Annotated in this window: 47 protein-coding genes (1 of these 47 running past the window's edge); 24 read left to right on the top strand and 23 right to left on the bottom strand. The window is 76.6% G+C overall.

Translation table 11 applies throughout. The features are described from left to right. Nucleotides 1-130: 130 nt before the first annotated feature. The gene (locus ACRYMY_RS07505; protein WP_432546706.1) at nucleotides 131-1885 is read right to left on the bottom strand and encodes a glycoside hydrolase family 13 protein; all 1755 of its coding nucleotides are present in this window, start codon (nucleotides 1883-1885) and stop codon (nucleotides 131-133) included. Between the two features lie 91 nt (nucleotides 1886-1976). Between ACRYMY_RS07505 and ACRYMY_RS07510 the strand changes: the two genes are divergently transcribed. Beyond that, nucleotides 1977-3197: an ROK family protein gene (locus ACRYMY_RS07510; RefSeq protein ID WP_432546645.1), complete on the top strand. Its 1221-nt coding sequence runs from the start codon at nucleotides 1977-1979 to the stop codon at nucleotides 3195-3197. Between the two features lie 37 nt (nucleotides 3198-3234). Here the strand turns inward: ACRYMY_RS07510 and ACRYMY_RS07515 are convergent, their stop codons facing one another. The 5 genes from ACRYMY_RS07515 to ACRYMY_RS07535 form a co-directional block, all read right to left on the bottom strand. After that, complete coding sequence (locus ACRYMY_RS07515; RefSeq protein ID WP_432546646.1) at nucleotides 3235-5649, bottom strand: SpoIIE family protein phosphatase; 2415 nt, start codon at nucleotides 5647-5649, stop codon at nucleotides 3235-3237. A 179-nt stretch (nucleotides 5650-5828) separates the two neighbouring features. Beyond that, the gene (locus ACRYMY_RS07520) at nucleotides 5829-6434 is read right to left on the bottom strand and encodes a heme oxygenase-like domain-containing protein (protein ID WP_432546647.1); all 606 of its coding nucleotides are present in this window, start codon (nucleotides 6432-6434) and stop codon (nucleotides 5829-5831) included. Further along, nucleotides 6431-7186, bottom strand: coding sequence for a tRNA (guanosine(46)-N7)-methyltransferase TrmB (trmB, locus tag ACRYMY_RS07525; RefSeq protein ID WP_432546648.1), 756 nt, complete (start codon nucleotides 7184-7186; stop codon nucleotides 6431-6433). Before trmB ends, ACRYMY_RS07520 begins: the two co-directional genes overlap by 4 nt. A gap of 64 nt (nucleotides 7187-7250) precedes the next feature. After that, on the bottom strand, nucleotides 7251-8078 hold the full coding sequence (panB, locus tag ACRYMY_RS07530) for a 3-methyl-2-oxobutanoate hydroxymethyltransferase (protein ID WP_432546649.1): 828 nt from the start codon (nucleotides 8076-8078) through the stop codon (nucleotides 7251-7253). Then, entirely contained in the window at nucleotides 8075-9874 is a 1800-nt protein-coding gene (locus ACRYMY_RS07535; protein ID WP_432546650.1) for an NAD+ synthase, read from the bottom strand. The genes panB and ACRYMY_RS07535 overlap by 4 nt, the downstream gene beginning before the upstream one ends. 198 nt (nucleotides 9875-10072) lie before the next feature. On the opposite strand from ACRYMY_RS07535, the gene ACRYMY_RS07540 reads away from it, so the two are divergent. From ACRYMY_RS07540 to ACRYMY_RS07550, 3 genes are all read left to right on the top strand, one after another. Then, nucleotides 10073-11416 (top strand): glutamine synthetase family protein, encoded by a 1344-nt coding sequence (locus tag ACRYMY_RS07540; protein WP_432546651.1) that lies wholly within the window; start codon nucleotides 10073-10075, stop codon nucleotides 11414-11416. 94 nt (nucleotides 11417-11510) lie between these two features. After that, nucleotides 11511-14681 carry a bifunctional [glutamine synthetase] adenylyltransferase/[glutamine synthetase]-adenylyl-L-tyrosine phosphorylase gene (locus tag ACRYMY_RS07545; protein WP_432546652.1) on the top strand — a complete coding sequence of 1057 codons (3171 nt, stop codon included), beginning with the start codon at nucleotides 11511-11513 and terminating at the stop codon, nucleotides 14679-14681. Between the two features lie 215 nt (nucleotides 14682-14896). After that, nucleotides 14897-15679 carry an LGFP repeat-containing protein gene (locus ACRYMY_RS07550; protein WP_432546653.1) on the top strand — a complete coding sequence of 261 codons (783 nt, stop codon included), beginning with the start codon at nucleotides 14897-14899 and terminating at the stop codon, nucleotides 15677-15679. A gap of 27 nt (nucleotides 15680-15706) precedes the next feature. On the opposite strand, the gene ACRYMY_RS07555 is transcribed toward ACRYMY_RS07550, so the two are convergent. Further along, a complete protein-coding gene (locus ACRYMY_RS07555; RefSeq protein WP_432546654.1) occupies nucleotides 15707-16522 on the bottom strand; it encodes a discoidin domain-containing protein in 816 nt (271 codons plus the stop codon). A gap of 271 nt (nucleotides 16523-16793) precedes the next feature. Here ACRYMY_RS07555 and ACRYMY_RS07560 point away from each other — a divergent pair, with 271 nt between their 5' ends. Then, nucleotides 16794-17792, top strand: a complete 999-nt coding sequence (locus ACRYMY_RS07560) for an acetamidase/formamidase family protein (RefSeq protein WP_432546655.1) — start codon at nucleotides 16794-16796, stop codon at nucleotides 17790-17792. 100 nt (nucleotides 17793-17892) lie between these two features. After that, nucleotides 17893-19551: an SLC13 family permease gene (locus tag ACRYMY_RS07565; protein ID WP_432546656.1), complete on the top strand. Its 1659-nt coding sequence runs from the start codon at nucleotides 17893-17895 to the stop codon at nucleotides 19549-19551. Nucleotides 19552-19646: 95 nt separating this feature from the next. Here ACRYMY_RS07565 and glnA read toward each other — a convergent pair whose 3' ends face one another. Continuing rightward, nucleotides 19647-21071, bottom strand: a complete 1425-nt coding sequence (gene glnA / locus ACRYMY_RS07570) for a type I glutamate--ammonia ligase (RefSeq protein WP_432546657.1) — start codon at nucleotides 21069-21071, stop codon at nucleotides 19647-19649. A 207-nt stretch (nucleotides 21072-21278) separates the two neighbouring features. On the opposite strand from glnA, the gene ACRYMY_RS07575 reads away from it, so the two are divergent. After that, nucleotides 21279-21710, top strand: coding sequence for an RDD family protein (locus ACRYMY_RS07575; protein ID WP_432546658.1), 432 nt, complete (start codon nucleotides 21279-21281; stop codon nucleotides 21708-21710). Nucleotides 21711-21776: 66 nt separating this feature from the next. Here the strand turns inward: ACRYMY_RS07575 and ACRYMY_RS07580 are convergent, their stop codons facing one another. From ACRYMY_RS07580 to ACRYMY_RS07590, 3 genes are read right to left on the bottom strand one after another with little or no spacing between them, the layout of a single operon-like run. Then, entirely contained in the window at nucleotides 21777-22514 is a 738-nt protein-coding gene (locus ACRYMY_RS07580; protein ID WP_369054759.1) for a DUF4191 domain-containing protein, read from the bottom strand. A gap of 35 nt (nucleotides 22515-22549) precedes the next feature. Beyond that, a complete protein-coding gene (lipA, locus tag ACRYMY_RS07585) occupies nucleotides 22550-23551 on the bottom strand; it encodes a lipoyl synthase (protein ID WP_432546659.1) in 1002 nt (333 codons plus the stop codon). A 10-nt stretch (nucleotides 23552-23561) separates the two neighbouring features. Continuing rightward, nucleotides 23562-24998: a serine hydrolase domain-containing protein gene (locus ACRYMY_RS07590; protein ID WP_432546660.1), complete on the bottom strand. Its 1437-nt coding sequence runs from the start codon at nucleotides 24996-24998 to the stop codon at nucleotides 23562-23564. 72 nt (nucleotides 24999-25070) lie between these two features. Here ACRYMY_RS07590 and ACRYMY_RS07595 point away from each other — a divergent pair, with 72 nt between their 5' ends. Then, the gene (locus tag ACRYMY_RS07595) at nucleotides 25071-25994 is read left to right on the top strand and encodes an LLM class F420-dependent oxidoreductase (protein ID WP_432546661.1); all 924 of its coding nucleotides are present in this window, start codon (nucleotides 25071-25073) and stop codon (nucleotides 25992-25994) included. A 63-nt stretch (nucleotides 25995-26057) separates the two neighbouring features. Here ACRYMY_RS07595 and lipB read toward each other — a convergent pair whose 3' ends face one another. The 3 genes from lipB to ACRYMY_RS07610 form a co-directional block, all read right to left on the bottom strand. Continuing rightward, nucleotides 26058-26714 carry a lipoyl(octanoyl) transferase LipB gene (gene lipB, locus ACRYMY_RS07600; RefSeq protein WP_432546707.1) on the bottom strand — a complete coding sequence of 219 codons (657 nt, stop codon included), beginning with the start codon at nucleotides 26712-26714 and terminating at the stop codon, nucleotides 26058-26060. Nucleotides 26715-26805: 91 nt separating this feature from the next. Next, nucleotides 26806-27561 (bottom strand): Type 1 glutamine amidotransferase-like domain-containing protein, encoded by a 756-nt coding sequence (locus tag ACRYMY_RS07605; protein WP_432546662.1) that lies wholly within the window; start codon nucleotides 27559-27561, stop codon nucleotides 26806-26808. Beyond that, complete coding sequence (locus tag ACRYMY_RS07610; protein WP_432546663.1) at nucleotides 27551-28855, bottom strand: FAD-dependent oxidoreductase; 1305 nt, start codon at nucleotides 28853-28855, stop codon at nucleotides 27551-27553. Before ACRYMY_RS07610 ends, ACRYMY_RS07605 begins: the two co-directional genes overlap by 11 nt. Nucleotides 28856-29059: 204 nt before the next feature. Between ACRYMY_RS07610 and ACRYMY_RS07615 the strand changes: the two genes are divergently transcribed. Continuing rightward, a complete protein-coding gene (locus tag ACRYMY_RS07615; protein WP_432546664.1) occupies nucleotides 29060-31015 on the top strand; it encodes a serine/threonine-protein kinase in 1956 nt (651 codons plus the stop codon). A gap of 36 nt (nucleotides 31016-31051) precedes the next feature. Here the strand turns inward: ACRYMY_RS07615 and ACRYMY_RS07620 are convergent, their stop codons facing one another. From ACRYMY_RS07620 to ACRYMY_RS07645, 6 genes are all read right to left on the bottom strand, one after another. After that, nucleotides 31052-31942, bottom strand: a complete 891-nt coding sequence (locus tag ACRYMY_RS07620; RefSeq protein ID WP_432546665.1) for a TIGR01777 family oxidoreductase — start codon at nucleotides 31940-31942, stop codon at nucleotides 31052-31054. A 36-nt stretch (nucleotides 31943-31978) separates the two neighbouring features. Next, nucleotides 31979-33871, bottom strand: a complete 1893-nt coding sequence (gene sucB, locus ACRYMY_RS07625) for a 2-oxoglutarate dehydrogenase, E2 component, dihydrolipoamide succinyltransferase (RefSeq protein ID WP_432546666.1) — start codon at nucleotides 33869-33871, stop codon at nucleotides 31979-31981. Nucleotides 33872-33936: 65 nt separating this feature from the next. Then, nucleotides 33937-35316 (bottom strand): dihydrolipoyl dehydrogenase, encoded by a 1380-nt coding sequence (gene lpdA, locus ACRYMY_RS07630; protein WP_432546667.1) that lies wholly within the window; start codon nucleotides 35314-35316, stop codon nucleotides 33937-33939. A gap of 219 nt (nucleotides 35317-35535) precedes the next feature. Next, nucleotides 35536-36006: a hypothetical protein gene (locus tag ACRYMY_RS07635; RefSeq protein WP_432546668.1), complete on the bottom strand. Its 471-nt coding sequence runs from the start codon at nucleotides 36004-36006 to the stop codon at nucleotides 35536-35538. Nucleotides 36007-36214: 208 nt separating this feature from the next. Continuing rightward, a complete protein-coding gene (locus ACRYMY_RS07640; RefSeq protein WP_432546669.1) occupies nucleotides 36215-37759 on the bottom strand; it encodes a leucyl aminopeptidase in 1545 nt (514 codons plus the stop codon). Nucleotides 37760-37812: 53 nt separating this feature from the next. Then, the gene (locus ACRYMY_RS07645; protein WP_432546670.1) at nucleotides 37813-39051 is read right to left on the bottom strand and encodes a nicotinate-nucleotide--dimethylbenzimidazole phosphoribosyltransferase; all 1239 of its coding nucleotides are present in this window, start codon (nucleotides 39049-39051) and stop codon (nucleotides 37813-37815) included. Between the two features lie 207 nt (nucleotides 39052-39258). Here ACRYMY_RS07645 and ACRYMY_RS07650 point away from each other — a divergent pair, with 207 nt between their 5' ends. From ACRYMY_RS07650 to ACRYMY_RS07690, 9 genes are all read left to right on the top strand, one after another. Continuing rightward, entirely contained in the window at nucleotides 39259-40554 is a 1296-nt protein-coding gene (locus ACRYMY_RS07650; RefSeq protein ID WP_432546671.1) for a GAF domain-containing protein, read from the top strand. 118 nt (nucleotides 40555-40672) lie between these two features. Continuing rightward, nucleotides 40673-42196: an acetaldehyde dehydrogenase ExaC gene (exaC, locus tag ACRYMY_RS07655; protein WP_432546672.1), complete on the top strand. Its 1524-nt coding sequence runs from the start codon at nucleotides 40673-40675 to the stop codon at nucleotides 42194-42196. Between the two features lie 185 nt (nucleotides 42197-42381). Further along, nucleotides 42382-43410, top strand: a complete 1029-nt coding sequence (gene adhP, locus ACRYMY_RS07660) for an alcohol dehydrogenase AdhP (RefSeq protein ID WP_432546673.1) — start codon at nucleotides 42382-42384, stop codon at nucleotides 43408-43410. Between the two features lies 1 nt (nucleotide 43411). Next, nucleotides 43412-43906 carry a DUF779 domain-containing protein gene (locus ACRYMY_RS07665; protein WP_432546674.1) on the top strand — a complete coding sequence of 165 codons (495 nt, stop codon included), beginning with the start codon at nucleotides 43412-43414 and terminating at the stop codon, nucleotides 43904-43906. A gap of 10 nt (nucleotides 43907-43916) precedes the next feature. After that, entirely contained in the window at nucleotides 43917-44990 is a 1074-nt protein-coding gene (locus ACRYMY_RS07670) for a Gfo/Idh/MocA family protein (protein WP_432546675.1), read from the top strand. A gap of 201 nt (nucleotides 44991-45191) precedes the next feature. Continuing rightward, complete coding sequence (locus ACRYMY_RS07675; protein ID WP_432546676.1) at nucleotides 45192-46514, top strand: MFS transporter; 1323 nt, start codon at nucleotides 45192-45194, stop codon at nucleotides 46512-46514. 167 nt (nucleotides 46515-46681) lie between these two features. Continuing rightward, nucleotides 46682-47764 carry a quinone-dependent dihydroorotate dehydrogenase gene (locus ACRYMY_RS07680; RefSeq protein ID WP_432546677.1) on the top strand — a complete coding sequence of 361 codons (1083 nt, stop codon included), beginning with the start codon at nucleotides 46682-46684 and terminating at the stop codon, nucleotides 47762-47764. A 78-nt stretch (nucleotides 47765-47842) separates the two neighbouring features. Further along, complete coding sequence (locus ACRYMY_RS07685) at nucleotides 47843-49462, top strand: MFS transporter (RefSeq protein WP_432546678.1); 1620 nt, start codon at nucleotides 47843-47845, stop codon at nucleotides 49460-49462. After that, nucleotides 49459-49677, top strand: a complete 219-nt coding sequence (locus ACRYMY_RS07690) for a hypothetical protein (protein ID WP_432546679.1) — start codon at nucleotides 49459-49461, stop codon at nucleotides 49675-49677. Before ACRYMY_RS07685 ends, ACRYMY_RS07690 begins: the two co-directional genes overlap by 4 nt. Nucleotides 49678-49803: 126 nt before the next feature. Here ACRYMY_RS07690 and ACRYMY_RS07695 read toward each other — a convergent pair whose 3' ends face one another. Together ACRYMY_RS07695 and ACRYMY_RS07700 are read right to left on the bottom strand one after the other, a co-directional pair. After that, a complete protein-coding gene (locus ACRYMY_RS07695; RefSeq protein WP_432546680.1) occupies nucleotides 49804-50814 on the bottom strand; it encodes an aldo/keto reductase family protein in 1011 nt (336 codons plus the stop codon). An 86-nt stretch (nucleotides 50815-50900) separates the two neighbouring features. Continuing rightward, nucleotides 50901-51491: a DUF3043 domain-containing protein gene (locus ACRYMY_RS07700; protein ID WP_432546681.1), complete on the bottom strand. Its 591-nt coding sequence runs from the start codon at nucleotides 51489-51491 to the stop codon at nucleotides 50901-50903. A 93-nt stretch (nucleotides 51492-51584) separates the two neighbouring features. Between ACRYMY_RS07700 and ACRYMY_RS07705 the strand changes: the two genes are divergently transcribed. The 6 genes from ACRYMY_RS07705 to ACRYMY_RS07730 all read left to right on the top strand — a co-directional run bounded on the left by ACRYMY_RS07705 (nucleotide 51585) and on the right by ACRYMY_RS07730 (nucleotide 57533). Beyond that, complete coding sequence (locus ACRYMY_RS07705; protein ID WP_432546682.1) at nucleotides 51585-53030, top strand: dipeptidase; 1446 nt, start codon at nucleotides 51585-51587, stop codon at nucleotides 53028-53030. Between the two features lie 127 nt (nucleotides 53031-53157). After that, nucleotides 53158-53523, top strand: a complete 366-nt coding sequence (locus ACRYMY_RS07710) for a HesB/IscA family protein (RefSeq protein ID WP_432546683.1) — start codon at nucleotides 53158-53160, stop codon at nucleotides 53521-53523. 98 nt (nucleotides 53524-53621) lie between these two features. Continuing rightward, nucleotides 53622-54320: a leucyl/phenylalanyl-tRNA--protein transferase gene (gene aat, locus ACRYMY_RS07715; RefSeq protein ID WP_432546708.1), complete on the top strand. Its 699-nt coding sequence runs from the start codon at nucleotides 53622-53624 to the stop codon at nucleotides 54318-54320. A gap of 73 nt (nucleotides 54321-54393) precedes the next feature. Continuing rightward, entirely contained in the window at nucleotides 54394-55350 is a 957-nt protein-coding gene (gene ctaC, locus ACRYMY_RS07720) for an aa3-type cytochrome oxidase subunit II (protein WP_432546684.1), read from the top strand. Then, nucleotides 55350-57128, top strand: coding sequence for an aa3-type cytochrome oxidase subunit I (gene ctaD, locus ACRYMY_RS07725; protein WP_432546685.1), 1779 nt, complete (start codon nucleotides 55350-55352; stop codon nucleotides 57126-57128). Before ctaC ends, ctaD begins: the two co-directional genes overlap by 1 nt. A gap of 3 nt (nucleotides 57129-57131) precedes the next feature. Continuing rightward, a complete protein-coding gene (locus ACRYMY_RS07730; protein ID WP_432546686.1) occupies nucleotides 57132-57533 on the top strand; it encodes a cytochrome c oxidase subunit 4 in 402 nt (133 codons plus the stop codon). A gap of 112 nt (nucleotides 57534-57645) precedes the next feature. On the opposite strand, the gene ACRYMY_RS07735 is transcribed toward ACRYMY_RS07730, so the two are convergent. After that, nucleotides 57646-57671, bottom strand: partial view of an SRPBCC family protein gene (locus tag ACRYMY_RS07735; protein ID WP_432546687.1) — the 3' portion only. 796 nt of this gene lie beyond the right edge of the window; only the last 26 of its 822 coding nucleotides appear in the window; the start codon falls outside the window, past its right edge; it ends in the stop codon at nucleotides 57646-57648.

The raw sequence follows: 57671 nt of genomic DNA on the forward strand, positions 1-57671 counted from the left end.
GGGGGGGGGGGGGGGGGCGGGCCGGGGCGGGGGGGGGCGGGGGGGGGGGGGGGGGGGGGGGGGGGGGGGGGGGGGGGGGGGGGGGGGGGGGGGGGGGGGGCGGCGCCCCCCCCCCCCCCCCCCGCGCCGCTCAGCGGCCGGTGGGCCCCTGCGCGTCCTGCCGCTCGTCCTGCTGCGCGTCCTCGTCCGTGAGCCACGCGGTCGTGCCGGGGGGCAGCGCGCGCCCGTCGAGCGGGCCGCTGGCCAGGACGACCCGGCCGGCGGGCAGCTCGACCGCGCCGTCGCCCAGGTTCGTCACGCACGTCCACCCGCCGGGCCGGGTGAACGCGACGACGCCGTCGCCGGTGCCGTCGACCCAGGTGAGCTCCTCCTCCGTGCGCAGCCGCCGCCGGACCGCGAGGGCCTCGCGGTAGAAGCTCAGCGTGGAGGAGGGGTCGGCCTCCTGCACGTCGGCCGCGAGGCCGGCGAACCACGCCGGCTGCGGCAGGTGGGGGGTGCCGGTGGAGAAGCCGAGGGCCGGCGCCGAGGCCGACCACGGCAGCGGCACGCGGCAGCCGTCGCGGCCCTTCTCGGCGCCGGCCGAGCGCACCCACGTGGGGTCCTGCAGCACGTCGGCGGGCAGGTCGGCGACCTCCGGCAGACCCAGCTCCTCGCCCTGGTACAGGTACGCGCTGCCCGGCAGGGCCAGGACGAAGGCGGTCGCGGCGCGCGCCAGCCGCAGCCCGCGCTCGCGGTCGGGGGCGGGGTCGGTACCGCCGCCCAGCAGCCAGGCCTGCAGGTCGGTGCCCGCCGGCAGCGCGTAGCGGGTGGCGTGGCGCACGACGTCGTGGTTGGACAGCACCCACGTGGAGCTGGCGCCGGACTCGCGCGCCAGGCGCAGGTTGTCCTCGACGACGCGGCGGAACGTCGCCGCGTCCGGGTCGGCCTGCAGCAGGTCGAAGTTGAAGGCCTGCCCCAGGCCCTCGGGGGAGGCGTAGCGGGCGCGGCGGTGGGCGGGCACCCACGCCTCGGCCACGGCGGTGCGCGGCGGGTCGTAGGAGTCGAACAGCTCGCGCCACTCGCGGTAGATCTCGTGGACCTCGTCGCGGTCGGTGAGGCGGTGCGCCCCGTCGGGCAGGTCGTCGGCGGCCAGCTCGGCGGCCGTGGGCAGCGGCAGGGACATGTCCTTGGCCAGCGCGTGGGCGACGTCGACGCGGAAGCCGTCGACCCCGCGGTCGGCCCAGAAGCGCAGGGTCCGCAGGAAGTCCTCGCGCACCTCGCGGTTGGCCCAGTTCCAGTCCGGCTGCTCGGGGGCGAACATGTGCAGGTACCACTCGCCGTCGCCGACGTGCTCCCACGCCGGGCCGCCGAAGACGGCGGTCCAGTCGCTGGGCGGCAGCTCGCCGTGCTCGCCGCGGCCGCGGGCGAAGACGTAGCGGTCGCGCTCGGGGGAGCCGGGCGCGGCGGCCAGCGCCTCGCGGAACCAGCGGTGCTGGTCGGAGGAGTGGTTGGGCACGATGTCGACGACGACCTTGATGCCCGCGCCGTGCAGGGCGGCGACCATCTCGTCGAACTGCTCCAGGGTGCCCAGGCGGGGGTCGACCGCGCGGTGGTCGTCGACGTCGTAGCCGCCGTCGGCCAGCTGCGAGGGGTAGAAGGGGCTGAGCCAGACGGCGTCCACGCCCAGCCGCGCCAGGTGCGGGACGCGCGCGGTGACCCCGGCCAGGTCGCCCAGGCCGTCGCCGTCGGCGTCCGCGAAGCTGCGCGGGTACACCTGGTACACGACGGCCTGGCGCCACCAGGTGGCCGCCGCGTCCCGCCGCCGCTCCTGCGGCCGGTCCTGCGTCGAGCCCTGCGTCGAGCCCTGCGCTGCGGGTGCGGTCCCCGCCTCCAGCACGTCCGTCACTGCCACGTCCCCTCGGTGCGTCGTCATTGATGCGGCGTCTAAATCAAGGCCGTGACTAAAGTAGACGCACAGTCGGGCGAGGAGGTCAAGGGTGACGGTGCGGGCGGACGGGACTAGGGGCGCCGCGGCGGGTGCCGCAGGGGGCGCCGCGAGCACCAGCTCGGTGCGCCGGCTGCGCGAGGAGAACCTGCGCAGCGTGCTGCTGCACGTGTGGGACGCCGGGGGCGGTGCGGGCTCCGGCGCCGTCACCGGCTCGGACCTCATGGCCGCCACCGGCCTGTCGCGCGCCACCGCGCACGCCGTGTGCGAGGAGCTCATCGAGCGCGGCTGGCTGCGCGAGCTGGAGAACGCCCGCGCCTCCGCCGGCTACGTCAAGGGCCGGCCCGCGCGCCGCTACGCCCTGGCCGCGCGCGCCGGGCTCGTCGTCGGCGTCGACGCCGGCGCCCACCGCGTCTGCGCGCGCGTCACCGACCTGCGCGGCACCCCGCTGGGCACCGTCGCCCGGCGCGCCGACCCGGACCACCTGAGCGCCGACCCGGCGGCCCGGCTCGCCGTCCTGCGGACCGCCGCCCTGGACGCGCTGGCGGCGGCCGGTGCCGGCCCGTCCGCCGTCCTGACCGCCGTCGTCGGCGTCCCCGCGCCCGTGGACGCCGACGGCCGCACCACCTTCTCCGGCAACCCCTACTGGGAGTACATGAACCCCGGCATCGCCGTCCACCTCGAGCGCGAGCTGGGCTGGGACGTGGTGGTCGACAACGACGCCAACCTCGCCGCCGTCGCCGAGCACCACCGCGGCGGCGGGCGCGGTGCGCGCAGCCACGTGACCCTGCTGGCCGGGGAGCGCTTCGGCGCCGGCGTCGTGGAGGACGGCCGGCTGCTGCGCGGCGCCCACGGCGGGGTCGGGGAGATGCGCTACCTCGACGTCGTCGAGGGCGTCGGGTCCACCGACGGGATCGCCCGGCTCGTGCGCGAGCGCACCGGCCGCGAGGCCGAGGAGGTCCTCGCGGCGGCCGCCGCGGGCGACGCGGCCGCCGTGGCCGTCACCGAGGAGGTCGGGCAGGTCCTCACCCGCGTCGTCGCGACGCTGGCCAGCCTGCTGGACACCTCCCGCGTCGTCGTCGCCGGCGCCGTGGCCGCCTCCGCCGGGCCCGTCCTCGAGGTCGTGCACCGCGCCCTGCCGCGCTTCGTCGACCCGCCCCGGCCCGAGGTCGTCGCCTCGCGGCTGGGCGCCGACGTCGTCGTGCTCGGCGCCGTCGAGCGCGCCCTGGAGGTGGTGCGCCAGCGCGCCCCCGACCTGCCCCTGCCCCGGTGAGGGGCGGGGTGCCGTCCCCGGGACGGGCCCCGCGCCCTCAGCGGCGGCCGGCCCCCGGCCGGTGAGCGGGGGAACCGCCCCCGCCGTCCCCGCCGTCCTCGAGCGGCCCCGCCCACCGTCCCGGGTGCGGCCGGACGAGCACCAGCGTGGTGTCGTCTCCCGCGTCGCCGTGGACGGCGGTCAGCAGCCGGTCGGCCACGCCGGACATGGGACCGCCGGAGGGCGTGCCCGGCGTGCCCGGCGCCAGACCCGAGACGGCGTCGGCCGCCGCGGCGGCGAGCACGGCGGTGGTCTGGTCCAGCGACGCGTCGCGGCGCTCGACGAGGCCGTCGCTGTACATCAGCAGCACCGCCCCGGCCGGCACCGCGGTGCGGACGCTCTCCCCGGGCACGCCCGTCGCGGGTCCGAACCCCAGCCCGAGCATCGGCCGCGGGGCAGCGGGCAGCGGGCTCGCCCCCGCGGCGCTCACCAGCAGCGGCGTCGGGTGCCCCGCGCTGGCCACCTCCACGACGACCTGGTCCGCGTCGCCCCAGCCGCCGTCCTCCGCGCGCTCCACGACGACGACCACGGCGGTGGCCGTCTGGCTCCCCAGCAGGGTGGCCACGAGCGTGTCCAGGCGGTTCAGCGCGGAGGCGGGGGAGTGGCCCTCCAGCAGGTAGGCGCGCAGCGCGGTGCGCAGCTGGGCCATCGTGGCGGCGGCGTGGACCCCGTGCCCGGCCACGTCCCCCACGACGACGGCCACCCGCCCCGGCGCCAGGGGAAGGACGTCCCACCAGTCCCCGCCCAGCTGACCGCCCTCCGCGGGGTGGTAGCGGGCCAGCAGGTCCACCCCGGGCACCCGCGGCGCCTCGTCGAGCACCACCGCGCGCTGCAGGGACTCGGCGATGGCGATCTGCCCGCGCGAGCGGCCGAGCATGATGCCGGCCACCTGGGCCCGCAGCCGGTCGGCGGTCGTGGCGTGCCAGGGGCGCCACGGGGTGCTGCGCCCGCGCACGACCTCGCGCCACTTCTCGAAGCTCTTGCGCGGGCTGATGCGCACCCGCGGCCCCTCGGCCTCGGCGATCTCCGCGTTGCGGGGGTCACCGCCCCAGTCGACGACGCGCGGCTGCTCCGGGCGCAGCCACAGGAGCCAGCCGTCGCCGTCGAGGCCGACCCGCAGGGCCCCGGCGGCCCGGTCCGCGACCTCGGCCAGCCCCGGGCTGAGCGCGGCGAGGTGGTCGGTGAAGGTGGGGGCGCCGTCGGCGCGGGCCAGCAGGGCGGCGATGCGCTGCAGGGACGCCCACGGCGGTACCCGCCCGCTGGTGAGCAGCCGGTGCCCGTCCCAGGCGGCGACACCACCGGCGTCCAGCAGGTCCGGCAGCCGCCCGTCCCCGACCAGCGTGGCCAGGGGCTCGCGGGCGCTGGCGGCGACGGTGGTCAGGACGTCGGACAGCAGCTCCTGCGCGGCCAGGGCCTCGTCGCGCTCCTGCGAGCGGACGCGCTCCCCGATCAGCTGGGAGGCGGTCTGGGCCAGGAACTCCGCCGCGGAGCGCGCGTCGTAGCCGGGGCGGTGCGGGCCGGAGTAGTGGTGGCAGGCGACCAGCCCCCACAGCCGCCCCTCGACGACGAGGGAGACGGACATCGACGCCGCCACGCCCATGTTGCGCAGGTACTCCAGGTGGATGGGCGAGACGCTGCGCAGCACCGAGTGCGACAGGTCCAGCGGGGCGCCCGTGCCGGGGTCGAGCAGCGGGACCAGCGGGGAGGGGGTGTAGTCCACGTCGGCGATCAGGCGCGTCCAGTTGAGCGTGTACAGCCGGCGGGCCTGGGCGGGGATGTCGCTGGCGGGGTAGTGCAGCCCCAGGAAGGTGTTGAGGTCCTCGCGGCGCTCCTCGGCGACGACCTCGCCGTTCCACTGCGCGTCGAAGCGGTAGACCATCACGCGGTCGAAGCCGGTCAGGGCCCGCACCTCGCGCGCGAGGCCGGCGCAGAGGTCCCTGGTGCCGGAGGTGCCCGCCAGGCGGGTCACCGCGCCGCGGGTGGCGCGGTAGGACACGGGCGCGGCCTGCGGGCCGAGGACCTCCAGCTCCACCACGAGGCGGTCGCCGGAGGCGTGCAGCACCACGTCCACGTCGACCGGCCCGCCGCGCGCGTCGAGGCGCGCGTGCAGGGCCTCGTCCAGGTTGTCCCGGGCGTCGGCGTCCAGCACCCGGGCGGCGAGCTCCTCGCCCACCAGGTCGGCCAGGTGGACGCCGAGGACGTCCTCCGGCGCCCGGCCGAGGAGGTCGGCCGCGTTGGCCGAGGCCACCACCGCGCGGTGCGTGTCGCGCTCGACGGCCAGCAGCGCCCCGTGCGGCTGCACGGCACCGGGGACGTGGATGGGCTCGCGCTCGCACGTGGTGAGGTCCACGGCCGGGTAGGCGGGGGTGAACGACCCGGGCTGCGGCGGCACCCCGGCCGGGGCGGTGGTCACCGGGCACCGCCTCCGGTGAGCGGGCGGGGTTCCGCGGTGGTCCGGGCGACCCGGTGCGGCCGGTGGTTCGACCTGGTGATGACGCGCTCTCCTCGTGGCGGGGACGACCGGGACGGTCGATCGTCAGTACTCATACGGTAACCCTTGGTGATCGTCGGGGCTGACGGCGGCGGGTCCCGTCACCCGCTCCGGACCGCCAGGGGGGACAGCCAGCGCTCGTGGGCGGCGAAGGTCGCGACCGCCGCGGCGACCACCTCCTCGGCGTCCTCCTCGCCGACGGCGCCCAGCGCGGCGGTGGTCGCGCGCCAGCGCCGCCCGCCGCCCGGTCGGCCGGTCAGCGAGGTGCACGCCCCGGCCGGCACCCCCGCGGCCACCGCGGCCCGGGTGATCAGCCGCCCGCCGAGCGTGGAGCCGTCCAGGACGTAGCAGGTCCCCAGCGCCGCGGCCCGGGTGACCGGCAGCGGCGTCCCGGGGCACTCGCGGAGCTCCGCGAGGTCGGCGGCGTCGGTCCCCAGGACCCTCAGGTCGGCCAGCGCGAGGTCCGCGCGGGCGCGGGCGGCCACGTCCAGGGCGGTGGGGTCGGCGGCGGCCCACCCGGCCAGCGCGCGCTCCAGCGGGGCGAGCAGGCCCCACGTCAGCGACAGCCACCGCCGGTGCACGTCCACGTCCCAGGTCCGGCCCGCCGGGTCCAGGCCGGCGTCGAGGCGCCGGTGGGTGGCCGCCGTCGCGGCCCGCACCCGGGCCAGGACCCCGCCCGGGCCGGGGGTGCCTCGCCCGCCCGTCACGCCCGGGCCCCGCGCGGCTGGTGCTCGGCCGGGGCCGGGGCCGGGGCCGGGGCCGGGTGCGGCGGGCGGCGGGCCAGCAGGTCGGTCACCACGTGCCCGCGGGCCAGGCCGCGCGCCTCGAAGCGCGTGCGCGGCCGCCACGGGGGCGGCTCGTGCCGCACCTCCTCCAGCACCAGACCCGGCTCGGCCGCGAGCACCCCGGCCACGCGCTCGGCGTAGGGCTCCCAGTCGGTCGCCACGTGCAGCAGCCCGCCCGGGGCCAGGCGCTCGGCCACCAGTGCCGTGAAGGCGGCGTCGAGCAGTCGGCGCTTGTGGTGGCGCGGCTTGGGCCAGGGGTCGGGGAAGAAGACCCGCACCCCCGCCAGCGAGCCGGGCGCCAGGCGCCGGCGCAGCAGCCGGCGGGCGTCGTCCTCCACGACCCGCACGTGCTCCAGCCCGCGCTCGGCCAGGCCCTGCAGCAGCGCGGCCACCCCGGGGGTGTGCACGTCGGCGGCCAGCAGCCCCGTGCCGGGATCCGCCGCGGCCATCGCCAGCGTCGTCTCGCCCATCCCGAAGCCGACCTCCAGCACCACGGGCGTGCCCGGCCCGAACAGCGCTGCCAGGTCCAGCGGCCCGTCGCCCGCCGGGACGGCGAAGCGCTCCGCGTGCGCGGCCAGCGCCGCCCGGCGCGCGGCGCTCATCCGGCCCCGGCGCAGCTTGTACGAGGGCAGGTCCGCGGGGACCGGGGCCGCGGCGGGACGGGAGGCGCTCACCGGCCCATCATCGGTCACCGGTGCCCGACCCCCGCCCGGGCGCTGGACGGCGGGGGCGCCCGCCTCAGAAGGAGTGCTCGGGCCCCGGGAAGCGCTGCGCGCGCACGTCGTCGGCGTAGGCGCGCGCGGCCTCGCGCAGCGTGCCGCGCAGGTCGGCGTAGTGCTTGACGAACGAGGGCGTGCGCCCGGTCAGGCCGGCGAAGTCCTGCCACACGAGCACCTGCGCGTCGCAGCCGGCGCCCGCGCCGATGCCCACGGTCGGCACGCTCAGCGACTCGCTGACCTCCGTGGCCAGGTCCGCGGGCACCATCTCCAGCACCACCGCGAACGCGCCCGCCTCGGCGACCGCGCGGGCGTCCGCCTGCAGCGCCGAGGCCGCGTCGCCGCGGCCCTGGACGCGGTAGCCGCCCAGCGCGTGCTCGGACTGCGGGGTGAAGCCCACGTGCCCCATCACCGGCACGCCGGCGGCCACCAGCGCCCGCACCCGCGAGGCGCTGCGCACCCCGCCCTCCAGCTTCACCGCGTGCGCGCCGGCCTCCTTGAGGAAGCGCACCCCCGTGGCGACGGCCTGCTCGTCGGAGGCCTCGTAGGAGCCGAACGGCAGGTCGGCCACGACGAGGGCGTGCGGGGCGCCGCGCACCACGGCGCGCGCCATCGGCAGCAGGTCCTCGACCGTCACCGGCAGCGTGCTGGCGTGCCCCAGCACCGTGCCGCCCGCGGAGTCGCCCACGAGCAGGACGGGGATGCCGGCCTCGTCGAAGACCTGCGCGGTGAGGACGTCGTAGCTGGTCAGCATGGCCCAGCGCCGGCCGGCCTCCTTCCACTCGCGCAGGTGGTGCACGCGGGTGCGGCGCCGCGGCGCCGGCTCCTGCCCGTCGCCCGGCCCGCTCACCGCGGCACCTGCACGGACCGCGTGGAGTGCACCGGCCCGCTCACGGTCGCGCTGGCGTCGGCCTCGCGCCAGCGGCTGGAGATGGGCAGGCGGCGGTCGCGGCCGAACGCCTTGAAGGTGATCTTCGTGCCGGGGGCGAACTGGCGCCGCTTCCACTCCGCGCGGTCCACCAGGGTGACCACCGAGTCGACGACCTCCGCGTCGAAGCCCTGCGCCAGCAGTTCCGCCCGGCCCAGGTCGCCCTCGACGTAGTCCTCGAGGACCGCGTCGAGCACCGCGTAGTCCGGCAGGGAGTCCTGGTCGGTCTGCCCGGGCCGCAGCTCCGCCGACGGCGGCTTGGTGATGGTGCTCTCCGGGATGGGGGGCTGCTCGCCGCGGCGCTCGGCGTCGGCGTTGCGCCAGCGCGCCAGTTCCCACACGAGCGTCTTGGGCACGTCCTTCAGCGGCGCGAACCCGCCCACGGAGTCGCCGTACAGCGTCGAGTACCCCACCGCCAGCTCGCTCTTGTTGCTCGTGGCCAGCGTCAGGTGGCCCTCCTGGTTGGCCAGCCCCATGAGGGTCGTGCCGCGCACCCGCGCCTGCAGGTTCTCCTCGGCCACCCCGGTCAGCGGCACGTTGGCCAGGAACGCCTCGACCATCGGCGCGATCGGCTGCACCCGGTGGTGCAGGCCCGTGCGGCGGGCCAGCTCCGCGGCGTCGTCCTGGGAGTGCTGGGAGGAGTACACCGACGGCATCGCGATGCCGTGCACGGCGTCGGCGCCGATCGCGTCGACCGCCAGGGAGGCCACCAGCGCGGAGTCGATCCCGCCGGACAGGCCCAGCACCACCGAGCGGAAGCCGTTCTTGCGCACGTAGTCCCGCAGCCCCAGCACGAGGGCGTGGTGGACGTCCCCCACGTCCGGCAGCGGTTCGCGCAGCTCGGCCGGGCGCGGGTCGTAGGCCGGGACGGGGTCGGCCGAGACGGTCACCCGCGTCACCGCCTCCTCCCACGCCGGCGCGCCGTCGGCCGCGGCCAGCTCCAGGTCGGTCACCAGCAGGTGCTCGGTGAACTGCGGCCCGCGGGCCAGCACGCCGCCGTCGGGGGCGACCACCAGCGAGTCGCCGTCGAAGACCAGCTCGTCCTGCCCGCCCACGGCGTTGACGTAGGCGATGGGGCAGCCGGCCTCGCGGGCGCGGCGGGCCACCAGCTCCAGCCGCACGTCGTCCTTGTCGCGCTCGTACGGGGAGGCGTTGACGACCGCGAGCAGGCCCGCGCCGGCCTCCGCGGCCTGGCGCACCGGCCCGCCGTCCTGCCACAGGTCCTCGCAGATGGCCACGGCCACGTCCACCCCGCGCACCCGCACCACCAGCAGCTCGTCGCCGGGCACGAAGATGCGGTACTCGTCGAAGACGCCGTAGTTGGGCAGGTGGTGCTTGGCGTAGCGGGCCACCACCCGCCCGCCGTGCAGGACGGCCGCGCAGTTCTGCGGCAGCCCCCGCGGGCGGCCCGCGCCCGCCGGGCGGGTGTCGCGCGGGGCCCGGTCCACGTAGCCGACGACGACCGGGACGTCCCCGTTGCCGTCGTCGGCGATCTCGGCGGCCAGCCGGCCCAGCGCCTGGCGCGAGGCCTCCACGAACGAGCTGCGCAGCGCCAGGTCCTCCACCGGGTAGCCGGTGACGGCCGTCTCGGGGAACAGGACCAGGTGCGCGCCGTCGGCCGCGGCGCGCGCCGTCCACTCCCGCACCGTCCGGACGTTGCCGGCGAGGTCGCCGACCGTGGTGTCGACCTGCGCCATGGCCACCCGCAGCTGAGGCATGCCCGGCAGCCTAGTCAGGCCACCCCGTCAGCCCGCCCCGTCGTCCCGCCCCGCGCGCCCGGCGCGCGAGGCGGCGGCGGCGCGTGCGGGTGCGGTCCGCCCGGGCCCGTGCGCCAGGATGGGGCCGAGACCTGGCCGGGACCGCGCCGGGACCGGACGGCGCCAGCGGGCGCCGCGCACGTCGACGGGAGAGCTGCCATGGACCGCCAGCAGGAGTTCGTGCTGCGCACGCTGGAGGAGCGCGACATCCGCTTCGTGCGGCTGTGGTTCACCGACGTCATCGGGACGCTGAAGTCGGTGGCCATCGCCCCGGCCGAGCTGGAGAGCGCCTTCGGCGAGGGCATCGGCTTCGACGGCTCCGCGATCGAGGGCCTCTCGCGCGTGTCCGAGTCGGACATGCTGCTCAAGCCCGAGCCGTCCACCTTCCAGGTGCTGCCCTGGCGCAACGACGACGAGCACCGCGGCACGGCGCGCATCTTCTGCGACATCCTCACCCCGGACGGGCAGCCGGCCCGCTCGGACCCGCGCAACGTCCTCAAGCGCGCCCTGGACCGGGCCGCGCAGAGCGGCTACACCTTCTACACGCACCCCGAGATCGAGTTCTACCTCTTCCGGGGCCCCCTGGAGCGCGGCGCGGCGCCCGAGCCGGTGGACTACGTCGGCTACTTCGACAACTTCCCCGGCGGCACCACCCACGACTTCCGCCGCAGCGCCATCTCGGTGCTGGAGAGCATGGGCATCTCGGTGGAGTTCAGCCACCACGAGGGCGGGCCGGGGCAGAACGAGATCGACCTGCGCTACGCCGACGCCCTGGCCACCGCGGACAACATCATGACGTTCCGCACGGTCATCAAGGAGGTGGCCGGCGAGATGGGGCTGTACGCGAGCTTCATGCCCAAGCCGCTGGCGGGCGAGCCCGGCTCCGGGATGCACACCCACCTGTCCCTGTTCGACGGCGACGCCAACGCCTTCTACGAGCCGGGCGCCGAGTACCAGCTGTCCACGACCGGCCGGCAGTTCATCGCCGGTCTGCTGCGCCACGCCCCCGAGATCACCGCCGTCACCAACCAGTTCGTCAACTCCTACAAGCGCCTGTGGTCCGGCGGGGAGGCGCCCAGCTACATCTGCTGGGGCCACAACAACCGCTCCGCGCTGGTGCGCGTGCCGATGTACAAGCCCAGCAAGGGGCAGTCGGTGCGGGTGGAGTACCGCGCGCTGGACTCCGCGGCCAACCCCTACCTGGCGTACGCGCTGCTGCTGACCGCGGGCCTGAAGGGCATCGAGGAGGGCTACGAGCTGCCCGACGGCGCCGAGGACGACGTGTGGTCGCTCACCGACGCCGAGCGGCGCGCGATGGGCATCGAGCCGCTGCCGCAGAGCCTGGACCACGCCGTGTCGATCATGGAGCGCTCCGAGCTGGTCGCCGAGGCCCTCGGCGAGGGCGTCTTCGACTTCTTCCTGCGCAACAAGCGCCAGGAGTGGCACGACTACCGCTCGCAGGTGACGCCGTTCGAGCTGCAGCGGTACCTGCCGCTGCTCTGAGGACGACCGCCAGCCCCGGGGGCGCGGTCCCCGGGACCCGGTGGGCGGCCGGCGCCGCTCGCGCCGGCCGCCCCGCGCGAGGAGGGTGAGCCCCGTGACCCCGCCCAGCCCCACGCCCGGCTCCCCGGCCCAGCGCACCGGCGGCCGGCGCACCAGCGTCCTGGCGCTGCTGGCCCGCGCCGGCTTCGACGACCCGCGCCGGGCCGTGCGCCTGCTGCGCGACCCCGCCCTGCGCGACGTCGTGCCGCCGCTGGACGACGTGCCCGACGACGAGGCCCTCGTCCCCGACGAGCGCACCGCCGCCCTGCTGCGGGCGCTGGGGCGCACCGCCGACCCCGACCAGGGGCTGCTGGGCCTGGTCCGCTTCGCCGAGGCCGTGCGCGCCGGCGGCGGGGACCCGGAGCTGCTGCACCTGCTGCCCGGGCCCGGCGGCGGGGGTCCGGGCGCGCCGCCGGCCGGGAGGGCCCCCGAGGACGTCGACGGCACCCGGGAGCGGCTGCTGGCCGTCCTCGGCGGGTCCGTCGCCCTCACCGACCACCTCGTGCGCCACCCGGCGCACTGGCGCGCGCTCACCTCCGGCGGGCCCACCGGCGCCGCCGCCGCCCGCGCCGAGCTGCTGCGCGCCGTGGGCGCCGACCCGGACGCCGACGTCCCCGTCGCCGGGGCGGGCCCGGTGCACGAGGGCCTCGAGGCCGGCGACGCCCTGCGGGTGGCCTACCGCCGGCGCCTGCTGGCCCTGGCCGGGCGCGACCTGGCCGCGCCCGAGCCGACGGCCGTGCTGCACTCGGTGGCCGCCGAGCTGGCCGACCTGGCCGCCGCCGCCCTCGACGCCGCCCTGGCCGTCACGCGCGCCGACCTGCCCGACCACGGGCGTGCCGCCCGCCTGGCCGTCATCGGCATGGGCAAGACCGGCGGCCGGGAGCTGAACTACCTGTCCGACGTCGACGTCGTCCACGTCGTCGAGCCCGCCGACGGCGCCAGCGAGGCCGAGGCGCTGGAGGTGGGCACCCGGCTGGCCGCCGGCCTGGCCAGGGTGTGCTCGGCGCCCACCGGGGAGGGCGCCCTGTGGGAGGTCGACGCCGCCCTGCGCCCGGAGGGCAAGGCCGGCCCGCTCGTGCGCACCCTGGCCAGCCACCTGGAGTACTACCGGCGCTGGGCCCGCACGTGGGAGTTCCAGGCCCTGCTCAAGGCGCGGCCCGTCGCCGGGGACGCCGCCCTGGGGCGCGCCTACCTGGAGGGCGTCGCGGACTTCGTGTGGGCCGCGCCCGGCCGGGAGGGGTTCGTCGAGGACGTGCAGGCCATGCGCCGGCGCGTGGAGGCGCACATCCCCGCCCGCGACGCGGACCGCCAGCTGAAGCTGGGCAGCGGCGGCCTGCGCGACGTGGAGTTCTCCATCCAGCTGCTGCAGATGGTCCACGGCCGCACCGACGAGCGGCTGCGCCAGAGCTCGAACACCCTGGAGGCCCTCGACGCGCTGGCCGCGTTCGGCTACGTCGGGCGCCACGACGCCGGCGAGCTGGACCGCGACTACCGGCTGCTGCGCTCCCTGGAGCACCGCATCCAGGTGCACCGGCTGCGGCGCACCCACGTCGTGCCCACCGCGAGCGCCGACCGCCGCCGGCTGGGGCGCGCGCTGCGGCTGCCCGGCGACCCCGAGGAGGGCCTGGACCGCCTGTGGCGGGCCACCCGCCGCGACGTGCGGCGCCTGCACGAGAAGCTCTTCTACCGCCCGCTGGTCTCCGCGGTGGCGCGGCTGGCGCCCGAGGACGCCCGCCTGGACGCCCGCCTGAGCCCGGAGGCGGCCCGCGAGCGCCTGGCCGCCCTCGGCTACCGCGACCCGGCCGGCGCGCTGCGCCACCTGGAGGCGCTGACCGCCGGCGTCAGCCGCCGCGCCAGCATCCAGAAGACCCTGCTGCCGGTCATGCTCGCCTGGCTGGCCGACGGTGCCGACCCCGACGCGGGACTGCTGGCCTTCCGGCAGGTCTCCGAGGCGCTCGCCGGCGCCCACTGGTACCTGACGATGCTGCGCGACAGCGGCGCGGCCGCCGAACGCCTGGCCTACGTGCTGTCGGCGGCGCGCACGCCCGCGGACCTGCTGCTGCGCAGCCCCGAGGCGGTGGCCGTCCTCGCCGACGACGAGCGCCTGGCCCCCTACGACGTCGCCGACGTCCTGGAGGCCGCCGAGGCCGCCGCCCAGCGCCGCCCCGACGCCGGGTCGGCGGTGGCCGCCGCGCGCGGCGTGCGCCGGCGCGAGCTGTTCCGCACCGTGGTGGCCGACCTCGTCGGCGTGCGCGACCTCGCCGGGGTGGGCGCCGCGCTGGCCGACGCCGACCAGGCCGTGCTGGAGGTGGCGCTGCGGGTCGCGGTCGCGGAGGTCCAGCGGCGCAGCGGGCAGGACGTGCCCACCCGCCTGCTCGTCGTCGGGATGGGCCGCCTGGGCGGGCGCGAGACCGGCTACGGCAGCGACGCCGACGTGCTGTTCGTGCACCGGCCGCTGCCGGGCGCCGACGCCACGCAGGCGCAGAAGGCGGCGCTGGAGGTCGTGGGGGAGCTGCGCCGCCAGCTGGCCGCGGCCGGTCCCGAACCGGCGCTGGAGGTGGACGCCGACCTGCGCCCCGAGGGCCGCAACGGGCCGCTGGTGCGCTCGCTGGAGTCCTACCGGGCCTACTACGCGCGCTGGTCGCAGCCGTGGGAGGCGCAGGCGCTGCTGCGGGCGCGCCCCGTGGCCGGCGACATGGACCTCGGGGAGGAGTTCCTGGCGCTGGTCGACCCGCTGCGCTGGCCCGCGGGCGGGCTGTCGGAGGCCGACGTGCGCGAGGTGCGCCGGATCAAGGCGCGGGTGGAGTCCGAGCGGCTGCCGCGCGGCGCCGACCCGCACCGCCACCTCAAGCTGGGCCGCGGCGGCACCTCCGACGTGGAGTGGACCGCGCAGCTGCTGCAGCTGCGCGGCGCGGGCGACCACGAGGCGCTGCGCACCACCTCCACGCGCGCCGCCCTGGCCGGGGCGGTGCGCGCCGGGCTGCTGGAGGCCGAGGACCACGAGGTGCTGCTGAGCGCGTGGGAGCTGGCCACCCGCGCCCGCAACGCCGTCGCCCTGTGGCGGGGCAAGCCGGGCGACTCCCTGCCCACCACGCGCCGCGACCTGGACGGCGTGGCACGGTTGTTCGGCTTCGAGCCGGGCGCGGCCGCGGAGTTCGAGGAGCTGTACCTGCGCACCACGCGGCGGGCGCGGGGGGTCGTCGAGCGCGTCCTGTACGGGCGCTGACGACGGGTCCCGACGACGGGCCGGGGTGCGCACGTCCCCCGCGCCACGTCGGCGCGCGGGGCGCCGGACCTGAGCGCCCGGTGCGGAACGTCACCGGTTCGTGACCGGCGCGAGGCGCGGGCGTAACGCGGGAGGCCCGCGCGGCGATGGAGCCACCGCGTGCCGCGGCCGGCGGCGCGCGCGGGACAGACCCGCCGACCGCGAGGAGGACCCGCATGGGCCGCACCCGCCGATCCGCACGACGGGCGTCCGCCGCCGCCGTCGTCACCGCCGCCGTCCTGGGGAGCGGCCTGCTGGGCGCCGCCCCCGCGGGCGCGGCGACCCGCGACTACCCGTGCGGGGCGGGCACCTGCACCGTGCGCGGTGCCGTGCTCGACAAGTACGACTCCCTGGGCGCCGAGCGCAGCCGCCTCGGCCCGCCCGTGACGAGCGAGGCGCTGCTGCCCGCCGGCGCGTTCAGCGTCTTCCGCGGCGGCTCGATCTACTGGACGCACGACACGGGCGCGCACGTCGTCGAGGGCCGGATCCGCGACCGCTGGGGGTCGCTGGGCTGGGAGGGCGGCGTCCTCGGCTGGCCGACCACCGACGAGATCCCGATCCGCGGCGGCGTCGTGCAGAAGTTCACCGGCGGGCTGGTCTACTTCAGCCCCGCCACGGGCGCCCGGGAGGTGCGCGGCGCGATCCTGGAGCGCTACGGCGCCACCCGCAACGAGAACGGCGAGCTCGGCTACCCCGTCAGCGGCGAGAACCGCCTGCCCGGCGGCGCGTTCACCGAGTTCCAGGGCGGGTCGATCTACTGGTCCCCGCGCACCGGCGCGCACGTCGTCAAGGGCTTCATCCGGGAGTGGTGGGTCTTCGGCGCGGGCGCCGAGGGCGGCTGGCTGGGCTACCCGCGCACGGGGGAGTACCCCGTCCCGGGCGGCGTGCAGCAGGACTTCGAGGGCGGGCAGGTGCGCTACATCCTCGGCGACGACCGGATCCAGTTCCGCCGCTGGTGAGGTCCGCCGGCGGGCTCGCGGCCCGGCTCACGGGCCGGCGAGGTGGACCTCGCCGAGCGCCGTGCGGTCCGGGGCGCCCGCCGGGGCGGCGCTGGTGCCGGTGAGCACCAGCGTCACCTCGCGCACCTCGACCGGCGCCACCTCCAGCAGCTGCACCCCGCGCTCGCCGTCGGTCAGGAGCTGCCGGACGGCGGGCCCGCCGTCGAAGGACCACGCGACCTCCAGCACCCGGCGGTTCTGCGGGTAGCGGTCGGTGCCGTCGTGCGGGTCGGTCTTGGCCAGGCCGTTGACGAGGCCGACCCGCGCGAGGCGCTGCGGGGACTCGAAGCGGAACGTCAGCGCCTCGCCGGCGGCGTCGCCGTCGGCGCGCCAGGCGGTCGAGGGGTCGCCGTCCAGGAGGTTGGCCGCCGCGTAGCGGGTGCGGCCGCCGCCCGCGTCGACGCTGTCGGGCGAGGTGCGCGGCGCGGTCGCGGTGGCCAGCTCGCGCAGCGGGACGGGCGGGCTCGACGGCCTCGGCGGGGCGGGCGCCGCCACCACCCGCGCGGGAGTCGTCGCGGGAGTCGTCGGGGGGGTCCCCGCCGCGGCGGGTGGTGCGGCGGGCGCGTCGGTCCCGGTGGCGGTGGCGGTGGCGTCGCCGGCGGCGCCCGCCCGGGCCAGCGACCACAGCGACACGACCGCCGCCGCGGCGACCGCGGTGGCGGCCAGCGCCAGCACGGGCCCGGCCCGGGAGACCCGGCGCGCCGCGGGCTCGGGCGCGGCCGGTGCGGGAGCCGCGGGGGCGCCGGTCCGGGCGCTCCCGGGCGCGTGGCCGCACGTCCAGCAGAACCGGTCGTCGGGGCGCATCGCGGCCCGGCAGGCCCGACAGGTGCGCGAGCGCGCGCGCCGCGGCGCGGACGCCGTGGAGCTCGGGGTCCCGGGTGCTCCGGGGGTCCCGGGCGGACCCGGGGGTCCGGGGGAGGGCGGGGACGTCGGCACGGGGCACCACCGGGTTCGGCAGGGGGCGGGTGCGCCGCACAGTAGCGGCGGTGATCGCCGCGCGGCGAGGGCGGTCACCGGGGCGCGCTCGGGGACCGGCGCGGTAGGAAGGGGGTCCCCGAGCGGTCCTGGAGGTGCCGTGGACGTCGTGAGCGTCGAGCCGACCCCCGAGCAGTACGCGTGGACGTTCGGCGGGGCGCCGCCGCTGCGCACGGTCCGGCCGGGCACCGTGCTGGACCTGTGGAGCGACGACGCCTTCTGCGGGCGGCTGCGCTCGACGGCCGACCTGGCCTCCGCCCGCCTGGACATGCCGTACGTCAACCCGCAGACGGGCCCCTTCGCCGTCGAGGGCGCCGAGCCGGGCGACACGCTCGTGCTGCACCTGGTCTCGGTCGAGCCGGCCCGCTCGTGGGGCGCCTCGGCGCTCATCCCCTCCTTCGGCGGTCTGACGAGCACCGACCGCACCGCGACCCTGCAGGACCCGCTGCCGGAGCGGACGTGGATCTACCAGCTGGACCGCGACGCCCGCACGGTCGCCTTCGAGTCCGCCGACGGCCGCGTCAGCGTCCCGCTGCCGCTGGAACCGATGCTCGGCACCGTCGGCGTCGCCCCCGCCGCCGGGGAGGTCCGCAGCTCGCTCGTGCCGGACGTCTTCGGCGGCAACATGGACTGCCCCGACGTGCGCGCCGGCACGACGGTGTACCTGCGGGTCAACGTGCCCGGGGCGCTGTTCTCGGTCGGGGACGGGCACTACCGGCAGGGGGAGGGCGAGTCGTGCGGCACCGCCGTGGAGGGCGCCGTGCGCACCCGCCTGGTCGTGGAGCTGCTGAAGGGCGGCGGCCCGGCGTGGCCGCGCCTGGAGGACGACGAGCACCTCGCGGTCGTCGGCAGCGGCCGGCCCCTGGAGGACGCCTGGCGCGCCGGGCAGGTCGACGCCGTGCACTGGCTGGCGCAGCTGACCGGCCTGGACCGCCTCGACGCCTACCAGCTGCTCTCGCAGACCAGCCGGGTGCCGCTGGCCAACGTCGTCGACGCCGCCTACAGCGTCCAGACGCGGCTGCCCAAGCGGCTGCTGCCGCCCGTGGAGGCCTACGGCGGGGTGCACCGGCACCTGCGGGCGCTCGCCGCGGGCCTCTGACACGCACCCCCGGGCGCGGCGGGTGTGCCCCGTGCCCCGGACTGCGCCACCATGGGCCAGCCCCACGATCACCGGCTCGACGGAGAGCGAGGACCCGAGGATGAGCACCGAGGACGCCGCCCGGCCGGCCGCCGGCCGCGGCACGGGCACCGGCGCGCGCGACGACCTGCCCCGCGTGGAGCGGTCCGGCCCGCAGGTCTCCCCGCCGCCGGGCGACCGCGGTGAGGAGGTCGCCGGTGCCGGGCCCGGCGAGCGGGACGCGCCGCCGAAGCCCGGGCGGGCGCGCCGGCAGTGGATCGGCCTGGCGCTGGGCCCGCTGCTCGGCGCGCTCCTGTACCTCGTCCTGCCCGACGGCGGCGGGCTGACGCCCGAGGCGCGGATCACCGCGGCGCTCGTGGTCCTGGTGGCCGTGTGGTGGATGACCGAGGCGCTGCCGCTGGCCGCCACGGCCCTCGTCCCGATCGTCGTCTTCCCCCTCGCCGGGGTCGTCGAGACCGGCACCGCCACGGCCGCCTACGGCGAGCCGACCGTCTTCCTGTTCCTGGGCGGGTTCGCGATCGCCCTGGCGATGCAGCGCTGGAACCTGCACCAGCGCATCGCGCTGGTCACCGTGCGCGCCATCGGCACCAAGCCGACCCGGCTGGTGCTGGGGATCATGGTGGCCACGGCGTTCCTGTCGATGTGGGTTTCCAACACCGCGACCGCGCTGATGATGGTGCCGATCGGCATCAGCGTCCTGGCGCTCATCGACCGCGAGGCCGGCGGCACCCTGTCGCGCGAGGACGTGCAGCACTTCGGTGCCGGGCTGATGCTCGCGATCGCCTACGCGGCCACGATCGGGGGCCTGGGCACGCTGGTCGGCAGCCCCCCGAACCTCATCCTGGCCGGGCTGGTGCAGTCGACCCTCGACGTGGAGGTCAGCTTCGCGGCGTGGATGGCGGTGGGCGTGCCGGTGGCCGTCGTCCTGCTGGTGCTGGCCTGGCTGCTGCTGACCCGGGTGCAGTACCGGCCGCGGATCGGCGAGATCGCCGGCGGCCGGGAGACCATCAGCGCCGAGCTGGGCAAGCTGGGGCGGATGTCGGCGGGGGAGTGGACCGTCGCCGTCGTCTTCGCGCTCACGGCGCTGCTGTGGGTGTTCCGCCAGCCGCTGGGGGACTGGACGGCGCTGACGGGCGCGCTGCCGTTCGTGGGACGCCTGTCCGACGCCGGCATCGCCATCGCCGCGCTCGTGGCGCTGTTCCTGGTGCCCGTGCGCGGGCAGCGCGGCCGCGCCGCCCTGGACTGGGGCACCCTGCAGAAGGGCGTGCCCTGGGGCGTGCTGCTGCTGTTCGGCGGCGGGCTGTCGATGGCCGCCGCCATCCAGGAGAGCGGGCTCGACGAGTACATCGGTCAGCAGTTCAGCGGCCTGTCCGTCCTGCCCGTCGTGCTGCTCATCGCCGCCGTCGCCCTGGGCATCCTGGCGCTGACGGAGCTGACGTCCAACACGGCCACGGCCGCGACGTTCCTGCCCGTGCTGGCCGGGATCGCCGGTGGCATCGGGATCGACCCGCTGCTGCTGCTGGTGCCCGCCGCGATGGCGGCCACCTGCTCGTTCATGCTGCCGGTGGGCACCCCGCCCAACGCCATCGTCTTCGGCACCGGCCGCGTCACGATGGGGCAGATGATCCGCAGCGGCGTCTGGCTCAACCTGGCCGCCGTCGTGGTGCTCACGGCCGGCATCTACGCCCTCGGCCCCTGGGCGCTGGGCATCGCCTTCTGAGGTCCGCCCGCGGGCACCACGCACGACGGAGGCCGCCGGCACCACCGCCCGTGGGGGCGGGGTGCCGGCGGCCTCCGTCGTCCGGTCGGCGACCGTCAGATGTCGTAGTACAGCTCGAACTCGTGCGGGTGCGGGCGCAGGCGGATCGGGTCCACCTCGTTGGTCCGCTTGTAGTCGATCCACGTCTCGATGAGGTCGGGGGTGAACACCCCGCCGTCGAGCAGGTACTCGTGGTCGGCCTCGAGCGCGTCGAGGACCGCGGGCAGCGAGTAGGGGACCGTCTTGATGTTCGCGTGCTCCTCGGGCGGGAGCTCGTAGAGGTCCTTGTCGATCGGGTCGGCCGGCTCGATGCGGTTCTTGATGCCGTCCAGGCCCGCCATGAGCTGCGCGGCGAAGGCCAGGTACGGGTTCGCCGACGGGTCCGGCACGCGGAACTCGATGCGCTTGGCCTTCGGCGAGCTGCCCGTGATCGGGATGCGGATGCACGCCGAGCGGTTGCGGGCCGAGTAGACCAGGTTGACCGGCGCCTCGAAGCCCGGCACCAGGCGGTGGAAGGAGTTCACCGTCGGGTTGGTGAAGGCCAGCAGCGACGGCGCGTGGTGCAGCAGGCCGCCGATGTACCAGCGGGCGAGGTCGGACAGACCGCCGTAGCCCTTCTCGTCGTAGAAGAGCGGCTCGCCGTCCTTCCACAGCGACTGGTGGCAGTGCATGCCGGAGCCGTTGTCGCCGAACAGCGGCTTGGGCATGAACGTCACCGTGCGGCCGTTGCGCATCGCGACGTTCTTGATGATGTACTTGAAGAGCAGCAGCTGGTCGCCGGCGTTCTTCAGCGTGTCGAACTTGTAGTTGATCTCCGCCTGGCCGGCGGTGCCGACCTCGTGGTGGGCGCGCTCGACCTTCAGGCCCGCCTTCTCCAGCTCCACGACCATCTCGTCGCGCAGGTCGGCGAAGTGGTCGATCGGCGGCACGGGGAAGTACCCGCCCTTGTAGCGGGTCTTGTACCCGAGGTTGCCGCCGTCCTCCTTGCGGCCGGTGTTCCACGCCGCCTCGACGGAGTCGATGTGGTAGTACGACTCGCGCTGGTTCGTCTCGAACCGCACGTCGTCGAAGATGTAGAACTCGGCCTCGGGACCGAAGAAGACGGTGTCGGCGATGCCGGTCGTCTTCAGGTGCGCCTCCGCCTTGGCGGCGATGTTGCGCGGGTCGCGGCTGTACGGCTCGTCCGTGAACGGGTCCACGATCGAGTGGTTGATGACCAGCGTCTTCTCGGCCCGGAAGGGGTCGAGGAAGGCCGACGTCGGGTCCGCGATGAGCTTCATGTCCGACTCGTGGATGGCCTGGAAGCCGCGGATCGACGAGCCGTCGAACATCTGGCCCTCGGTGAGGGCGTCCGCGTCCACCGTGGAGGCCGGCACCGTGAAGTGCTGCATCACGCCGGGGAGGTCGCAGAAGCGGATGTCGACGAACTTGACGTCGTTGTCGCTGATGAACTTCAGGACCTCTTCGGAGTTGCTGAACATCCAACCTCCAGGAACGGGTCGGGGGCCCGTGCTCGGGCCGCCGCGGACGCGCCGACGGTAGGCGGACGCCGTTTCGCGTCCGTGTCGGCGATGTTTCGGCGAGGTTACCGGGCCGACCCCGCGGTGGGCGAGCGCCTGCGCCGCGGGTCGCGGCGGCCACCGCCACCTGCCCGCCGGCACCGCGCGGGCGCGACGTAGCCTGCCCGGGTGAGTGCGCGCGCGACCGACGCCGGCGGGACCGCTCCGCGGGAGCCGGTGCCCGGCGTCCGGCTCGGCCTGCCCGCGTCCGGGCCCGGGTCGGTGCCCGGCTGGGGCCGGCGGATCGCCGGCCTGGCCGTGGACTGGGCGGTGGCGACCCTCATCGCCCGCACGTTCCTCGCCGACAGCGTCGGCACCGACTTCGGGCCGCTGCTGGTGTGGGCGCTGATGCACCTGCTGCTCGTGTCCACCACCGGCACCACCGTCGGTCACGCCGTGGCCGGCACGGTCGTGCGGCGCCTGGACGGGCGCGCCGTGGGGCTGGCGCGGGGCCTGGCCCGCGCGGTGCTGCTCGTGCTCGTCATCCCCGCCGTGGTCACCGACCCCGACCGGCGCGGCCTGCACGACCGCGCCGCCGGCACCGTCGTCGTCCGCCGCTGAGAGCGGCCCGTCCCGGCGTCGTCGCGGGGAGGGCGGCGGTCGGGGGAGCGGGGCCCCGAGGAGGCGTCAGCGCCCGCGCATTGCGCGGCGGTCCGGCCGCGCGCGCAGCGGGTCGATGCCCTGCGGCACCGGCGGGCGGATCCCGCCCAGGGCCCGCAGCCGCTTGATGACCGCGGAGACCTCCTGCTTGGTCAGCACCGGCTTCAGCCGCTGGACCTTCGAGGCGACCTTGCGCAGCGGCACCTCGTCGGCGCCGTCGCCGTTGCCGACCGTGAAGGTGTGCACGGTCACGTTGGGCAGGACGCGGGCCACCTTGCGCCGCTCGGCCTCGAGCAGCTTGCGCACCCGCTGCGGCGGGCCGTCGCCGACGAGCACCACCCCGGCGCGGCCGACCGCGCGGAAGACCATGTCCTGCGAGCGCGGGTCGATCGCCACCGGCTCCTGCTCGACGTTCCAGCCGCGGCGGATGGAGCTCAGCGCCGCGCCGGTGGCGCCCTTCTGCCCCTCGAGGTTCATGTACGCGGCGCGCTCGGCCCGCCGGGCCAGCACGATCATCGCCGCGAGCACGCCCAGGCCCAGGCCGATGACGGCCCAGTAGATCCAGAAGCCCACCGAGGAGGTGCCGAAGGCGAAGCCCAGCCCGATCGCCAGGACGAACGGCACCGCCAGCGCCAGGAGCATCCACCAGCGGGTCACCGGGTCGACCCGCACGGTCATGTCGTAGACCTGCTTGAGCTGACGCGTCCGCTTGAACCGCTGCTTCTTCGGCTTCGGAGCGGTGTCGGGTCCCGTGCGGCGTGCCATGGCGCCAGGATACGGCGGCGCGGCGGCGCCCGGTGTCAGCGGGCGAGCAGGCTGGCGGCCTCCTGCGCGGCCGGCGTGTCGCGGTCCAGGTGCGCCAGCTGCTCGGGGATCGCGGTGCCGCGGTGGCGCATCGCCTGCGCCCACAGCCGGCCCGCCCGGTAGGAGGAGCGCACCAGCGGTCCGGCCATCACGCCGGCGAAGCCCAGCCGCTCGGCCTCGGCGGAGAACTCCACGAACCGCTCGGGCTTGACCCAGCGCTCCACCGGGTGGTGCCGCGGGCTGGGCCGCAGGTACTGGGTGATCGTGACGATGTCGCAGCCGGCGCCGCGCAGGTCGGCCAGCGCCTCCACGACCTCCTCGTCCGTCTCGCCCATGCCCAGGATGAGGTTGGACTTGGTCACCAGGCCCGCGTCGCGGCCCTGCGTGATGACGTCGAGGGAGCGCTCGTACCGGAAGGCCGGCCGGATCCGCTTGAAGATGCGCGGCACCGTCTCCACGTTGTGCGCGAAGACCTCCGGGGCGGCGTCGAAGACCTGCTGCAGCAGCTCCGGCCTGCCGTTGAAGTCCGGCACGAGGATCTCCACGCCGGTGCCCTCGTTGAGGGCGTGCACCTGGCGGATCGTCTCCGCGTACAGCCACGCCCCGCCGTCGGCCAGGTCGTCGCGCGCCACCCCGGTGATCGTGGCGTAGCGCAGGCCCATCGTGCGGATGCTCTCCGCCACCCGCCGCGGCTCGTCGCGGTCCAGCGGAGACGGCTTGCCGGTGTCGATCTGGCAGAAGTCGCAGCGGCGGGTGCACTCGGAGCCGCCGATGAGGAAGGTCGCCTCGCGGTCCTCCCAGCACTCGTAGATGTTCGGGCAGCCGGCCTCCTCGCACACCGTGTGCAGGCCGCCCGAGCGCACCAGGCCCTTCAGCTCGGTGTACTCCGGGCCGGTGCGGGCCTTGGTGCGGATCCACGACGGCTTGCGCTCGATGGGCGTCTCGGCGTTGCGCGCCTCGACACGCAGCAGGCGCCGCCCCTCCGGTGCGATGGTCACGGGGTCCAGCCTACGTGCCGCTGCGCGCGCCGCCGCCGGGGCGCCAGCCGCCCGGGTCCACCCCGCCCGGCACGTCCCCGTCCGGGTCGTACGGCGTGCGGGTCAGGCGGAAGCTGGCCAGGTCCAGGTGGCCGACGGACCCGTCCGCGGCGCGCACCACCCGCAGCCGCTCCCCGGCGTAGTAGCCGTCCAGGCCCACCCAGCCGTCCCCGTCGCGCGCGAAGCGGGACGCCCGCGCCCGCCCCTGCAGCGCCGCCAGCTCGAAGCCGCCGTCGCCGCGCGCGCGCACCGCCAGCGCCGCCGGCCCCCAGTACCAGGGGCCCACCAGCTGCAGCACGTCCGCCGGCACCGCCGCCGGCGCCCACGGCGCCGGGACCACCGGCTCCAGGCGGTCCAGCACCTCCTGCAGCGAGCGCACGAGGTCGCCGAAGCCCGTCGTGGAGTTCGTCAGCGCCACCAGGCCCTCGCCGGTGGCCACGTCCACGCGCAGCAGCGCCACGAACCCCGGCATCGACCCCGAGTGCCCCGCCCAGCGGCGCGCCCCGTCGCTCCACACCTGCAGGCCCAGGCCGTACCCGCTGCTCCAGCCCGCGCCGCGCAGGTCGTCCACGACGTGCGGGCGGCTCATCTCCGCCACCGACGATGCCGCCAGCACGTCCGTGCGCCCGGCGAGGACGCCCGCCCAGCGGGCCAGGTCCTCCACCGTCGACCACAGCTGCCCGGCCGGGGCCATCGCGCCCGCGTCGTGCTCCGGCTCGGGCAGGACGACGTCGGCCCACGGGTGCACCGCCAGGCCCCGCGCGTGCGGGTGCTGCGGGCGCAGGCTCGTGCGGTCCATGCCCAGGGGGCGCAGGAACTGCTCCTCGACCACCCGCGACCACGTCGCCCCGCGCACCCGTCCCAGCAGCTCGCCCAGCACGGCGAAGCCCACGTTGGAGTAGTGGAAGCGGGTGCCGGCGCGGTGGCGCAGGGCCCCGGCGCCCAGGCCCGCCGCCAGCTCCTCCCAGCCGCCGCCGGGGGTGCGCTCCCACCACGGCCCGTCGGTCTCCGCCTGCACCCCGGCCGCCTGGGCCAGCAGGTGCCCGACCGTGCGCCCGCCCACCCCGGCCGCGTCCAGCTCCGGCAGGTGGGCGCGCACCGGGTCGTCCAGGTCCAGCAGCCCGTCGTCGCGGGCGCGCACCACGCCGGCCGCGACGAACGTCTTGGTGATCGAGCCGATCCGGTACTGCGTGCCCGGCCCGGCCGGCGGCCCGCCGCCGTCGGCGGCCGTCGTCGCGCCCGCCGCGCCCGTCCACACCAGCCGACCGCCGCGCACCACCCCGGCCACCACCGACGGCAGCCGCGAGGCCACCTGCTCGCGGGCCAGGACGCCGTCCAGGGCGCGGGCGGTGGCCGGCAGCAGGTCCGGCTGCGGGGCGGGAGAGGGGTCGGGTGCGGTGGCGGTCACGCACCGAGGCTGCCAGAGGGCCGGCGCGCGGGCGCCGTCCGGCGCGCCCGACCCGCCCGGCACGATGGGGCCGTGGACTTCCGCATCTTCACCGAGCCCCAGCAGGGCGCGACCTACGAGACGCTGCGACGCGTGGCCGTCGCCGCCGAGGACGCCGGCTACGACGGCTTCTTCCGCTCCGACCACTACCTCGCGATGGGTGGGCAGGGCCTGCCCGGGCCCACCGACGCCTGGACCACCCTGGCCGCGCTGGCCCGCGACACCCGGCGCGTGCGCCTGGGCACCCTCGTCAGCTCCGCCACCTTCCGCCACCCCGGCGTGCTGGCCGTCCAGGTCGCCCAGGTCGACGAGATGTCCGGCGGCCGCGTCGAGCTGGGCCTGGGCACCGGCTGGTACGAGGAGGAGCACCGCGCCTACGGCATCCCCTTCCCGCCGCTGCGCGAGCGCTTCGACCGGCTGGCCGAGCAGCTGGAGGTCGTCACCGGCGTGTGGGCGACCCCCGTCGGCTCGACGTTCGACTTCACCGGCGAGCACTACCGGCTCGAGGGCTCCCCGGCGCTGCCCAAGCCCGTGCAGCAGCGGGTGCCCGTCATCGTCGGCGGCGCCGGCAAGCGCCGCACGCCCGCGCTGACCGCCCGCCACGCCACCGAGTACAACGCCGCCTTCACCAGCGCCGAGGACGCCGCCGCCGGCTACGAGCGGGTGCGCGCGGCGTGCGCCGAGGTCGGCCGCGACGCCGGCGAGCTGACGTTCTCCATCGCCCTGCCGGTGTGCGCCGGCCGCGACGACGCCGAGGTGGCCCGCCGCGCCGCGGCCATCGGCCGCACGCCCGAGCAGGCCCGCGCCGACGGGTTCTCCGGGACGCCGGGGGAGGTCGTGGAGAAGATCGCCCGCTACGCCGAGGCGGGGGCCACCCGCTTCTACCTGCAGGTGCTGGACCTCGACGACCTCGACCACGTCGCCTTCGTGGCCGAGCACGTCCTCCCGCAGCTGTGACGCCGCTGCGGTGAGCGCCGGCCCGCCGCCGTCCGCGGCGGCGGGCCCGCGTCCGTGGCGCGGTCAGCGCCCGCGCCGGCCCGCCAGGTCGGCACCGGGCAGCAGCTCCTCGACGACCGCGGCCGCGTCCAGCACCCCCACCCGCGCGCCCGCCTCGACGCTCAGCGACGTGACCCCCGCGTCCCGCAGGCCGCACGGCACGATCGTCCCGAACCCCTGCAGGTCCGTGTCGCAGTTGAGCGCGAACCCGTGCATGGTCACCCCGCGCGCCACCCGCACGCCGATGGCGGCCACCTTGCGCTCCGGGCGGTGGCCGTCCACCGGCGCCGGCGCGGCGGGGGTCACCCAGACGCCCGTGCGGTCCTCCACCCGGTGCCCGCGCACGCCGAAGCGCGCGGCCGCGTCGATCAGCAGCTGCTCCACCCGGCGCACGTAGGCCACGACGTCCAGGCCGTGCGCCAGGCGCACCAGCGGGTACCCGACGAGCTGGCCCGGCCCGTGCCAGGTGATCCGCCCGCCGCGGTCGACGTCGACGACGGGCGTGCCGTCGACGGGCCGCTCCCAGGAGTTCGTCCGCCGGCCGGCGGTGTAGACGGGCCGGTGCTCCAGCAGCAGCAGCGTGTCGGGGCGCTCGCCGGCGACGACCTCGGCGTGCAGGCGCCGCTGCAGCTCCCACGCCTCGCCGTACTCGACGAGGTCCTCGCCCAGCCGGACCCGCAGGACCCGCGGCGCCCCGTGCGGCTCCGGGCCGGGGTCGCCGCCCGCGCCGGTGGCCGGACCGCTGACGACCGGACTGCTCACGACGGGGAGCCTACGCCCGCCGCCACGTCCCGTCGCCGGGCAGCAGCCGCGGCTCCAGGCGCGTCTCCACCACCCCGCCGGCCTCGCGGCGCACCACGTACGCGCCGCGGCCGGGGACCTCGGCGACCGCCTCCACCAGCTCCGTGCCCTCGTACACCAGGCCGACGCCGTCGTCGGTGCAGTGCGTCTCGCCGAGCGTGCCGTCGCCGACCAGGGCGTGCACCAGCGGCCGGCGGCGCTCCTCGCTGTCGTAGTGGACGCCGTTGCCGTACGGCAGGAGGCCCAGGCCGTCGGTGACCGCGCGCAGCTCCGGCCCGAAGGAGTCCGTCGTGCCGCCGGCGTACCAGCAGATCGAGCCGGCGCTCACCCCGCCGAGGACGACACCCGCCCGCCACGCCTCGCGCAGCGGCTCCTCCAGCCCGTGCGCGCGCCACACCGCCAGCAGGTTCACCACCGAGCCGCCGCCCACCCACACGACGTCCTGCGCCAGCAGGTGCGCGCGCACGTCGTCCACCGACGGCATGGGGAAGAGGTCCAGGACCGACACGTCCACCCCGGCGCGCGCGCCGGCGTCGTGGACGTCGGCGCTGCGGGCGCGCTGGTCGCCGCCGGCGGTGCCCACCCAGCACAGCCGCGGGCGGCGGCCGGCGGGCACCCGCGCGCGGTCGACCGCGTGGTGCACGAGACCGGCGAGGTCCAGGCCGCCGCGCTCGGCGCGGCGGAAGCCGCCCGAGGTCGCGACGACCGTCGGCCGCTCAGCCGGCACGGCGGCGGCCCAGCCCCAGGCCGTCGAGCACCGCGTCGGCGGCCCGGCGGCCGGAGACCAGCGCCCCCTGCTGCGAGGGGTTCTCCCGGTGGTCGCCCGCCAGGTAGACGCCCTCGCCGAGCTCCACCGGCTTCGGGCCGTCGAACGGCGCCGGCAGCTGCGGCAGCGCGTGCGGGACGACGTGCCGGGCCACCAGCGTCCAGGAGCGGGTGCTGGTGCCGTAGACCCGGGCCAGCTGCGCGCGCACCGCGGCCTCCTCCTCAGCGCCGCCGTCGGCGCCGTGCACGAGCGCCGACACGAGGGCGCGGCGGCCGTCGGCGGGCTCGAGCACGTACGAGGGCGCGACCGCGGAGACGACCGCGGTGTTGACCACGGGGCCGCTGCGGTCGCCGTCCAGGTGCAGCAGGCGGTCGCGGTCGCCCGGGGCGGGGGAGGAGCCGGTCGTGAACCAGAACGTCGTCAGCGCGTGCGAGGCGACCTCCGGCGCACCGGGCGCGAGGTGGGCCGCGGCCGCGCCCTCGGTGGCCACGACCACCGAGCGGACCGTCACCGCCCCGGCGACCGTCTCCACCATCAGCGAGCGGGGGCCGAAGCCGACGTGCTCGACCTCGGTGCCCAGCACCAGGCTGCCGGCCGGCAGGCCCGCGGCGAGCTGGTCGGGCACGGCCTGCACCCCACCCGCGGGCAGGCCCGGCGTGCCGCGCAGGAAGGTGCGCACCAGCAGGTCCACGAAGCGGCGCGACGTGGTGCCGTCCACCTCGCCCAGGACGCCGGCCAGGAACGGCTCGACGACCGACCAGCGCAGGTCCCCGTGCACCTCCAGGGCGTCCAGCCCCTCGGCCCAGCCGGAGTCGCGGCGCTTGAGGTCCCCCGGGGAGGTCGCCGCCGCCAGCCAGCGCACGAGCGCCGCCTTCTCCCGCGCCGTGCCCAGCGGGAAGCGCAGCGCCTGCAGCGCACCCGTCAGGTGGCGGCGGGGGTCGCGCACGGCGTGGACGCGGCCGTGGCGGTGCACCGCGACACCGGCGTCGAACGGCCGCAGGTCCAGCGCGTCGACGTCCAGGAGGGCCTGGACCTCGGGGTAGGCGGGGTTGAGCAGCTGGAAGCCGCGGTCGACCCGGACGCCGTCCACGACCTCCGAGCGCACCCGGCCGCCGACACCGTCCTGGGCCTCGACGACGACGACGTCCACCCCCGCGGCGGCCAGGTGCCGCGCGCAGGCGAGACCGGCCAGGCCGGCTCCCACGACGACGACGTCGGCGGACGAGGGCAACGGGCCGGCGGCGCTCGGGATCACCCGCTGAGCGTATCGGGAGGCTCCCGCGGACGCCGCGCAGCCGCTCGCGCGCGGGCGGTGCCCGCGCTGGGCGGGACGGGTGGTCCCGGTCACCCCGCGCGTCCGCCCGCCCCAGCGGTCACGGCGGCGCTCCGGTCCGTGCCGTCCTCGTGGTCCGCGCCCGGCCGGCCGACCTGTGGACGACGTCCCGGGGAGGTCGCGGACGTGCGCTTCAGTGGCGTCGTGCGCGAGGACGGGGCGGGACGCGGGGAGCCGGGCGCCGGGACGGGGCGGCACACCGCCGCGCCCGGCGCGGCGGGCGGTGACGGGCCGGGCGGTGGCGAGCCGGGCGCCGGCGAGCTGCCGGAGGTGGTGCTGGCCCGTGGCGCGCGCCGCGCGGCGCTGGCGCGCCTGGCCGACGAGCTCGCCGTGCGAGCGCCCGTCGTCGACGGCTACGCCGTGGGCGAGCTCATCGGCGCCGGCGCGACCAGCGCGGTGTGGTCCGGCACCGGTCCCGACGGCGTGCCGCGCGCCCTGAAGGTCCTGCAGCCGGCGTCCGCGGCCGGTGCCGAGCCGCTGCGCGAGCTGGCCCTGCTGCGGCGGGTGCGCCACCCGCGCCTCGTGGCCGTCCACGACATCTCCCGCGACGGCGAGGGCCACCCGGTGCTGGTGCTCGACCTCGCCGCCGGTGGCGGCCTGGCCGGTGTCCTGGCCGCCCGGCGCCGCCTCGGCGCGGGGGAGGTGGCCGGGCTGGTGTCCGTCCTGGGACCCGCCCTCGACGACCTGCACGCCGCCGGCGTGGTCCACGGCGACCTCTCCCCGGGCAACGTGCTCCTCGACGCGCGCGGTGAGCCGCTGCTGGCCGACCTCGGCGTGGCCCGTGCCCTCGGCCACCGGCCCGGACGCCTGCTGGGCACCCCCGGCTACGCCGACCCCTCCGCGGCCGAGGCGCCCGGTGCCGCCGCGGACGTCTACGGGCTCGCCGCGGTGGCCTGGTGCGCGCTGACCGGGGCGCCGCCGCCGGAGACGGGCGCCTCGCGCGCGGCCGTGCGCCGCGCGGGCGCCGACCTGCCCCCGGGCACCTCGCAGGAGGTCCTGGAGGCGCTGCGCGACGGGCTGCACCGCCGCCCCGCGCGCCGCCCGACCGCCGGGGAGCTCGCGGAGGCCGTCCTGACCTGCGCCCGGCCACGGCCCGTGCGGCTGCCGCAGCGGCCGCCCGCGCCGCGCGCGTCCGTCGCTTCCCCGCCGGCCACCACCAGCACCCCCGGCAGCGCCACCGGTGCCGGGGCCGGCCCCGCGGCACCGCCCGCGGGGGAGCTGCTCGCGCCGACGCTGACCCCCGTGCCCGCCGCCCTCGCGGCCGCGGTGACCCGCGACCTGGCACCGCCCGCGGCCGCGCAGCACCCCGCGGCCGGACCGCGCGCCCGCGCGGACGGAGCGGTGGCGCAGCCGCGGAGCCGCGCGGCGTCGTCCCCCGCCGACGCCCGCGGCCGGGCGCGGCGCGGTGCGCCGGCCCGCGCCCCGCGGTCCCGCCGCTGGCCCGCTCTCGTGGGCGCCGGTGCGGTGGCGGCGCTGCTGGTGGGGGCCGTCGCCGCGGCGGCCGGGGGCCGCGACGACCCGGAGGTCGCGGCGCTCGCCCCGGCGGCGGCCGGGCCGGCGCGGCCCGCCGCCGCGGTCGAGCCGGTGGGCGACCCCGCCGCCGTCCCGGGCGCGCCCGCCGTCCCCGCGCCGTCCCCCGACACCGGCCCCGACACCGGCGCTGGTGACGAGGTGGGCGGCACGGGCCAGGTGGGGGCCGGGGTCCTCGCCGGCGACGACCTCGTCGCGGTCGTGCGCGAGCTCGCCGCCCGCCGCGCCGACGCCCTGCGCACCCTGGACACCGAGGCGCTCACGGGCGTCGACGCCGGCGGTTCCCCGGCCCTGCTGGAGGACGTGCGGCTCCTGGAGGACGTCCGCGCCCGGGGAGCCCGCTGGTCGGGTCTGGCCTTCGACGTGCGCGACGTCGTGGTGGAGGAGGCGGGCGCCGACCGGGCCGTCGTCCTGGCCACCGTCGTCACCGGCGCCCACGAGGTCCAGTCGGCCGACGGGTCGCTGACGGCCGTGCGCGCCTCCGAGCCGCGGGCGTCGCGGCTGGTCCTGGTGCGCGTCGACGGTCAGTGGCGCGTCAGCGCCGTCGGCTGACGGGCGCGGTGGCCGCGCTGGGCGCGGCGGGCGTCGTCAGGCGCTCGCGAGCCAGTCCGCGACGGCGTCGGCGTCGGGGTGGCGGAAGCGGAACCCGGCGTCGAGCAGGCGCTGCGGCACCACGCGCTGGCTGCCCAGGACCTGCTCGGCCAGGGGGCCCAGCGCCAGCTTCAGCGCCGGTGCGGGCACCGCGAGCAGCGTCGGGCGCCCCAGCGCCCGGCCCAGCGCCCGCGTCACGACGACGTTGCGCGCCGGCGTGGGGCACACGAGGTTGACGGGACCGGACAGGTCGCCGTCGAGGACGAACGTCACCGCGTCGAGCAGGTCGGGCATCGACACGACGCTCCACCACTGCCGGCCGCTGCCCAGCCGCCCGCCCAGGCCGAGGCGGAACAGCGTCATCATGCGGCCGAAGGAGCCGCCCTCCGGGCTGGCGAGCAGCCCGGTGCGCAGCAGCGCGGTGCGCACGCCCTGCTCGGCGGCCGGTGCGGCCGCGGCCTCCCACTCCTCGCACAGGTGGGCGAGGAAGTCGTCCCCGCGCGGCGCGTCCTCGGTCAGCACCCGCTCGCCGCCCTCGCCGTACCAGCCGATCGCGGAGGCGTTGAGCAGCGCGGCGGGACGCTCGTCCTGCGCCAGCAGGGCCCGCACGAGGGTGCTCGTCGAGCGCAGCCGCGAGGAGCGCACCACCTCGCGGTAGGCGGGGGTCAGCCGCTTGTCGCCGATGCCCGCGCCGGAGAGGTTGACCGCCGCGTCCACCCCGCGCAGCGCGGCGGGGTCCAGCCGGTCCGCGTCGGGGTCCCAGCGCACCTCGTCGGGCCCGCGGACGGGCCGGCGGACCAGGACGGTGACGCGGTCCCCCCGCGCGCGCAGGTGCGCGACGAGGTGCCGGCCGATGAGGCCGCTGGCTCCGCTGACGACGACGTGCACGGGACCTCCCGGTGGTGGGGTGGCGCGGTGACGGGCTCAGAGGCCGAGGTCGCCCTCGAAGGCCCCCTCCTCGATGCGCTTCTTGACCGTCTGCAGGAAGCGGGCGGCGTCCGCGCCGTCGACGATGCGGTGGTCGTACGACAGAGCCAGGTACATCATCGAGCGGATCGCGATGGTGTCCTGGCCGTCGGCGTCCGGCACCACGACGGGCCGCTTGACGAGCGCGCCCGTGCCGAGGATCGCCACCTGCGGCTGGTTGATGATCGGCGTGTCGAACAGGGCGCCGATGCTGCCGGTGTTGGTGATCGTGAAGGTGCCGCCGGCCAGGTCGTCCGGGGTGATCTTGTTGCTGCGGGTGCGGGCGGCCAAGTCGCCCACCTTGCGGGCCAGGCCGCCCAGGTTGAGGTCGCCGGCGTCCTTGATGACGGGCGTGATGAGGCCCTTGGGGGTGTCGACGGCCATCGAGACGTTCTCGCTGGCGTGGTAGACGATCGAGTCGCCGTCGACGCTGGCGTTGAGGCTGGGGTGCTGCTTGAGCGCCTCGACCGTCGCCTTGATGAAGAAGGGCAGGAAGGTCAGCTTCGCGCCCTCGTTCGCCAGGAACCGGTCCTTGGCGCGGGCCCGCAGCCGCGCCACGCGGGTCACGTCGACCTCGATGACGGTGGTCAGCTGCGCCGACGTCTGCAGCGACTCGACCATGCGCTGGGCGATGATCTTGCGCAGACGCGACATCTTCTCGGTGGTGCCGCGCTTGGCGGACACCTCGACCGGCTTCTCCTGCGACGGGCCGCCGGCGGGCTTCGCCGCCCCGCCCGAGGACGCCGGCTGCGCCTTCTCGGCGGCCGCCCTCTCCGCCGCGGCCTTCGCCTCGTCGGCGGCGCCCTGCACGTCCTGCTTGCGGATGCGCCCGCCCACCCCGGTGCCCGTCACCGAGGACAGGTCGACGCCCAGGTCCTTGGCCATCTTGCGCACCAGCGGCGTGACGTAGGTGCTGCCGCCGGTGGGCTGCGGCTGCTCCTCGCGGCGCGGCGCGGGGGCCTCGCGCGCCGGCTCGGGGGCCTTCGCGCTCTGCGCGGCCTCCTGCGGCTGGGTCGAGGGCTGGTTGGCGCGCTCGGCCTGCTCACGGGCCTGGTCGCGCTCGGCGACCTCGTCGGCCAGGTTCTCCTCGGCCGGCGGCTCGGGCGCGCTCTCCTGCTGCTGGGGCGCCTGCTGCTGCGGCGCCTCCTGCTGGGGGGCGTCCTGGCCGCCGGAGCCGCCCTGCTCGGAGGCGTCGCCGATGCGGGCCAGGTCGGCGCCCACCTCGACCGTCTCGTCCTCCTCGACGAGGATCTCCAGCAGGGTGCCGGCGACGGGGGAGGGGATCTCGGTGTCGACCTTGTCGGTGGACACCTCCAGCAGCGGCTCGTCGACCTCGACGGTGTCGCCGACCGACTTCAGCCACCGGGTGACGGTGCCCTCGGTCACGCTCTCGCCGAGCGCCGGCATCTGGACGGCCTGACCGCCGCCGCCACCGCCGGACGGCGCGGCCGCCGCGGCCGGCGGCTGCTCGGGCGAGGGCTCCTGCTCCTGCTCGGGCGCCTGCTGCGCGTCCTGCTCCGACGGCGGCTCCGCGCTCTCCTGCTGCTGGGGCGCCTGCTGCTGCGGCGCCTCCTGCTGGGGGGCGTCCTGGCCGCCGGAGCCGCCCTGCTCGGAGGCGTCGCCGATGCGGGCCAGGTCGGCGCCCACCTCGACCGTCTCGTCCTCCTCGACGAGGATCTCCAGCAGGGTGCCGGCGACGGGGGAGGGGATCTCGGTGTCGACCTTGTCGGTGGACACCTCCAGCAGCGGCTCGTCGACCTCGACGGTGTCGCCGACCGACTTCAGCCACCGGGTGACGGTGCCCTCGGTCACGCTCTCGCCGAGCGCTGGCATCTGCACCGGGTTCGACATCTGAGTGGTTCTCCTCACGGACGGGTGACGCGGCGCCCGGAGGACGCCGAGGGGTCTCGGGCGGGTCAGGCGTGCGTGTGCAGGGGCTTGCCGGCGAGCGCGAGGTGGGCCTCGCCGAGCGCCTCGTTCTGGGTCGGGTGGGCGTGCACGAGCGCCGCGACCTCCTCGGGGAAGGCCTCCCAGTTGACGATCAGCTGCGCCTCGCCCACCTGCTCGCCCATGCGGGTGCCGACCATGTGCACGCCGACGACCGGGCCGTCCTTCTGGCGCACGAGCTTCACGAAGCCCGTGGTGCCGAGGATCTGGCTCTTGCCGTTGCCGCCGAGGTTGTACTCCACGACGTCGACGTCGCCGTACTTCTCGCGCGCCTTGGCCTCGGTGAGCCCGACGGAGGCGACCTCGGGGTCGCAGTAGGTGACCTTCGGGATGCCGTTCTCGTCGATCGGGGCGGGCGCGAGGCCGGCGATCTCCTCGGCGACGAAGATGCCCTGCTGGAACCCGCGGTGGGCCAGCTGCAGGCCCGGGACGATGTCGCCGACCGCGTAGACGCCCTCGACGTTGGTGCGCAGGCGCTCGTCGGTGAGGACGAAGCCGCGGTCCATGGTGATGCCCTGCTCCTCGTAGCCCAGGCCCGCGGTGTTGGGGCCGCGGCCGACGGCGACGAGCAGGAGGTCCGCCTCGAAGGTCTTGCCGTCCTCCAGCGCCACGGTGACGCCGGAGTCCGTCTGCTCCACGCCCTTGAACCGCACGCCGAGGGAGAACTTGATGCCGCGCTTGCGGAACGCGCGCTCCAGCGCCTTGCTGGAGGCCTCGTCCTCGAGGGGGACCAGGTGCGGAAGCGCCTCGACGATGGTCACCTCGGCGCCGAAGGAGCGCCACACGCTGGCGAACTCCACGCCGATGACGCCGCCGCCGAGGACGACGACGCGGTCGGGCACGTGGTCGAGGTTGATCGCCTGCTCGCTGGTGATGACCCGGCCGCCGACCTCCAGGCCGGGCAGGGAGCGCGAGTAGGAGCCGGAGGCGAGCACGACGTGCTTGCCGGTGTAGCGGGTGCCGTCCACCTCGACGGTGTCCTTGGCGACCAGGCGGCCCTCGCCGGCGACCAGCTCGACCTTGCGGGACTTCACCAGCCCCTGCAGGCCCTTGTGCAGGCGGGAGACGATGCCGTCCTTGTACTTGTTGACGCCGGCCATGTCGATGCCCTCGAGGGACGCGCGCACCCCGTAGGTCTCGGAGTCGCGGGTGGAGTCGGCGACCTCCGCGGCGTGCAGGAGGGCCTTGGTGGGGATGCAGCCGCGGTGCAGGCAGGTGCCCCCCAGCAGGTCCTTCTCCACGAGGGCCACCGAGAGGCCCAGCTCGGCGGCGCGCAGCGCTGCGGCGTAGCCCCCGCTGCCTCCCCCGAGGATGACGACGTCGTACTCCTGGCCGGCGGCTGCTGCCACGGGACTCTCCTGAGGTTCGGGCTCCTGCGACTGGTCCGGCGCGATTCTTCCACCACGCCCCGTGCGCAGCGCGAGGGGGCGCGCGCGCCGGGTCCGCGCCGGGTCAGCGCCGGCCGTGGACCCCGTCGCCCGGGCGCCGCCGGGCCCGGACGCGCGACGGCGGCGGTACCTCGCGGGTACCGCCGCCGTGGCGAGGGGACGTGCGGGCTCCTGCCCGGCTCAGCGCTCCTTCTCGGTGGTCGTGAACTCCTTGCGGGCCTCCTTGCGGCCGGTGACCACGGCCTCCTTGCGGGCCTCCTTGCGCGCGAGGACGACGGTCTCCTTGCGGGCCTCCTTGCGCGCGAGGACGACGGTCTCCTTGCGGGCCTCCTTGCGGGCGGTGACCACGGCCTCCTTGCGAGCCTCCTTGCGCGCCAGGACGACCGACTCCTTGCGCGCCTCCTTGCGGGCGGTGACCACGGCCTCCTTGCGGGCCTCCTTGCGCGCCAGGACGACCGACTCCTTGCGCGCCTCCTTGCGGGCGTCGACGACGACCTCCTTGCGGGCCTCGGACGCGGCGACCGCCACGGACTTGGCCGCCAGGGGCTCGGCCGAGGCGGTGCCGGCACCGGCGACGACGACGCCCGCGGTGAGAGCCGTCGCGGCCGCGGCGACGGCAGCGCGGCGGGCGATGGTGGTCAGGTGCGACATGCGGAGCCTCCGAAGCGTGTGCGGTGACCCGCCGGTGCGGGCCGGAGCAGGGTGACGTCCCCCGATGGCCGTCACCGTGAGCATAGCGGGTGTAGCTCTAGGTGCACGGTTGTCGAGGTGGTGCTCCGCGCGGCGCGGTCGCGAACGGTTCCGGGAGCGCGCTGGAGTGGTGCGGCGCGTCCCGGTCCCGCTCCGTCGGCGGTCCGCCTCAGCCCGCGGCCAGGTCCTCCGCCAGCGCCACCAGGGTGCGCACGGCCACGCCCGTGCCACCGCGCGGCGTGTACCCGTGCGGCTCGCCCGTCAGGAACGACGGTCCGGCGATGTCCAGGTGCGCCCACGGCAGCGGCCGGCCCACCGCGTCGGTGCCGATGAACTCGCGCAGGAAGACCCCCGCCACGAGCATCCCGCCGGCGCGGTCGCCGATGTTGGCGATGTCGGCCACCGGGGAGTCCAGGCCCGCCCGCAGCTCGTCCGGCAGCGGCATCGGCCACACCTGCTCGCCGGCGCGCTCGGCGGCCGCCAGCACGTCCGCCCGGAAGGCGTCGTCGTTGCCCATCACGGCCGAGACGCGGTTGCCGAGCGCGACGACCTGCGCGCCGGTCAGGGTGGCGACGTCGACGACGCGGTCCGGCTGCTCCTCGCCGGCCGCGACGAGGGCGTCGGCCAGCACGAGGCGGCCCTCGGCGTCGGTGTTGAGCACCTCCACCGTCTTGCCGCCGCGGATCGTCAGCACGTCCGAGGGGCGGATGGCCGTGCCCGAGGGCATGTTCTCCGCCAGGGCCAGCCACGCGGTCACCTTCACCGGCAGCCCCAGGCGGGCCGCGGCCGCCACGGCCGCCAGGACGGTCGCCGCACCCGTCATGTCGCTCTTCATGGTCTCCATCGAGCCCGCCGGCTTCAGCGACAGGCCGCCGGAGTCGAAGGTGATGCCCTTGCCGACGAGGGCCAGGTGCGCCTTCGCGCCCCGGGGGGAGTGTTCGACGACCACGAGCCGCGGCGGGCGGCTGGAGCCCTGCCCGACGCCGAGGATCCCGCCGTACCCGCCGGCGACCAGCTCGTCCTCCTCCAGGACCCGCAGGCTCAGCGAGGTCCCGTCGACGACGCGCCGGGCGGCCTGCGCGACGTCCTCGGGGGCGAGGTCGGCCGGCGGGGTGTTGACGAGGTCGCGCGTGAGGGCCACGGCCTCGCCCAGCACCGCGGCGCGCTCGAGCGCCGCGCGGGAGGCCTTGTCGCGCGGCTTGCCGACGAGGAGCCAGACCTCCTCGACGGGTGCGCGCCCGGCCAGGTGGGCGGGGTCGGCCGTCTTGTAGCGGGTGTAGGCGTAGGCGCCCAGGGCGGCACCCTCCGCGACGGCGGCCACGGCCGCGGCGTCGGGGGCCGGCAGTGCCACCGCGACGCGGCGGCGGCCGGCCAGCGCGCGCACGGCGGCGCCGACCGAGCGGCGCAGCACCTCCTGCGCGGCGGGGCCGGTGGGGCCGCCGGCCGGGGACGTCTCCTCGCCCAGGCCCACCAGCGCGACGAGCGGGGTCGCCAGGCCCGCCACGCCGGGGACCAGGTGCACCTCCTCGGCCCGCCCGCGCGCGCCGAGCGCCGCCAGGGCGTCGGTCAGCGCGGTGCGCGCGGCGCGGGGGAGGTCGTCGACCCCGGTGAGCCGGGGGGCGGCGCCCGCACCGGCGCCGGCGACGACGCCGAGCACGAGCGCGTCGGCCGCGACGCTCTTGGCGGACTTGCCGGACAGGTTCAGCGTGACCACCCGCTGCACCCTACCGAGGCGGTGCCCCGAGCTCGCCGGGCGCGCGTCCCGGCTCAGGGAGCGGGAGCGGTCCCGGCACCCGGCGCGGGCTCCTCGGGCTGCGGCTCCTCGGGCTGCGGCTCCTCGGGCTGCGGCTCCTCGGGCTGCGGCTCCGCGGCGCCGGTCCCGCCGTCCGGCCCGGCCGCCGCCGCGAGCGCCGGGGGCGCCGCGGCCGCGTCGGCCGCGGCCAGGACCTGCGCCGCCCGCAGCAGCGGCACGGCCGCCAGCGCGCCGGTGCCGCCGCCGCGCCCGGCGCCGAGGTCGAGCAGGGGGGTCAGCTTGAGGCGTTCGGCGGCCAGCGCCTGCGCGGGCTCCGCCGTCCGCGCCCCGACCCGCCACCAACCCTCCGCGCCCGGCACGCCGCGGGAGGCCACCAGCGCGGCCGCCAGCGACACCGCGCCGTCCAGGAGCACGGGCGTGCGCCGCGCGCTGGCGCGCAGCAGGAACCCGACGGCCGCGGCCACGTCGGGGCTGCCGACCGCCTGCAGCAGCGCCACGGGCCGGGTGGCCAGCTTGCGGGCGCGGCGGGTGGCGTCGCGCACGGCCGCGGTCTTGCGCATCCAGGCGTCGTCGTCGACGCCGCTGCCGCGGCCGACCACGTCGACGGCGTTCTTGCGCAGGCACGCGGCGACCAGCGCGGCGGCCACCGTGGTCGCGCCGACACCCAGGTCGCCGAGCACCAGCAGGTCGGCGCCCTCGTCGACCTCGGTGTCGGCGATCCCGGCGCCGGTGCGCAGCGCGGCCTCGGTCTGCTCCGCCGTCATGGCGTCCTCGCGGCGCACGTCGCCGGAGCCCGCCCGCACGGCGTGCCGGGTCACCGGCTCCGGCACGCCCGGCACCCGCCCGGCCTCCCCGTCCTGGGCGTCGGCGTCCGCGGCGGGAGCGTCCCCGGCGTCCCAGTCGACGCCGAGGGCGTGGACGGCGACCCCCACCCCGACCTCCGCGGCGAGCGCCGCCGTCGGGCCCCGCCCGGCCAGCAGGTCGCGCACGGCCCGCGCCGTGTCGCCCGGCGCCAGCCGCGACACGCCCGCGGCCGCCACGCCGTGGTCACCGGCCAGCACGACGAGCCGGGGCCGGCGCAGCGGCGCGGGCACGTCCCGCTCCTGCGCCGAGGCCAGCCAGCGCGCCAGGTCCTCCAGCACCGCGGGGGCCAGCAGGGGGGCGTCCACGCGGCGCGGGCCGCTCGGCTTGGCGGGTGCGCGCACCGTGCCGGCGAGCTCGCGCAGGTTCAGCGGCCGCGGGCCGTCCGTCATCGGTGCCTCTTCCTCCGGTGGCTGGGTCGGCGCGCCCGGGCGGCGGGCGCTGCGCGATCGTCGCACCCCGCCGGGCCGCGGCGGTCCCGGGCCCGCCGTCCGGGCGAACCGCTTGTGGCCGCCGACAGGCGCCGCTTACCGTCCCGGGGAGGGGTCCTGCGGGCCCCGGGCGGGTCGAGGACGACCCCCCGGCCGGACGGGGAGGCGGTGGCACCGGGCGTGCGGACGACGGGCGCGGGGACGTCCGCGGAGCTGCTGGCCGCGCGCGAGGACTGGCTCTCGCGCTGCGCGGCCGGGGACCCGCTGCCGGGGGCGCGCGCCCTCGTCGACACCTCCTGGCGCCGCAGCCGCGGCACCGGGCTGGACCCCGACCGCGTCCTGGCCCCGCTGGCCCTGCGCGGTGGCGACCTCGAGGAGCGCCGCCGCCGGCACCGGCTGGCCCCCGTGCTGCCCACGGCGCGCCGGCTCCTGCTGGAGGAGCCGCTGGGCGTGCCGGTGCTGATGGCCGTCAGCGACGCCGACGGCACCCTGCTGTGGGTCGAGGGGGACGCCGGACTGCGGCGGCGCGCGGAGGACATGAGCTTCGTGGCGGGCGCCCGCTGGAGCGAGGACGTGGCGGGGCTGAACGCCCCGGGCACCGCGCTCGCGCTGGGCCGGCCGGTGCGGGTGCGCTCGGGCGAGCACTTCGCCACGGCGGTGTCCCGCTGGAGCTGTTCGGCGGCCCCGGTGCGCGACCCCGCCACGGGTGAGGTGCTCGGCGCGGTGGACCTGACCGGTGGCGACGACCTGGGCCGCGAGCGCGCCCTGACCTTCGTGCGCGCGGCCGCCGAGGCCCTGGAGGGCGAGCTGCGCGTGGCCGACCTGCGCGCCCGCTGGACCGGCGGCGTCGCCGGAGCTGCCCCGGAGCGCCACCCGGTGGCCCGGTTGCGGGTGCTGGGCGGCGACGGCGAGCTCGTGGTCGACGGCCGGGCCCACCCGCTGGGGCTGCGCCGCAGCGAGGTGCTGCTGCTCCTGCTCACCGACCCCGACGTGGGGCGCAGCGCCGCGGCCCTGGCCGCCGCCCTGGACGAGCGGGACCTGGCGCCGGTGTCGGCGCGCGCGGAGGTGCACCGGGTGCGCACCGCGCTGGAGCGGCGCACCGGCGGGGCCGTCGGGCTGTCGGCGGCGCCCTACCGGGTGACGGGTGAGCTGTCGTGCGACGCGCTGGAGGTCCGGGCGGCCCTGCGCGCCGGCCGCCCCGGCGACGCCGTGGCCGCGTGGGGCGGCCCGCTGCTGCCGTCCTCGGAGGCGCCGGCCGTGCGCGAGCTGCGCGCCGAGCTGGAGGTGTCGCTGCGCACCGCGGTGCTGGAGGGGGAGGACGACGCGGCGCTGCTGGCCTTCTCGCGCACCTCCTGCGGCCGCGACGACCCGCGGGTGGCCGCCGAGCTGCTGCGCCGGCTGGCGCCGGGGGACCCCGCGCGCGGGGAGGCGCTGGCCCGCGCGGTGCGCACCGGCGTGGCCTGAGGGCCCGAGAGCCGCGCGCCCCGGCGCGGGTGCAACGCGGGCGCAACGCGGGCGCGCCTACGGTCGCGGGACCGCGCGACACCGCAGTCGCGTCGTCCTCACCGCGGAGGTCCCCACCATGACCGTGTACGAAGCCCCGGGGCGCGACGGCAGCCTCGTGCGCTACGAGAGCCGCTACGACCACTGGATCGGCGGCGAGCGCGTACCCCCCGCCTCGGGGGAGTACTTCGAGAACCCCAGCCCGGTCACCGGGCAGGTGTTCACCGAGGTCGCCCGCGGCACGGCCGCCGACGTCGAGCGCGCCCTGGACGCCGCGCACGCCGCCGCGCCGGCGTGGGGCCGCACGTCCGTCGCCGAGCGGGCGCTGGTCCTGAACCGCATCGCGGACCGGATCGAGCAGAACCTCGAGGAGCTGGCCGTGGCCGAGACGTGGGACAACGGCAAGCCGGTGCGCGAGTGCCTGGCCGCCGACCTGCCCCTGGTCGTGGACCACCTGCGCTACTTCGCCGGCGTCGTGCGCGCCCAGGAGGGCGGCATCTCGCAGATCGACGACGACACGGTCGCCTACCACTTCCACGAACCCCTCGGCGTCGTGGGGCAGATCATCCCGTGGAACTTCCCGCTGCTGATGGCGGTGTGGAAGCTGGCGCCCGCGCTCGCGGCCGGCAACGCCGTCGTGCTCAAGCCGGCCGAGCAGACGCCGGCCTCGATCATGCTGCTGATGGACCTGGTCGGCGACCTGCTGCCGCCGGGCGTGGTGAACGTCGTCAACGGGTTCGGCGCCGAGGCGGGCAAGCCGCTGGCCAGCTCGAACCGGATCCGCAAGATCGCCTTCACCGGCGAGACGACCACCGGCCGGCTCATCATGCAGTACGCCAGCCAGAACCTCGTCCCGGTCACGCTGGAGCTGGGCGGCAAGAGCCCGAACATCTTCTTCGAGGACGTCGCCCGCTCCCGCGACGAGTTCTACGACAAGGCCCTCGAGGGTTTCACCATGTTCGCCCTCAACCAGGGCGAGGTGTGCACGTGCCCCTCGCGGGCGCTGATCCAGTCGACGATCTACGACGAGTTCCTCGCCGACGCCACCGAGCGCACGCGGGCCGTGAAGCAGGGGAACCCGCTGGACACCGCCACGATGATCGGCGCGCAGGCGAGCAACGACCAGCTGGAGAAGATCCTCTCCTACATCGACATCGGCCGGCAGGAGGGCGCCAAGCTCGTCACCGGCGGCGGCCGGGCCGACCTCGGCGGGGACCTGTCCGGCGGGTACTACGTGGACCCCACCATCTTCGAGGGCGACAACTCGATGCGGATCTTCCAGGAGGAGATCTTCGGCCCCGTCGTCTCGGTCACCCGCTTCGACGGCCCGGACGACGCCCTGAAGATCGCCAACGACACCCTCTACGGCCTCGGCGCCGGCGTGTGGTCGCGCGACATCCACCTGGCCTACCGGATGGGCCGCGGCATCCAGGCCGGGCGGGTGTGGACGAACAACTACCACGCCTACCCCGCGCACGCGGCCTTCGGCGGCTACAAGAGCTCGGGCATCGGCCGCGAGAACCACCGCATGATGCTCGACCACTACCAGCAGACGAAGAACCTCCTCGTCAGCTACGCCACCTCCAAGCTCGGTTTCTTCTGACGGGTCCCGGAGGTCCCGCCCCGCGGGGCGGGACCTACCGCCCTGTCGCACCCCTCAGCGCGGCCCGCACGAAGCGTCGCACCAGACGCCGCCCCGCGAGGTGGAGGCGCAGTGGAGGAACCGAGTCCGCACCCACCACGAGTCGTCCCGCTGCGTCCGCCGCACCCGCCGCGGTCCCCGCCACGATGCGGGCCGCCGTCGTCACGGCGTTCGGCGCACCGCTGTCGCTGCAGGAGGTGGAGACGCCGCAGCCCGGGCCCGGTCAGGCGCTCGTCCGCGTCGAGACGACCGGTGTGTGCCACACCGACCTGCACGCCGCCCACGGCGACTGGCCGGTCAAGCCGAGCCCGCCGTTCGTCCCCGGCCACGAGGGTTTCGGCACCGTGGCCGCCCTCGGCGAGGGCGTCACGGACCTGCAGGTCGGTGACCGGGTGGGCAACGCCTGGCTGTGGTCGGCCTGCGGCACCTGCACGTACTGCGGCACCGGGTGGGAGACCCTGTGCGAGTCGCAGTCCAACGGCGGGTACTCGGTGAACGGCAGCTTCGCCGAGTACATGCTCGTCGACGCGAAGTTCGCCGCCCGCATCCCCGAGGGCGCCGACCCCGTGGAAGTGGCGCCCGTGCTGTGCGCCGGCGTGACGGTCTACAAGGGCCTGAAGATGACGGAGACGAAGCCCGGGCAGTGGGTGACGATCTCCGGGATCGGCGGCCTGGGCCACATCGCCGTGCAGTACGCGGTGGCCATGGGCATGCACGTCGCGGCCGTCGACGTCGACGACGCCAAGCTGGACCTCGCCCGCCGCCACGGCGCCGAGGTGACGGTGAACGCGCGGACCGAGGACCCGGTGGAGGCCGTGCAGCGCCAGACCGGCGGCACCCACGGCGTCCTCGTCACGGCCGTGCACCCCGCGGCGTTCGGCCAGGCGCTCGGGGTCACCCGCCGCGGCGGGACGATCGTCTTCAACGGCCTGCCGCCCGGCGACTTCCCGGCCCCCATCTTCGACATCGTCCTCAAGGGCCTCACCATCCGCGGGTCCATCGTCGGCACTCGCCAGGACATGGTCGAGGCCCTCGACTTCTACGCGCGCGGGCGCGTCCGGCCGACCGTGTCGGTGGAGCCGCTGGCGGCCGTCAACGAGGTGCTGGAGCGCATGCAGCGCGGCGCCGTCGACGGTCGCGTCGTGCTCGACGTGACCGGGACCCGCGGCGGCTGAGGTGCCGGACGACAGCACGTCCACCACGCGGGACCCGGCCGGGGACGAGGTCGAGCGGGTGGCGGTGACCCCGGGGGCGGCGCAGCAGCTGCGCCGCCTCCGGGCGCGTCACGGGGACCTGATGTTCCACCAGTCCGGCGGGTGCTGCGACGGGAGTTCGCCGATGTGCTTCGCCGACGGCGACTTCCTCGTCTCCGACGCCGACGTGCACCTGGGCGACCTGCTCGTGCCGGCCCCCGACGGGGACACGGACGGGGACGGCTTCACCGTGCCGGTGTGGATGTCGCGCGAGCAGTTCGCCCTCTGGTCGCACACCCACCTGACGATCGACCTGGTGCCCGGTCGGGGCGCCGGGTTCTCCCTCGAGGCACCGGACGGCGTCCGGTTCCTCATCCGCTCGCGGTTGCTCGGCGGGGGCGTGTCGACGGCGAGCTGCGAGCTGACGGACCGCGCGCCGGGCGGGCCGGCGCCGGGGGAGGGGCGGGCCCCTCGCTAGCGTCGCCGTCGTGACCACCAGCACCGCCGCCCCCGCCGCCGACCCCGTCGACCCCGTCCGGTTCGCCGTCGTGGGCTACGGCGCCGGCGGCCGCTTCTTCCACGCCCCCGTCCTCGCCGGCGCGCCGGGCTGCGAGCTGGTCGCCGTCGTCACCTCCGACCCGGGGCGCGCGGAGCTCGCGCGCGCCGAGCACGGGGTGCGGACGGTCGCCGCGCTGGAGGAGCTGCCGGCGCTGGGCGTGGAGGCCGTGGCGGTCTCCACGCCGGCGGCCACCCACACCGACCTCACCGAGCGGGCCCTGCGCCTGGGACTGGCCGTGGTGTGCGACAAGCCGTTCGCCCTCGACACCGCCGCGGCGCGGGGCACGGTGGAGCTGGCCGCGGAGCTGGGGGTGCCGCTCACCGCCTACCAGAACCGCCGCTGGGACTCCGACCTCCTGACCGTGCGCCGCGTCCTGGACGAGGGCGCGCTGGGGGAGGTGACGCGCCTGGAGTCCTCGTTCGAGCGGTGGGCGGCGGGCGACCCGCCGGCCGCGGGCGCCGGGCTCCTGCGCGACTTCGGCGCCCACCTCGTCGACCAGGCGCTGCACCTGCTGGGCCCGGTGGAGACCGTCGCTGCGCAGACCCGGTCCCTGCCCGGCGGCGGGGAGGACGACTGGCGGGTGCAGCTGCGCCACCGCAGCGGTGTCACCAGCGAGCTGTCCGGGTCGTGGAAGCAGGCCGCGCCCGGGCCGCGGTTCCGCGTCACCGGCAGCCGCGGCACGTTCGTGCTGGAAGCGGCGATGGACGGTCAGGAGGCCGCGCTGCTGGCCGGCCGCACGCCCCGCGGCGAGGGGGAGGCGTGGGGCGTGGAACCGCCGCACCGCTGGGGGTGGTTGCGCCTGGGCGACGGGCCGGTGTCGCGGGTGCCCAGCGAGCCGGGCTGCTGGCCGGAGCTGTACCGGCTGTTCGCCCTGGCGGTGCGCGGGCGCGGGCCGGTGCCCGTGGACCCGTGGGACGCGGTGGCCACGACGGCCGTCGTCGACGCCGCGCGCCGCGCCGCGGCCGAGAGCGCGACCGTGGCGGTGACCGACCCGCGCGACTGACGCCCACGTCTCACGATGTGAGACGGAGGTGTCCGCGGGTCGGGACCAGCTGGTGCGCGCGGGTAACCTCCCCGGCGCCCACCGGTCGCAGGCGGCGACCCCGCGCGCCGGCGGGCCCCGCACGGACCTCCCGCGCCGCACCCGGCGACCGGGCGGGCCGCCGCACGTCCAGCCCCCGTCCAGCGAAGGATCCCGCCCGTCATGGGTCCGTCCCACACCCCGGCCTCCCCGCAGGCCTCCGCCGCGACCACGTCGCCGGCGAACCCCGTCCGCCGCGTGGCGGCCGCCAGCCTCATCGGCACGACGATCGAGTTCTACGACTTCTACGTCTACGCCACCGCGGCCGTGCTCGTCTTCGGCCCGCTGTTCTTCCCCTCCGACAACGAGACCGCGCAGACGCTCAGCTCGCTGGCCACCTTCGCCATCGCCTTCGTCGCCCGGCCCGTCGGCTCGGTCGTCTTCGGGCACTTCGGCGACCGCGTGGGCCGCAAGACCACGCTCGTCGCCGCTCTGCTCGTCATGGGGATCTCCACCACCCTCATCGGGCTGCTGCCCACCCACGCGAGCGCCGGCGCCCTGGCCCCGCTGCTGCTGTGCCTGCTGCGCTTCGGGCAGGGCCTGGGCCTGGGCGGGGAGTGGGGCGGGGCCGCGCTGCTGGCCACCGAGAACGCCCCGCCGCACCGGCGCGCCCTGTGGGGCACGTTCCCCCAGCTCGGCGCGCCGCTCGGGTTCGTCCTGGCGAACACCCTGTTCATCGGCCTGGCCGTCGGCATGAGCGACGAGGCGTTCATGAGCTGGGGCTGGCGCGTGCCGTTCCTGCTCAGCGCCGTCCTGGTCCTCGTCGGCCTGTACGTGCGGCTCAACCTCGTCGAGACGCCCGTCTTCGCCAAGGCCCTGGCCGAGCGCGCGCCCGTCCGCGCGCCCATCGCGGAGGTGTTCCGCCGCAGCGGGAAGGTCGTCGTCCTCGGCGCCTTCTCGGTGCTGCTGACGTACACGCTGTTCTACCTGACGACCACCTGGTCGCTGAGCTTCGGCGTCAGCGGCCTCGGCTACGAGCGGCAGGACTTCCTGCTCATGCTCTGCGGCGCCGTGGTCTTCATGGCGCTGGCCACCCCGCTGTCCGGCGTGCTGTCCGACCGGTTCGGGCGCCGTCCCGTCCTCGCCGTCGCCATGACCGGCGGCGGCGTCGTGGGGCTGCTCACCGGCCCGCTGCTGGGGTCGGGCAGCACCGGGCTGGTCATGCTGTGGCTGTGCCTGGGCCTGTTCTGCATGGGCCTGGTCTTCGGCCCCATCGGCGCCTACCTGCCCGAGCTGTTCCCCACCACCGTCCGGTACACGGGCGCGTCGCTGGCGTTCAACTCCGGCAGCATCCTGGGTGCCTCCCTGGCCCCGTACACCGCGGTGCGGCTCGCCGAGGCCGGCGGCGTCAGCTGGGTCGGCTGGTACCTCACCGGCGCCGCCGTCGTCAGCCTCGTCGCGCTCGCCCTCCTGCGCGAGACGCGCACGGCCTCGCTGGAGGACTGACACCCCCCCGGGACCGACCGGCGGCCCCCACCGCCCCGCGCCGCCGCGGGCGGTGAGGGCCGCCTACACTCGGACCCCGCCGCTCCCGCACGCCCCGCTGCCGCGGGCCGGTCGGGCGGCGGGGAGCCGGCGGGGGGCCGGTGCCGCGGGACGGGGGAGCGAGCACGGTGGTCTACCAGGCGCTGTACCGGACGGTGCTGACCCGCATCGACCCCGAGGTCGCCCACCACTGGGCCTTCACCGGCATCCGCGCCGCCGCCCGCGTGCCCGTCGTGCCCGGCCTGCTGCGCCGGGCCTTCGTCGCCGACGACCCGCGCCTGCGCACCCGCGTCCTCGGCATGGACCTGCCTGGCCCCCTCGGGCTGGCGGCCGGGTTCGACAAGGACGGCGCCGCCGTCGAGGCCCTGTCGCACCTGGGCTTCTGCTTCGTCGAGGTCGGCACCGTCACCGCGCTGCCCCAGCCGGGCAACCCGAAGCCGCGGATGGCCCGCCTGGTCGCCGACCGCGCCGTCGTCAACCGCATGGGCTTCAACAACTCCGGCGCCGAGGCCGTCGCCCGCCGCCTGCGCCAGCTGCGGGCCGCCCCGCCGCGCCACCCCGTCGCGGTCGGCGTGAACATCGGCAAGAGCAAGGTCGTCGCCGAGGAGGACGCCGCCGCCGACTACGCGACGTCCGCGCGGCTGCTGGCCCCCTACGCCGACTACCTCGTCGTCAACGTCAGCTCCCCCAACACCCCCGGGCTGCGGGACCTGCAGGCCGTGGAGAAGCTGCGCCCCGTCCTGCGCGCCGTGCGCGAGGCCGCCGACACCGCCGCCCACCGGCACGTCCCGCTCCTGGTGAAGATCGCCCCCGACCTGTCCGACGCCGACGTCGACGCCGTCGCCGACCTCGCGCTGGAGGAGGGGCTCGACGGCATCGTCGCCACCAACACCACCACCGGGCGCGAGGGCCTGCGCAGCTCCGCCGCCGAGGTCGCCGCCGCCGGCGGGGGAGGCCTGTCGGGCGCCCCGCTGGCCGCCCGCTCCCTGGAGGTGCTGCGGCGCCTGGCCGCCCGCACCAGCGACCGCCTCGTGCTCGTCAGCGTCGGCGGGGTCTGGACCGCCGCCGACGTGGCCGAGCGCCTGGACGCCGGCGCCTCCCTCGTGCAGTCGTACACCGCCTTCGTCTACGAGGGGCCCCGCTGGCCGCGCCGCGTCCTGGAGGGCCTCGCCGCCTCCCGCACCCGACGCCAGGACGACGCCCGGCGCTGACCGGCTCGAGTTGTCCCCGCCCGCGGCAGGGGTGAGTGTGCTGGACGGCCCGTCCGCACCACCCCCGCGAGGAGACGCATGAGCCCCACCGGTCCGTCAGGACCCGCGCGCGGGCGCACCCCCGCGCCCGCCCCCGGCGCGGCCGGCGAGCAGCCCGACCCCGCCCGCTGGCGCGCCCTCGGGGTGTGCCTGGCCGTGGGGTTCATGACCCTGCTGGACGTCTCCATCGTCAACGTCGCCCTGCCCTCCATCGAGGGCTCGCTGGGCGCCGGGCCCAGCGAGGTGCAGTGGATCGTCGCCGGCTACGCCCTGGCGTTCGGCCTGGCCCTCGTGCCCGCCGGCCGCGTCGGGGACGTCTGGTCGCGGCGCAGCGTCTTCCTCGTCGGGCTGGCCGGGTTCGTCCTCACCAGCGCGCTCGCGGGGCTCGTGCAGTCCGCGACCGCTCTGGCCGTGGTCCGACTGCTGCAGGGCGTCACCGCCGGCCTCGTCAACCCGCAGGTCCTCGCCCTCATCCAGCAGCTGTTCACCGGCGCCGAGCGCGGCCGGGCCTTCGCCGCGTTCGGCACCACCGTCGGGCTGTCCACCGCGGTCGGCCCGCTGCTCGGCGGGGCGATCATCCAGGTCTTCGGCGTCGAGGAGGGCTGGCGCGGCGTCTTCCTCGTCAACGTCCCCATCGGGCTGGTCCTCCTGCCGCTGGCCTGGCGGTGGCTGCCGCGCGACCGGTCCGCCCGCCCCGACGGGGCCCGCGGCGTGCGGGGCCTGCGCCTGGACGTGGTCGGGCTGCTGCTGCTGGCCGCCGCGGTCGTGCTGCTGATGCTGCCGTTCGTGCTGACCACGGGCGAGGACGCCCCGGCCGCCCGCTGGGCGCTGCTCGCTCCGGGGACCCTGCTCCTGGTGGCCTTCGTCGGCTGGGAGCGCCGCCTGGGCCGGCGCGGCGGCGACCCCGTCGTGCACGGCGACCTCGTGCGCACGGGCTCCTTCAGCAACGGCGCCGCGGTGGGCATCACCTACTTCGCCGGGTTCACCGGCATCTTCCTCGTCGTCACCCTGTACCTGCAGTCCGGCCTCGGGCTGACGCCGCTGCAGGCCGGGCTCGTGCAGACGCCCTTCGCCCTCGCCTCGGCCGTCACCGCCCAGGTCGGCGGGCGGCAGGTCGTGCGCCGCGGCCGGATCACCGTCGTCGTCGGCCTGCTGGTCTCCGCCGCCGGGCTGACCGCCGCCGACGTCGTGGCGGCCACCGTGCAGGGCACCGCCGGCGCCGTCGCCCTCTCGGCGTGCCTGGCGGTCACGGGCGCCGGCAGCGGCCTGGTCATCTCCCCGAACCAGACCCTCACCCTGGCCGACGTCCCCCGGTCCGTCGCCGGCGTGGCCGGCGGGGTCCTGCAGACGGGGCAGCGGGTCGGCTCGGCGGTGGGCGTGGCCGCCGTCACCGCCGTCTTCTTCACCGGCCTGTCCGGGGCGGGCCTGTCCGGGGCCGGCGGCCCGGCCTCCGGCCGCCCGCCCGCCGACGTGCAGGCTGTCTTCGGCTCCGCGCTGTCGGCCGGGCTGCGCGTCTCCCTGGCGCTGGTGCTGCTGGCGCTCGCGGCCGCCGTCGTCGACCTCGTGCGCCGCCGGCGCACCGGGGAGGACGAGGGGCTCGCGCCGCAGGGCCCGCAGCGCGGCGCGCCCGCCGGGCGTGGCCTACGGTCGGGCGGGTGAGGGCGACGAGCTGGACGTGGCGGTTCGAGGACACCGAGGGCCGGCCGGTGGAGGACGAGCGGGCCGCGGCCGCGGTCTTCCCCGCCCAGGCCGACGCCGAGGCGTGGATCGGGGAGGTCTGGCGCGGCCTGCGCGAGCAGGGCGTGGAGGTCGCCCGCCTGTACGCCGACGGCACCGAGGTCTACGGGCCGGTCAGCCTGCGCGTGGCCGACTGAGCGGGGGGGGGGGGGGGCGGGGGGGGGGCGCCCCCCCCCCCCCCCGCCCGCCCCCCCCCCCCCCCCCCCCCCCCCCCCCCCCCCCCCCCCCCCCCCCCCCCCCCCCCCCCCCCCCCCCCGCCGCTCTCAGGCCAGCCGCTCCTTCGGCATGCCCTCGAGGGTCTTGCCGGGGTCGCGCTCGACGACGTCGCCCAGCGCCTCGTCGATGCGGTTCATCAGCTCGGCGGGGATGCGCACGCCCGAGGCCCGCACGTTCTCGGTGACCTGCTCGGGGCGGGAGGCGCCGATGATCGCGCAGGCGACGTTGTCGTTCTGCAGCACCCACGCCACGGCCAGCTGGGACATGCTCAGCCCCAGCTCCTCGGCGACCGGACGCAGCCGCTGCACGCGCTCGAGCACGTCGTCGCGCATCCAGCGGCTGATCATCTGCTTGCCGCCCTTCTCGTCCGTGGCGCGCGAGCCCTCCGGCAGCGCGCCGCCGGGGCGGTACTTGCCCGTCAGGACGCCCTGGGCGATGGGCGACCAGACCACCTGCGAGACGCCGAGCTCGCGGGAGGCGGGCACGACCTCGCCCTCGATGACGCGCCACAGGGCCGAGTACTGCGGCTGGTTGGAGATCAGCTGGAAGCCGAGCTGCTTCGCCAGCGCGTGGCCCTCGCGCAGCTGGTCGGCGGTCCACTCGCTGACCCCGACGTACAGCGCCTTGCCCGCGCGGACGACGTCCGCGAAGGCCTGCATCGTCTCCTCCAGGGGCGTCGCCACGTCGTAGCGGTGGGCCTGGTAGACGTCGACGTGGTCGGTGCCCAGCCGGCGCAGCGAGCCGTCGATCGACTCCAGGACGTGCTTGCGCGACAGACCGGTGTCGTTGTGGCCCTTGGGGCCGGTGGGGAAGTAGACCTTCGTCATGATCTCGAGGCTCTCCCGGCGCTGCCCCTTCAGCGCCTGCCCGAGGACGGTCTCCGCGAGGGTGTTGGCGTAGACGTCGGCGGTGTCGAAGGTGGAGATGCCCGCGTCCAGCGCGGCGTGCACGCACGCCACGGCGGCGTCGTTCTCGACCTGGGACCCGTGGGTCAGCCAGTTGCCGTAGGTGATCTCCGAGATCTTCAGACCGCTCGCACCGAGGTGTCGGAACTCCATGGGCGCGAGACTAGGCCCGGTGCACCGCGCGCGGCAGGGCGGCGTGCGCGCCGCCAGCGGGGCCCGGCTCAGCGGGGGGGAGCGGCTCAGCGGGGGGAGTGTCCGCGGTCGACCATCGGCACGGGCCGGCGCAGGCGGCGGATCTGCAGGGCGCGGGTGACGCCGTAGCCGACGAGGCCGCGCTCGGGGATTTCGAAGCGGTCGGCGGCCAGGCGCTTGATCCGCCGGCCCAGCAGGACGCTGTCGACGATGACCACCGCGAGCATCCCGTAGATGACGAGCGTGGTGGCGCCGATGAGCGCGACCGAGCCGGTGGCCGGGGCCAGCATCGAGATGACGAGCGCCACGCCGGCGATGATGAGGAAGTACTCCCCGACGTTGCGGCGGGCGTCCACGACGTCGCGCACGAAGCGCTTCTGCGGGCCCTTGTCGCGGTACGGCAGGTAGCGCTCGTCCCCGGTCAGCAGCGCCTGCTGCATGCGGGCCCGGTCCTCGCGCAGCGCCTGCTTGCTCGCCGTCCGCGCCGCCTTGCGGTCGGCGGGGACCAGGGGCCGCTGGTTGCGGGCCTGCGCCTCGCTGCGCTTGGGGGTCGGCCGGCCCTTGCCGGCGGTCCTGACGGGCTCGGCGGGGGCCTCCACGACGACGGGGGCCTGCTTCTCCTTCGAGCGTCCGAACACGCGCCCAGGGTACGTCACCGCCCCCCCGCGCCCCGGCCGGGCGCGCGGGCCCGGCGCGAGGGCCCGGCACGGCCGCGCGGGTAGCGTGCCGGGGTGACGACCACCCCCCTGCCGCCCGCGGGCGACGACCGCGACGCCGCCCTGCTGGCCGCCTCCGAGGCCGGGGCGCGGGCCGCCCGGGCCGACCTCGAGGCCCTCGTCCGCGTCCCGAGCGTGTCGGCCGACCCGGCGCGCGCCGGCGACGTCGCGCGCAGCGCCGGAGCCGTGGCCGACCTGCTGCGCGCCTGCGGGATGCCCGAGGTGGGGGTGCGCACCGCCGGCGGCGGCGCGCCCGCCGTGGTGGCCCGCCGCCCCGCGCCGGCCGGGCGGCCCACCGTCCTGCTGTACGCCCACCACGACGTGCAGCCGACGGGCGACGCGCGGGACTGGACGTCGGAGCCGTTCACGCCCACCGAGCGCGACGGCCGGCTGTTCGGCCGCGGCACCGCCGACGACAAGGCCGGCGTCGTCGCGCACGCGCACGCCCTGCGCACCCTGCTCCCGCTGTGGGGCGAGGACGGCGGCGTGGGCGTGACCGTCTTCGTCGAGGGGGAGGAGGAGGTCGGCTCGCCGACCTTCGCCGCCTTCCTGGCCGAGCACGGCGAGGACCTGGCCGCCGACGTCATCGTCGTGGCCGACTCCGCCAACTGGCGCGTCGGCGTGCCGGCGATCACCACGACGCTGCGCGGCCTGGTCGACTGCGAGGTGCGCGTGGACGTGCTCTCGCACGCGGTGCACTCCGGCGTGAACGGCGGTCCCGTCCTGGACGCCCTGACCTGCCTGGCCCGGCTGCTGGCCACCCTGCACGACGAGGCCGGTGACGTGGCCGTGGCCGGGCTGGTCACCGGTACCGCCGCCGCCGGGGTCGAGGTCGCCGAGGACGTCTTCCGCGCCGACGCCGGGGTGCTCGACGGGGTCCGGCTGGCCGGGACCGGCTCGCTGGCCGACCGGCTGTGGGCGCGCCCGGCGCTGTCCGTGCTGGGCGTGGACGCCCCCGCCGTCGCCGCCGCGAGCAACACGCTGCTGCCGACGGCGCGCGCCAAGCTAAGCCTGCGGCTGGCGCCCGGGCAGGACCCCGCCGCGGCGGCCGACGCGCTGCGCCGGCACCTGCTGGAGCGCGCCCCCTTCGGCGCCCGCGTCACGGTCACCGACGGCGAGGCCGGCCGGCCCTTCCGCGCCGACACCGGCTCGGCGGCCCACGAGGTGGCCCGCCGCGCCTTCGCGCGGGCCTTCGGCGTCGGGACCGGTGACGTCGTCGAGGCCGGCATGGGCGGGTCCATCCCGTTCGTCGCCGACCTCGCCGAGCGCTACCCGGGCGCGGCGATCCTCGTCACCGGCGTCGAGGACCCCGACAGCCGCGCCCACGGCGCGGACGAGTCGCTGCACCTGGCCGACTTCGCGCGCGTGTGCGCCGGGGAGGTGCTGCTGCTGGACGGCCTCGCGCAGCTGCCGGCCGGCGACGGGCGCGCGGTGGAGCGGGCGGGCGCGTCCCCGGCGTAGCCTGGTCGGGCGCCGCACCGGGCGCGCCCGCCGCGGGACACGTCCCCGGCGGGAACACGACCGGCGCGGGCGCGGTTGGCACCTGCAGCAGCCCCCGCAGTCGACGAGCGAACCGGAGACGATGCTCATGACCACCACGACGACCGTCACCGAGGACACGGCCCCCGCGCAGGGCGTCCAGCTGACCGACGTGGCCGCCGCCAAGGTCCGCGCCCTGCTGGAGCAGGAGGGCCGCGACGACCTGCGGCTGCGCATCGCCGTCCAGCCCGGCGGCTGCTCGGGGCTGATCTACCAGCTCTACTTCGACGAGCGCGACCTCGACGGCGACGCCGTCCGCGACTTCGACGGTGTGGGCCTCGTGGTCGACAAGATGAGCGCCCCCTACCTGGACGGCGCGACCATCGACTTCGCGGACACGATCGAGAAGCAGGGCTTCACCATCGACAACCCCAACGCGGGCAGCAGCTGCGCCTGCGGCGACTCCTTCTCCTGACGGACCGCTCGCTGAGCGGACCGGACGGCCCGGCGGCCCCCGCACCACGTGGTGCGGGGGCCGTCGGCGCGTCCGGCGCCCGGCGCGGGCCCGTGCCGCTGGGGGAGTCGCGGTACGACTTCGCCGCCCTGCGCCCGGCGCCGGGGGAGGACCTCGCGGCCGCCGGCGGCGACCTCGACCCGGCCACCCTCGTGGCCGCCTACCGCGCCGGCTGCTTCCCCATGGGTCTCGGGCGCGGCGGGCGCGGCCCGGTCGGCTGGTGGTCGCCGGACCCCCGCGGGGTCCTGCTCCCGGACCGCGTGCACGTCTCGCGGTCGCTGGCCCGATCCCTGCGCCGCTTCGAGGTGCGCGTGGACACCGCCTTCGCCGACGTCGTCGCCGGCTGCGCGGACCCCTCCCGGCCGGGCGCCTGGATCACCCCCGCCGTCGCGGCCGCCTACCAGCGGCTGCACGAGCTCGGCTGGGCGCACTCGGTCGAGGTGCACCTGGACGGCCGGCTGGTCGGCGGGCTGTACGGGGTGGCGGTCGGGGGCCTGTTCGCCGCCGAGTCGAAGTTCCACCGCGTCACGGACGCCTCCAAGGCGGCCGTCGTGGCCCTGTGCCGGCTGCTGGAGGAGGACGGCGCGCCGGGCCGCCTGGTGGACGTGCAGTGGCGCACGGACCACCTGGCCACCCTCGGCGTCGAGGAGGTCCCGCGCACCGACTACCTGGAGCTGCTGCGGGCCGCGTGCGCACTGCCCCTCCCCGAGGTCTTCACGGCGCGCCCCGGCCCGTGCGGAACCTACGACGGGGGGTAGTCTCCGGTGTGCGGTGACCGCCGCGGACGCGCGCCAGCGCGTCCGGACGGGTGACCGCGACCAGAGACCGACCGTGGGAAGGCCGACGTTGGGAACGCGAGACACGGGCGCGACGCCTCGTCGCCGTCCCGCGAAGGGGCTGACCGCCGCCGCGGCAGCCGCGGCGGGCACCCTGCTCCTGGGTGGCTGCGCCGCAGGTGACTGGCCGAACGCCAGCGCGAGCAACGGCTTCCTGCCGGACGCGAGCGTCGGTGCGACGGACATGACGGACCGCATCCAGACCCTCTGGAACGGCTCCTGGATCGCCGCGCTCGTCGTCGGCCTCCTGGTGTGGGGCCTGACGATCTGGGTCGTCGTGGCCTACCGGCGCCGCAAGGGCGACCCGGAGCTGCCGCCGCAGGTCCGCTACAACATGCCGATCGAGATCCTCTACACCATCGTCCCCGTGATGATGGTCGGGGTCCTCTTCTACTACACGGCCGTCGACCAGGCCGCGATCACCGACCGCGGTGACGAGGAGACCGACGTCACCGTGCAGGTCGTCGGCAAGAAGTGGTCCTGGGACTTCAACTACCTCGCCGCCGACCAGGAGACCCCCCTGGTCTGGGACACCGGCGTCCAGGCCGGCAACACGGCCGACGAGAACGTCGAGGACCGGCTGCCGGTGCTGTACCTGCCGGTGGACCAGAAGGTCCGCTTCGAGCTCTACGCCCGCGACGTCATCCACTCCTTCTACGTCCCGGCGTTCCTGTTCAAGATGGACATGATCCCGGGCTCGCCGAACGAGTTCATCGTGACGCCGACGAAGGAGGGCTTCTACCAGGGCAAGTGCGCCGAGCTGTGCGGCGAGTACCACTCGGAGATGCTCTTCAACGTCGCGGTGGTCTCCGAGGCGGAGTACCAGCAGCACCTGCAGGACCTCGAGGCCGCCGGTCAGACCGGCGCCCTGCCCACCGAGCTCGGCGGCGCCCTGGAGGGCGAGGGCATCGACCCGGGCGGCGACGAGGCGAACACCGGAGGGAACTTCTGATGGCTACTGAGAGCCTCGGCGCGCCCGGGGCGGCGACCCGCGTCACCACGACGCGGCAGCCGCTGGGCGCGACCACCCCGGTGCGCCGGGGGTCGAAGGTGGCGACCTGGTTCTCGACGACCGACCACAAGGTCATCGGCAACCTGTACTTCGTCACCTCGTTCGTCTGGTTCCTCGTCGGCGGTGTGCTGGCGCTGCTCATCCGGGCCGAGCTCTTCGAGCCCGGGATGCAGGTCTTCACCACCAAGAACGAGTACAACCAGGCGTTCACGATGCACGGCACGATCATGCTGCTGCTGTTCGCGACGCCCCTGTTCTCGGCATTCGCCAACGCGATCATGCCGCTGCAGATCGGTGCCCCGGACGTCGCCTTCCCGCGGCTGAACATGCTGTCGTACTGGCTGTTCACCTTCGGTGGCCTGATCGCCGCGGCCGGCTTCCTCGTGCCCGGCGGTGCGGCCTCCTTCGGGTGGTTCGCCTACGCCCCGCTCTCGGACGTCGTCCACTCGCCCGGCCTGGGCGGCAACCTGTGGGTGATGGGTCTGGCCTTCTCCGGCTTCGGCACCATCCTGGGCGCCGTCAACTTCATCACCACGATCATCTGCATGCGCGCGCCCGGCATGACGATGTTCCGGATGCCGATCTTCACCTGGAACACGCTCATCACGAGCGTCCTGATCCTCATGGCGTTCCCGGTGCTGGCCGCCGCGCTGCTGGCTCTGGGCGCGGACCGCATCCTGAACGCCCACGTCTTCGAGGCCGCCACCGGCGGCCCGATCCTGTGGCAGCACCTCTTCTGGTTCTTCGGCCACCCCGAGGTGTACATCATCGCGCTGCCGTTCTTCGGCATCGTGACGGAGATCTTCCCGGTCTTCAGCCGCAAGCCGGTCTTCGGCTACAAGGGCCTGGTCTTCGCGACCATCTCCATCGCGGGCCTGTCGGTGACGGTGTGGGCGCACCACATGTACGTCACCGGCAAGGTGCTGCTGCCCTTCTTCGCCTTCATGACCATGCTCATCGCGGTCCCCACCGGCGTGAAGTTCTTCAACTGGCTGGGCACCATGTGGCGCGGGTCGCTGACCTTCGACACGCCCATGCTGTGGGCGATCGGCTTCCTGGTCACCTTCCTCTTCGGCGGTCTGACCGGCGTGATCCTGTCCTCGCCGCCGCTGGACTTCAACCTCTCCGACACGTACTTCGTCGTCGCCCACTTCCACTACGTGGTCTTCGGCACCGTCGTGTTCGCGATGTTCGCCGGCTTCTACTTCTGGTGGCCCAAGTTCACCGGCAAGATGCTCGACGAGGGCCTGGGCAAGCTGCACTTCTGGCTGCTCTTCATCGGCTTCCACGCCACCTTCCTCATCCAGCACTGGCTGGGTGCGGCGGGCATGCCGCGCCGCTACGCGGACTACCTGGTCGGCGAGGGATTCACGACGATGAACCAGATCTCCACGATCGGCTCCTTCGTCCTCGGCCTGTCGTTCATCCCGTTCCTGTGGAACGTCTACAAGACCGCCCGCTACGGCCAGCGCGTCGAGGTGGACGACCCGTGGGGCTACGGCGCCTCGCTCGAGTGGGCCACCTCGTGCCCGCCCCCGCGGCACAACTTCACCTCGCTGCCGCGGATCCGCTCCGAGCGGCCCGCCTTCGACCTGCACCACCCCGAGGTCATCGGCCGGGACACCCCGACGGGCAGCAAGAACCTGCTGGACCACGTGTACGGCGAGGCGGACCTGTCGGGCCGTCGCGAGGACATCGCCGGGAAGAGGGGGAACTGATCCATGAAGGCGGAGACCTGGCTCTTCTCGGGCGGCATCCTCTTCTTCATCCCGATCGGCTTCGTGTACGGCCTGCTGACGCAGTGGGACGAGTGGGTGGGCCTCATCGCCCTCCTGCTCACCGGCGGTCTGGCGATCCTCATCGGCGCCTACATGGCCGTCACGGCCCGGCGCATCGACGAGCGGCCGGAGGACAACGCCCGCGCCGACATCAGCGAGGGCGCGGGTGAGCAGGGCTTCTTCCCGCCCTACTCCTGGTGGCCGCTGTACCTGGCTCTCGGCGGGGCCCTGGCCTTCCTCGGCGTGGCCGTCGGCTGGTGGCTGTTCCTCATCGGGATGGTCTTCACGATCCCGGCCATCCTCGGCTGGGTCTTCGAGTACTACGCGGGCGAGCACGCCCACTGACGCTGACCAGCGCTCCGCGAGGGCCGCGGCACCCACCGGGTGCCGCGGCCCTCGTGCGTGCGGCGGGGGGCCGGCACCGGCGCCTCCGCGCGGGTGGGCGTCGTCCGGGGGCTCAGACCGGCACCGGCAGGTCCTGCA

The organism is Kineococcus haloalkalitolerans, from assembly GCF_050871905.1.
Lineage (GTDB): Bacteria > Actinomycetota > Actinomycetes > Actinomycetales > Kineococcaceae > Kineococcus.

Excerpts from the sequence above, each read along its gene's own strand:
- ACRYMY_RS07535 (WP_432546650.1), bottom strand. The coding sequence starts at position 9,874 with ATGCCTCAGCTGCGGGTGGCCATGGCGCAGGTCGACACCACGGTCGGC.
- ACRYMY_RS07540 (WP_432546651.1), top strand. The coding sequence starts at position 10,073 with ATGGACCGCCAGCAGGAGTTCGTGCTGCGCACGCTGGAGGAGCGCGAC.
- ACRYMY_RS07550 (WP_432546653.1), top strand. The coding sequence starts at position 14,897 with ATGGGCCGCACCCGCCGATCCGCACGACGGGCGTCCGCCGCCGCCGTC.
- ACRYMY_RS07555 (WP_432546654.1), bottom strand. The coding sequence starts at position 16,522 with ATGCGCCCCGACGACCGGTTCTGCTGGACGTGCGGCCACGCGCCCGGG.
- ACRYMY_RS07565 (WP_432546656.1), top strand. The coding sequence starts at position 17,893 with ATGAGCACCGAGGACGCCGCCCGGCCGGCCGCCGGCCGCGGCACGGGC.
- glnA (WP_432546657.1), bottom strand. The coding sequence starts at position 21,071 with ATGTTCAGCAACTCCGAAGAGGTCCTGAAGTTCATCAGCGACAACGAC.
- ACRYMY_RS07580 (WP_369054759.1), bottom strand. The coding sequence starts at position 22,514 with ATGGCACGCCGCACGGGACCCGACACCGCTCCGAAGCCGAAGAAGCAG.
- sucB (WP_432546666.1), bottom strand. The coding sequence starts at position 33,871 with ATGTCGAACCCGGTGCAGATGCCAGCGCTCGGCGAGAGCGTGACCGAG.
- ACRYMY_RS07635 (WP_432546668.1), bottom strand. The coding sequence starts at position 36,006 with ATGTCGCACCTGACCACCATCGCCCGCCGCGCTGCCGTCGCCGCGGCC.
- ACRYMY_RS07645 (WP_432546670.1), bottom strand. The coding sequence starts at position 39,051 with ATGACGGACGGCCCGCGGCCGCTGAACCTGCGCGAGCTCGCCGGCACG.
- exaC (WP_432546672.1), top strand. The coding sequence starts at position 40,673 with ATGACCGTGTACGAAGCCCCGGGGCGCGACGGCAGCCTCGTGCGCTAC.
- adhP (WP_432546673.1), top strand. The coding sequence starts at position 42,382 with ATGCGGGCCGCCGTCGTCACGGCGTTCGGCGCACCGCTGTCGCTGCAG.
- ACRYMY_RS07675 (WP_432546676.1), top strand. The coding sequence starts at position 45,192 with ATGGGTCCGTCCCACACCCCGGCCTCCCCGCAGGCCTCCGCCGCGACC.
- ACRYMY_RS07685 (WP_432546678.1), top strand. The coding sequence starts at position 47,843 with ATGAGCCCCACCGGTCCGTCAGGACCCGCGCGCGGGCGCACCCCCGCG.
- ACRYMY_RS07695 (WP_432546680.1), bottom strand. The coding sequence starts at position 50,814 with ATGGAGTTCCGACACCTCGGTGCGAGCGGTCTGAAGATCTCGGAGATC.
- ACRYMY_RS07710 (WP_432546683.1), top strand. The coding sequence starts at position 53,158 with ATGACCACCACGACGACCGTCACCGAGGACACGGCCCCCGCGCAGGGC.
- ctaD (WP_432546685.1), top strand. The coding sequence starts at position 55,350 with ATGGCTACTGAGAGCCTCGGCGCGCCCGGGGCGGCGACCCGCGTCACC.
- ACRYMY_RS07730 (WP_432546686.1), top strand. The coding sequence starts at position 57,132 with ATGAAGGCGGAGACCTGGCTCTTCTCGGGCGGCATCCTCTTCTTCATC.